The organism is Exiguobacterium sp. OS-77 (genome assembly GCF_000414195.2).
GTDB lineage: Bacteria > Bacillota > Bacilli > Exiguobacteriales > Exiguobacteriaceae > Exiguobacterium_A > Exiguobacterium_A indicum.
In genome coordinates, this window is the sequence record NZ_DF239010.1 from 1 (window position 1) to 41393 (window position 41393).

Genomic DNA, 41393 nt, shown 5'->3' on the forward strand with positions numbered 1-41393 from the left:
AATCATTTTAGAGGAAAAGGAGTTTTTTCATGAAACACGAACTTCCCATTGTACATGCACTTCAACGTCATTTAGATCGATCGCCCATCTCATGGCATGTTCCTGGTCATAAGAATGGGACATTGACGCCTCTTCCTGACTTCTTTAAATGGGACGTCACAGAATTACCTGGTCTAGATGATTTTCATCATCCGGAAGAGGCTATTGCTGACGCGATAGCTTTGTTGCAAAAAGTCTACGGTGCAAAAGCGAGTCATTTCCTTGTGAATGGTTCGACCGTTGGAAACTGGGCGATGCTTGCCGCTACAGCAACAAGAGGAGAGCGTGTTTATGTACAGCGTAATTCCCATAAATCCGTGTTTAATGCACTAGAATGGTTAGGAATCGAACCGATCTTTCTTGAACCAGACATCCATAAGGAAACGGGAATCAGTGGACATGTTTCACGTGAAACATTAAAGGAAGCGTTTACGAAATATCCAGGAGGAGTCGGCGTGTTTATCACTTCACCGACCTATTACGGGGAAGCAGCTGATATCACGTCACTCGTTCAGCTCACAGCGTCGCACGGGCTCCCTTTATTAGTGGATGAAGCACATGGCGCACACTTCGGTGAAGCATTTGGTGTACGCTCTGCATTTGAATTAGGAGCAACTGCTGTTGTCCAGTCTGCCCATAAAACACTTCCAGCACTGACGATGGGAGCATGGATGCATGAGCGATTTTCAGAAAAGATGAGAAGGAAGTTACAGCGAGCGCTTCAAGCGTTTCAGACTTCGAGTCCTTCATATTTACTCTTGGCTTCATTAGATTACGCCCGTTCCTATCGTGAACAATGGACAGTTAGAGGTATGTCAGATGTTCAAGCTAGTCATGATGCATTCATCGAGGCACTTCAACGGTTCGATCATATGACGGTTCTGCGATTCGATGATTGGTCGCGGATGACATTAACGTATGAGGGATATCCAGGAGATGCGTTGTTGCACGCGTTACGAGCTGTTCAACTCGATGCGGAATTTGCTCTAGGAGATCACGTCGTCTGTATTTTGCCACTTCGTCCGCTCACAAAATCTGAGCAGAATGACTGGGTCCACCGTGTCGAACGAGCCATTCAAATGATGAAATCAGAAGGAATTCCTTTGAAAAGGTATATCGAGCAACCAATTATGGGTAAAATACAGGTATCTGCTTTAGCTTGTTCTTATGAACAGTTAGAACAAGCAACAGGTATGTTCCGTCAGCTGGATGAGTGTATCGGTCATGTTTCACTCGAAACGATTATTCCATACCCGCCAGGCATTCCGTTGATTGTCAGAGGCGAACGCATTACGGCGGAACAGGTACTACGTTTACGACATTATCAAACCGTAGCCGTTCATTTGCAAGGGGGCGAACAATTGCAACGAGGAGCGTTACGCGTCATAGAGGAAGGGTTTGAAGGATGAAAGGTACGTTCATTACTGTCGAAGGACCAGATGGTGCCGGTAAAACGACACAACTACAATTGCTTAGTGATGTGTTAAAAGAAAAAGGCTATAACGTCATGACGACCCGCGAGCCAGGTGGCACGCGCGTTGGGAACGAAATTCGTTCGTTGATTTTGAATCCTGATTTTGAAGAGATGAAAGAGATGACAGAAATTCTGTTGTATGCAGCGTCTCGTGCCCAGCATGTCGAGGAATTGATTCGACCGTCGTTAGAGGCAGGAATAATCGTCTTATGTGACCGATTCGTTGATGCGTCACTTGCGTATCAAGGGTATGGTCTCGGACATCCGATTGATCTCGTGCGTCAAATCAATGATTCTGCAACAGGTGGGTTAGCGCCAGACCGAACGTATTTATTTGATTTAACGGTAACGGATTCTAAAAAACGAATGATGGACCGGGGAGCACTTGATCGAATCGAGCAGCGAGATGATGCGTTTCGTGCCCGCGTCTATGAAGGTTTCCAACAGATTGCAGCATCGGATCCGGAACGGGTGAAGATCGTACAAGCCAATCGATCGATTGAAGCGATTCATCAGGACTTAGTGGAAGATGTCATTACCTATTTAGAAGAAAAGGAGAGATTTTCATGAAAATGGTCATTACGATCGTTCAAGATAAAGATAGCTTACGTTTGGCGGAAGCACTTGTCGAGTATGATTTCCGAGCAACGAAACTGGCAACGACAGGTGGTTTTCTTAAAGAAGGGAACACGACGTTCATGATTGGTGTACAGAGTGAGCGTCTCGATGATTTGTTGCGATTGATCAAAAAGAACTGTTCAAGCCGCGAACAGATGGTTTCTCCAATCTCACCAATGGGTGGTCATGCCGATTCTTATATCCCTTACCCTGTTGAAGTCCAGGTAGGCGGGGCAACGGTCTTCGTCTTGCCAATCGAAGGGTTTCATCAATTCTGATGCAGACGTTTCATGAACTGGAACAGACACAATCGGTCATTTCGACGATTCTTCAAAATTCGTTACGAAACGATCGAATCAATCACGCTTATATCTTCACCGGAGACTATGAGCCGCTTCTACTTGAAGCGGCTCACTTGTTCGCAAAAAGCCTTTTTTGTGAGGACCCGGTCGATGTAGAGCCGTGTGGTGTCTGTCGTAGCTGTCGGCGGATGGAAAGTGGCAACTTGGTCGATTATTATGAAATCGAACCAGATGGCGCGACCATCAAAAAAGAACAGATTCAACAATTGATGCATGATCTCTCACTCCGAGGACTTGAAGGCGATCGTCAGATTTATGTCATTACCCAGTCCCATAAGATGACTCCCCAGGCAGCAAACAGTTTGCTGAAGTTCTTTGAGGAACCAGGAGAAGGAAAAGTGGCTTTATTGTTGACGAATCAACCCCAGCTCCTTTTACCGACGATTCGATCGCGGGGACAGTTATTAAGTTTTCGTCCGGCGGATCGTCAAATGATTGGCGAGGTTTTATCTGAAAAAACGGGACGGGACCACGAGTTGACGCAATTGGCAGCGCGTGTCTATCCAAAAGTCGAGGATGCAGAAGAAGCATTACTCGAAGACTGGTTTGTAAATGCGCGAGCGTCAGTGTTACAATTGATGGAGGAATTAGCGAATCGTCCGGCTGATTTACCACTGTTCGTACAAGAGAAATGGATGGGACAATTCAAAAACCGTCAGGATGTCCGAATCGGTCTTGAACTCGTCACTTGTTTCTTCGAGGATGTCTTACGTCTGAAACTGAATCCGGCGTGGGAAGGTATGACCTATACGAATAGTAAACCCCAACTTGAACAGATGGGGTCCAAGAGCCAGACGACGATCACCCGCTGGTTGCAAGCTGTGCTTGCCGCAGTAAGACGGGTCGAAGCGAATGTTAATCCCCAATTAACAGTTGAGCGTCTCATGTTTGACTTACAGAAAGGGTAGAGCGACATGCTAGAAGTAGTAGGCGTTCGCTTTAAAGAAGCGGGCAAAATTTATTATTTTGCACCTGGACAAGAGTCATTATCACGAGGACAAGCAGTCATCGTTGAGACGGTACGGGGCATTGAATATGGCGAAGTGGTCATCGCCGATAAACAAATGGACGAAGAAGATGTGGTGTTGCCACTGAAATCCATTCTTCGGATTGCTGACGATAAGGATGCAATGATCGTCCGCGAAAATAAAGTCGCAGCGCTTGATGCGCATGCGGTATGTGTCGAAAAAATCCGTGAACATAAACTCGATATGAAATTGGTCGATGTCGAGTACACGTTTGATCGCAATAAGGTCATCTTCTACTTCACGGCAGAAGGACGTGTTGACTTCCGTGAGCTCGTCAAAGATTTAGCGGCGGTCTTCCGGACGCGTATCGAACTCCGTCAAATCGGTGTTCGGGATGAAGCGAAGTTACTGGGAGGCATCGGTCCGTGTGGTCGTGTCTTATGTTGTTCATCTTTCCTCGGTGAGTTCGAACCGGTTTCGATCAAGATGGCAAAAGATCAAAACCTGTCGTTGAATCCGACGAAGATTTCAGGAGTATGTGGTCGTTTGATGTGCTGCCTGAAATACGAGAACGATACGTATGAAGAAATGCGCCGTGATTTGCCGGACTACGGAAAACGTTTGACAGTACCTGAAGGCGAAGGACGCGTCGTTGGTTTGAACATCCTCGATCAAGTCGTTCAAATCGAACTGAAGGATCGTTCCCGCGTCTTGACGTATTCAATGGAAGAACTATTATCCGTTGGTGCCGTAAAACCAAAACGACCAAAAGAATAACGGGGTGCATACGCGTGGAGAGAGTCGATAAAAAAGAAATCATTACGCGTGTCGATGCGATTGAGCAACAGATTCATTTGCTGACTGAGCATCTGAGCGTGTTAAAGGATCAGCTGGCTTACATGATGGAAGAGAACCAACATCTGTACCTGGAGAATCATCATCTTCGAGAAAAAGTCGAACGCGATGAACAACAGCCGGTCACGGAAGCGGAAGAAGCGGAAGCAGGCGTCGGTGCGGGCTACGATAATCTCGGGCGATTGTACCAGGAAGGGTTCCACATCTGTAACTTGCATTATGGACAAGTACGAAAAGACGGCGATTGTCTCTTTTGCTTATCCATGTTAACGAAACATTGAGAGGCTGACTTCTACATGAGTCAGTCTTTTTTTCGGAAAGGAAGGCACGACATGTTTGAACTATTACCAGACGAACGACTTGATTATCTCTTAGGACAGGAAGGGAAAATCATTCAAAGTCCATCCGTCTTCTCGTATTCACTTGACGCGGCACTGCTCGCACGATTTGCGTGGGTCCCGATTCAACAGGGACGGATTGCCGATCTCTGTTCAGGAAACGGTGCAATTCCACTCTTTTTATCCTACCGGACGAAAGGGCAGATCACGGGTCTTGAAATCCAGCCACGACTAGCGGAGATGGCACGACGGAGCGTCACCTTGAATGAACTGAACGACCGGATTGAGATGATTGAAGGGGACGTCAAAGAGGCGGGAGCGCGTCTTGGATACGGCATCTATGATGCTGTCACCTGCAATCCGCCATATTTTTTAGCAAATGAGACATCGAACCAAAACCAAAGTGAACATTATACGATTGCAAGGCACGAAGTCCTCTGTACCCTTGAAGACTGTATTCGAGGTGCATCTGATTTGTTGAAACAAGGCGGAAAAGCAGCGTTCGTTCATCGACCGGAACGACTGCTCGATATCGTCACCTTGATGCGGACGTATCGCTTGGAACCGAAACGGATGCAGCTGATTTATCCGAAAGCAGGGAAGGAAGCAAACATGCTCTTGATCGAGGGGATCAAGGATGCAAAACCTGGACTGAAGGTGCTTCCCCCATTCATCGTCTATGAAGCGGACAACTCGTATGCGGCTCAGATGAAAGAACTGTTCGATGTCTGAGCATGCAGTCTATATCGTTCGGTGCCAAGATGATACGTATTATACGGGTTACGCCGTAGACGTCACACAACGCATTGCGACACATAACGCAGGTAAGGGTGCGAAGTATACACGTGCCCGTCTGCCGGTCGTCCTCGTTCATCAGGAAGTTTTCGCGACGAAGTCAGAGGCAATGAAGCGGGAATATGCGATTAAACAATTAACCCGTTCACAAAAAGAACGGTTGATTCAAGGAGGAACCTCATGAAAGCGACGAGTAGCTATCAACAGCAAGGAGCCGGTCTCTATATCGTCCCGACACCAATCGGCAATTTAGAAGACATGACGTATCGGGCCGTACGGATTTTACAGGAATCCGATATCGTCGCAGCAGAAGATACGCGGCAGACGATGAAACTGTTTCGACACTTTTCGATTGAGTCGAAGCTTGTCAGTTACCATGAACACAATAAACAAACAAGCGGCGAACGACTCCTCGCTGATTTAGAGGCAGGAAAACAAATTGCCCTCGTCTCCGACGCTGGTATGCCTGGCATCTCGGACCCGGGAAGCGATCTGATTCGCCAAGCGATTGCAACAGACATCCCTGTCATCGTTCTTCCGGGTGCGAACGCTGCATTGACCGCTCTTGTCGCGTCCGGATTATCGACGGAACGCTTTTTATATTACGGCTTTTTGCCACGGAAGAAAAAAGAGCGTCGCGAAGCGTTGGAGCAATTGAAATACGAAACCGGAACGCTCGTCTTTTATGAAGCACCGCATCGTTTGAAAGAGATGTTGCAAGGGATCGAGGAAGTACTCGGTGATCGTCAGGTGACGTTAGCCCGGGAACTAACGAAACGGTATGAGGAATACATTCGGGGGAGCGTGAGTGAATTACGCGCTTGGGCAGCAGAAGACGTTCGGGGCGAGTTCGTCGTCCTCGTTGAAGGATCAAACGAAGAACGACCGGAAGCGGTCATCCAAGACAGTGATCCGCTCGAGCAAATCCGTCGGTATATCGAAGAAGGCGAAAAGCCGAATGCAGCGTTGAAGCGTGTCGCCAAGGAACGGGGACTGGATCGTCAGGAGCTGTATCTTGCGTTTCACGAAGCAGATTAAAAAAAGGAAGCCCCGTCAGGAGCTTCCTTTTTTGTTTACTCGTTGCTTGCGTAATGACGATCGAGGAAATCTTTTAATTCAACGAGAACGCGTTGTGCGCCATCTGGTGAAAGAATCAATTTACCATCAGCCAATTTGAAGTTATCTTCTGATACTTCTCCTGTTACTTGGCAAGTCATGTTTGGTTTATATTTTTTAAGGATGATCTGTTCGTTGTCGACATAGATCTCGAGGGCATCCTTTTCTGCAATTTGAAGTGTACGGCGTAATTCGATTGGAATTACGACACGACCGAGCTCGTCTACCTTACGTACAATACCTGTTGATTTCATTTTGTTGTTCCTCCTTTGATGTCATGGATCTCTTTTTCTTTTGAAAAATCGTCAAAATTCGACATCGTTTCTATAGAATGTAGAATACTAGACTTTCCAAAAGTAGTCAACCAATCTGAATAGCTTGAAATCAAAATGTCATTTATTTCTCAAAAACACCATATTTGAAACGATTTATTAATACATTTTCCCTTTTTAAAGGAAATGAAACTATAGAGTGTGTTTTTTTGTAATTTGATGTCTGATGTCAAAAAATGTTTCGATTCGACAAAAAGTGAGTTTCGACATCAGTCCCGTAACAGCGTATAATAGCCTATAATGAAGATGGAAATCAGAGAACGGAGGAATAACATGGCAAAGACATTTTATATCACGACCCCGATTTATTATCCAAGTGCAAAACTACATATCGGTCACGCGTACACGACGGTGGCTGGAGATGCGATGGCACGATACAAACGACTTCAAGGATTTGATGTCCGGTATTTGACAGGTAGCGATGAGCACGGTCAAAAGATCCAGGAAAAAGCAGCAGAAGCAGGGATTTCGGAACAGGCATTCGTCGACGGTGTCGTCGAACAGATTAAAGTCTTATGGGATCGTCTCGACATCTCGTACGATGATTATATCCGGACGACAGAACCACGTCACAAGAAAGTCGTCGAAAAAGTGTTCGAGACACTTCTTGAATCAGGCGATATCTATTTAGGTGAATACGAAGGTTGGTATTCGATTCCGGATGAGACGTACTATACGGAATCACAACTCGTCGACGGGAAGAGCCCTGACAGTGGACACCCGGTCGAGCTCGTTCGCGAAGAATGTTACTTCTTCCGGATCAGTAAGTACGCGGACCGTCTGCTTGAGTACTTTGAAGCGAATCCGTCATTCATCTTGCCAGAATCACGTAAACACGAAATGATCAATAACTTCATTAAACCAGGTCTTCAAGACTTAGCGGTCTCACGGACGACATTCAACTGGGGTGTACAAGTCCCGTCGAATCCAAAACACGTCGTCTACGTCTGGATCGATGCGTTGACGAACTACATCTCGTCACTTGGTTATGGTACGGACGATCACGGTAACTTCGATAAGTACTGGCCAGCAGATGTCCATCTCGTCGGAAAAGAAATCGTTCGTTTCCACACGATCATCTGGCCTGCACTCTTGATGGCACTTGACCTCCCATTACCGAAGAAAGTCTTCGCACATGGTTGGTTGTTGATGAAAGACGGAAAAATGTCGAAATCAAAAGGAAACGTCGTCGATCCGATTCCGTTGACGGATCGCTACGGTCTCGACGCCCTTCGTTACTACCTCTTACGGGAAGTGCCATTCGGTTCGGACGGTATGTTCACACCTGAAGCATTCGTTGAGCGGATGAACTATGATTTGGCGAACGATCTCGGGAACTTACTCAACCGGACGATCGCGATGGTCACGAAATACTTTGATGGTGAGATCCCAGCCTATACAGGTAATGTGACACCGTTTGATGCGACACTGTCGGATCTTGCAAAAGAAACGGTCACGAAAGTCGAAGCATCGATGGAACACATGGAATTCTCTGTCGTACTGTCGAACATTTGGCAATTGATCAGCCGTGCCAATAAATACATCGATGAGACACAACCGTGGGTGCTTGCAAAAGACGAATCCAAAACGGCGGAACTCGGTTCTGTCATGGTGCATCTCGTTGGCGTCTTGCGTCACGTGGCGATCATGTTGCAACCGTTCATGACGCGTTCACCAAAAGAGATCTTCGCGCAACTGGGTCTCTCTGGACAAGCGATGGACTGGGCAGCGCTCGAGAAATTCGCAGACATCGCACCAGGAACAAAAGTCGGTACAGCGACACCAATCTTCCCACGTCTCGACGTCAAAGAAGAAGTCGAAGCAATCGTCGACATGATGCGCCAAGCTTCTGCAGCACGTGTTGAGGAAGAGGAAGTTGAAGAAGAAGACGAAGATATTCGTCCAGAAACGACAATCGATGTCTTTGACCAAATCGAACTCCGTGTCGGTGAAGTCGTGACGGCTGAAAAGATCAAAAAGGCGAAAAAACTATTGAAGTTACAAGTCGATATGGGCAAAGAAACACGCCAAATCGTCTCTGGTATCGCTCAGTGGTATGAGCCGGAAGATTTAGTCGGACGAAAAGTCATCGTCGTGGCGAACTTAAAACCGGTCACGTTACGTGGCGAACTCTCACAAGGAATGGTCCTTGCTGCTGAAAAAGCAGGAAAACTTGAACTGGCGACGGTTCCGTCAACGATGGCGAACGGCGCAAGCGTAAAATAAAACCGATGCCTGTGGACTCCATGTCACAGGCATTTTTTTAAAGAAGGAGTCGAACAGCTATGTTAATCGATACACACACTCACTTAAATGCAGACCAATTCGCGGACGACGTCCACGAGACGATTGAGCGGGCACGCGCGAACGGTGTCTCACCGATGATCGTCGTCGGATTTGATCATAAGACGATTGATCGTGCGATGGAACTCGTCGAAGCGTACGATGATCTTTATGCGGTCATCGGGTGGCATCCCGTCGACTCGATTGATTTTGATGAGGAAGCGTACCAAAAGGTCGAACGGTTGATGGATCACGAAAAAGTCGTTGCGCTTGGAGAAATTGGGCTCGACTATCACTGGGATACGTCACCGAAAGATGTGCAGCAGGAAGCTTTTCGTAAACAAATCCGGCTTGCGAAGCAGAAAAAGAAGCCGATCGTCATCCACAACCGGGAAGCGACAGAAGATACATTACGGATTCTTGAAGAAGAAGATGCGAAAGAAGTCGGTGGGATTCTGCATAGCTACAGCATGAGTGCTGAATTATTACCACGCTGCCTGGCGATGAACTTCTATATTTCACTCGGAGGTCCCGTCACGTTCAAGAATGCGAAGATGCCGAAGCGTGTTGCGCAGGAAGTCCCGCTCGATCGTCTACTCGTCGAGACGGATTGTCCGTATCTGACACCGACGCCACACCGCGGGAAACGCAACGAACCCGCTTATGTCCGGTTCGTCGCTGAAGAGATTGCGCAGCTCCGTGGCATGATGTATGCCGACGTCGAAGCAGCAACGACCGAAAATGCCAAACGGGTCTTCCGCTTGCCATGATGCGTTCGTTGACGTTTACTACGATTGGATTCAGCCTCTTACTTGTTGCTGCACTCATCTATGGAATGATGGATCATCCACAAACCGTGACCGTCTTGATTGATGGACAAGAGCAGCAAATTGAAACGACAGCCGATTCCGTTTATGGCGTACTTAAAGAAGCAGGCATCACGACGCGAACGAATGACATCATCGAACCAGCGCTCAGTGCTGATTTACCAGAAAAACGGTTGATCGTCATTCAGCGTGCGAAAGAGATCACACTGATCATGGGCTATGGTGAATCCCGTCGTGTTCGGACGCAGGCGCGCCAAGTGAAGGATTTGCTGGCAGAACGTGGTATCAAGAAAGCGGAGACGGATGATATCTATCCGTCCTCTGACGCTGTTCTGAAGAGTGGCATGACGGTGCGATACCGAGAAGCTTTTCCTGTTGATCTTGTCGTCGGTGGAAAAGCCCGACAACTCTACACATATGAGACGTCGGTCCGGGAATTGTTAGCGCGAGAAGGGATTCGCTTGCAAAAAGAAGATCGGGTCGCTCCAGATCCCGACACCCGCGTGACGGAAGGGACGTTGATTACGGTCAACACGACACGTCGTGCAACGTTGACGCAGGAACAGCTCGTTCCGTTTGAGATCGAAGAAGTCGAGGACCCAACTTTACCGGAAGGCGAACAACTCGTGACGGCATCTGGTCGTCCAGGTGTCCGAACGAAAAAGTATCAATTGACGCTTGCTAACGGTTTGAGCAAAGAGAAAAAACTGATTGGTGATCAAGTGACGCAGACACCCGTCAAACAAGTCGTCAAAGTCGGAACCAAACCGGTCGAGACACCCGTCGAAGCGCCTGTCTTCAACGAAGAACAGGCGACGAATCCGTTAGCTGAAACACCGAGGGCCGATACGGATCTTGATTTTGCAAGTGCGAAGAGCTTGATGGTCGAAGCGACGGCGTATACGAACGATCCAGCTTCAAACGGCAGTCGTTTGTATAACGGTCGTGCCTTGACCGCGACCGGGTATGACGTGACGGATACGATCACCTATCAAGGGATGCCGATTATCGCGGTTGATCCGAAGGTCATTCCGCTTGGTACGAAGGTCTACGTCGAAGGAGTGGGGCTTGCGATCGCCCTCGATACCGGTGGCGCCATCAAAGGCAATAAGATTGATGTCTTGGTCGACGGAGAACAAACAGCGAAGACGTTCGGTCGAAAACAACTGCAAGTCTGGGTCATTCCTAGTGCAACGGAAGCGGACACGTGACGCTTCCTTGTTTTTTTCGTGGAAACAGGTACAATTACGAGAGTGTTTGAAGAAGGTGGAGAGATCATGCGGAAACGCTTAAAAGAAGTCATCGTCGTCGAAGGACGGGATGATACGACACGATTACAAGAAGTCTTTGATGTCGATACAATTGAAACGAACGGCTCAGCCGTCAACGAACAAACGATGCAACGCATCGAGAAGGCACTCGAGCGGCGCGGTGTCATCATTTTCACGGATCCTGATTTTCCAGGAGATCGTATCCGTGCTCGAATCAATGAACGCGTACCAGGCTGTAAACATGCTTATCTTCCGCGTGCTCAAGCAAAAGACAAACGAGGCAAAATCGGTGTGGAGCATGCCTCACCTGCCGCAATCGAAGAAGCACTCGCTGCTGTCTATGAGACGGAAGAAGCACCGGTTGCTGAAGTGACACGTGAGATGATTCTGGCAGCTGATTTGATTGGTGGACCAGCAGCCTCGATCCGCCGTCGTCGTCTCGGTCAGATTCTTGCGATTGGTGAACCAAATGCCAAACAACTTGTCAAACGCGTCGCATCAATCCGGATCACGCGGGCAGAATGGGAAGCGGCTTTGAAACAATTAGAGGAGGAAGAAGTTTGAAAGACATTGCTACATTGCACCGGACGAAGGAAATTTTAGCGAAACATGGCTTTTCGTTTAAAAAATCGTTAGGACAAAATTTTTTAATCGATTTAAACGTATTAGGAAACATCGTCGGAGCAGCTGGATTAACGCCGGAGAGCGGCGTACTCGAGATCGGACCAGGAATCGGCTCATTGACGGAACAATCGGCGAAACAGGCGAAAAAAGTCGTCGCTCTTGAAATCGATCAGCGTCTACTACCGATTCTTGACGATACACTTTCACCGTATCCTCATACGAAGGTCATTCACGGTGATGCCCTTGAACTGGATCTTTCGACGATCGTCGCAGAAGAGTTCACGCAAGAAGGCATCACTGACATTGCCGTCGTCGCGAACCTCCCGTATTACGTCACGACACCGATCATCATGCGGATTCTAGAAGCGAAAGCACCGTTTCGGACGCTCGTCATGATGATTCAAAAGGAAGTCGCTGAACGAATCGGTGCAAAACCGGGCACAAAAGCATACGGTTCTCTATCGATCGCGATTCAGTATTATGCGGAAGCTGAAGTCTGCTTCACGGTTCCAAAACAAGTCTTCATCCCAGCACCAAACGTTGATTCAGCTGTCATCCGTTTGAACATTCGAAAAGAGCCAGCGGTACAGACGCAAGATGAGGTCCTCTTCTTCGAAATCGTCCGAGCAAGTTTTGCACAACGTCGGAAAACGATTCTGAACAACTTGACGACACACTTTGGGAAGACAGAAAAGGCGGCGGTCGAAGCGGCATTGTTAGAAGCTGGAATCGAACCACGTCGTCGCGGAGAAACGCTCAGCCTGCAGGAATTCGCACAGTTAGCGGATGCACTTTTGCCAATTAAAAAACGTTGACGGATACGATTAGAACAGATATAATATTTCCCCTTTCTAATATTTATTTAATATGCTATAATAAATATTAGTGAGGTGAAGCGTATGCCAAAGACGTTGAACGAAATCAGACATGTTTTCGAAACACATGTTGGTGAAAGACTGACGCTAAAAGCAAGCGGCGGTCGTAAAAAGGTCGTAACCCGAATCGGAACGCTCGTTGAGACGTATCCTTCGGTGTTTGTAGTCAAGCTAGACGCAGAGCGCCACAATGTCGAGCGAGTTTCTTATAGCTACGCCGACGTGCTAACAGACTCCGTACAAATCGAATTTGCGAATTCGTAAACTTACCTTCCGAAGCGGACAAAATGTTCGCTTCTTTTTTTGTGGAAAGGTTGATACAATTCCTACAGGAAACGAACTAGAGGAGGAACGGCACGATGACGATTATTGTAAAGGCTCCGGCCAAGATCAACCTAGTCCTGGATGCGACGGCAAAGCGCCCGGACGGCTATCACGATGTACATATGGTGATGACGACAGTCGATTTGGCAGACCGTCTAGAATTGACGGAGCTGCCGTCAGGAGAAATTCGCATGAATGCCCAGCATGCTTACGTTCCAAACGACGAACGTAATCTTGCGTATAAAGCAGCAGCGATCTTAAAAGAAAAATACGACGTCAAGACGGGGGTCGAAATCTTTTTAGAAAAACACATCCCGGTCGCAGCGGGACTTGCTGGTGGTTCCAGTGACGCGGCAGCGACGTTACGCGGTTTGAATGAGTTATGGCAACTCGGCTTGACGCTTGAAGAGTTGGCGGAAGTTGGCGCAGCGGTTGGATCTGATGTTCCGTTTTGTGTCATGGGTGGAACAGCGATTGCAACAGGTCGCGGAGAGAAGCTAGAAAAACTTGTCTCACCACCACCATGCTGGGTCGTTCTTGCCAAACCGACGATTGGTGTCTCGACGGCTGACGTCTATGGTGCCCTCGACTTGAACACGGCAAAACGTCCGAACGTCGAAGCGATGATCGATGCGGTGAAGGCGCAAGATTTCCAAGGCATTTGCCAGTCACTCGGGAATGTTCTCGAATCGGTCACGTTGCCGATGCACCCGGAAGTCGAGCAGATCAAGGAATTCATGGCGAGTTGTGGCGCAGAAGGCGTCTTGATGAGCGGAAGTGGTCCGACAGTCTTTGCGTTGACGGAACACGAGAATCGGGCACAACGTCTCTATAATGGATTACGTGGCTTTTGTAACGAAGTCTACGTCGTTCGTCTTTTAGGCGAAAACCATTGATAATATCCGTATGAAAATGATATATTCACTATTGAATATTCGGAATTACGGAGAGGTGGAACAAAACAAATGAAAATTCGGAGAAGTGGTCGATTGGTCGACATGACGCGGTACTTGCTTGACCATCCCCATCATCTCGTCTCATTGACGATTTTTGCAGAACGCTACAAATCGGCGAAATCGTCGATCAGTGAAGATTTAGATATCGTCAGCGAGATGTTAGAACATGAGGGAACGGGTCGTCTCGTCACGGTACCAGGTGCTGCGGGTGGCGTCATGTTCATCCCGACGTGGAGCAGTAAGAAGGCGTTACCGTTCATCGATGATCTATGTGAACGTGTCGCACGTCCAGATCGACTGTTACCGGGGGGATATCTCTATTTGACGGACTTACTCGGGGATCCGAAGATGGTCAAACAAATGGGGCAAGTGTTTGCATCTGTCTTTAGCCAAAAGAAAGTTGATGTCGTCATGACGATCGCGACGAAAGGGATTCCGCTTGCTTATGCGGTCGCTGAGCAACTGGGTGTGCCGTTCGTCATCGTGCGTTCAGATAGTCGTGTCACGGAAGGATCTACGGTCAGCATCAACTATGTCTCAGGGTCTTCAAAAGCGATCCGGACGATGGCACTTGCGCGTCGGAGCTTGCCGCGTGGAGCGAACGTCTTATTGATCGATGACTTCATGAAAGCTGGCGGAACGATTCGTGGAATGATGAGTCTCTTGAGCGAGTTCGAAGCAAAGGTTGCAGGTGTTGGGGTCTTGATCGAGGCAGAGGGTGCTGAGAAGAAGATGGTCAACGAATACGTCAGCTTAATGAAATTAGCGGACGTCGACGTCGATCTCGGTCAAATCCAAGTCAAGCGTGGAAACGTCGATCACTATTTCTCGGAAGCCGAGACTACCTGAAATTGACAGCCGCATGGATTGTAACTATACTGTAATTATCAAACTTTTGGAAATTATGCGTAAAAAGATTGGGAAAGACTAAACCTTTATTTGTTTTAAGCCGTAAGTAGAAGTAGACAACGAAGAGTTGTGACAACGGTTAAAGGGGTGCGGACAAAATGAACGTTACGGACGTTAAAATTCGTCGCGTCGTGGCAGAGGGTCGAATGAAAGCACTTGCCTCTATTACGCTCGACCACGAATTCGTGGTACATGATTTGCGTGTCATCGAAGGGAATAGTGGTCTCTTCGTCGCCATGCCAAGCAAACGAACGCAAGAAGGTATCTTCCGGGATGTCGCTCATCCAATCAATGCATTAATGCGAAAAAAGGTCGAAGATTCAGTACTCGAAGCTTATGCGGCACGTGAGGAACAAGAAGAAGGCATCGGTTACGAAGTCGCTTCTGTTCAAACGACAGATCAAGTATAAGGAAAAAGACAGCTTTTCTCTTCTTGGGAAAAGCTGTCTTTTTTCTCGTTTTTTCCTCGATTCCGCTTCGTCCCATCATTGAATAACGGTGCCGTTTTCGTTATAGTTGGAACGAGTGTACTATTTCAGAACGAAATCAACACTAATTTACGTGGAGGAGCGACAAGGATGAATCATTTCGCGGTAATTCTAGCAGCGGGTAAAGGAACTCGGATGAAATCGAAGCTTTACAAAGTACTTCACCCAGTCGCTGGGAAACCTATGGTACAGCACGTCGTCGATCAATTAGCGACGCTCGGCGTCAAGCGACAGGTCGTCATCGTCGGTCACGGTGCGGAATCCGTCAAAGAAGTGCTTGGCACATCGGTGGAATACGCACTTCAAAGTGAGCAGCTTGGCACAGGACATGCTGTTCAAATGGCAGAACCCGTACTTGGGAACGAACAGGGAGCGACACTCGTCGTCTGCGGCGATACACCGCTCTTGACGAGCGAGACATTAGCTTCATTGTTACAACATCATACGGAGACGAACGCAAAAGTGACTGTCTTGACGGCACTCGCTGACGATCCGACTGGTTACGGACGAATCGTACGCGGTGAAGACGGAAACGTCTCGAAAATCGTCGAGCATAAGGATGCGAATGCAGAAGAACTCGCGATTCGTGAAATCAATACTGGTACGTATGTCTTTGATAATGAGATGTTGTTCGCGACGCTGAAGCAGGTCAAGAACGATAACGCGCAAGGTGAGTATTACTTACCAGACGTGATTGAGATTGCAAAGGCAGCAGGCGAAACAATCGCAGCGTATGCGGCACCTACGTTCGAAGAGACAATTGGTGTCAACGATCGCGTCGCACTTGCGCAAGCGGAAACATCGATGCGCAAGCGGACGAACGAGTACTGGATGCGTCAAGGTGTCACGTTCGTTGATCCGTCTTCGACGTATATCGGACCGGATGTCACGATTGGTTCAGATACTGTTCTTTATCCGGGAACGCAATTACTCGGTCAGACGGTCATTGGTTCAGAATGTACGATTGGTCCGAACTCGGATATCCGTAACAGTGAAGTGGCAGATGGTGCCATTGTTCGTCAATCCGTCGTCACGGACAGCAAAATTGGTCCAGCAGCGCAAGTCGGTCCATTCGCGCATTTACGTCAACAAGCAGTTCTCGGGGCGAACACACGCGTCGGAAACTTCGTTGAGATCAAGAAATCAACATTCGGTGAAGGTAGCAAATCAGCCCACCTGAGCTATGTCGGAGATGCGACGATCGGAGAGAACGTCAATCTCGGTTGTGGATCGATCACGGTCAACTACGATGGAAAAAATAAATTCCAGACGATCATTGAGGACGATGCCTTCATCGGCTGTAACGTCAACTTGATCGCACCGGTCACGGTCGGAAAGAACGCCCTTGTTGCTGCCGGATCAACCGTCACGGATGATGTGCCGGAAAACGGTCTCGCGATCGCACGGGAACGTCAAACGACGAAACCCGATTATCGTTAATTCATTACTTGTCGCTCTACTCGTCTAAACCCAAACAAATGGAGGCCACCTACACATGTCTACTGTCTTAGAACATGAAATTCGTATTTTCGCACTCAACTCGAACAAACCACTGGCAGAGGAAATCGCTAAAGTCATCGGAATCCCGGTCAGCGAAAGTTCAGTCAAACACTTCAGTGATGGCGAAATTTCGATGAACATCGAAGAAAGTGTCCGAGGGGATGATATTTACATCATTCAATCGACAAGCCAACCAGTCAACGAAAACCTGATGGAACTTCTCATCATGATCGATGCACTGAAACGGGCGTCTGCACGGACAATCAACGTCGTCATTCCGTATTACGGTTATGCGCGTCAAGACCGCAAAGCACGTTCACGTGAGCCAATCACGGCGAAACTCGTTGCGAACTTGCTTGAAGTAGCAGGGGCGACACGCGTCGTGACGATGGATCTCCATGCAGCACAAATCCAAGGGTTCTTCGATATTCCAGTAGATCAATTGATGGGTGTACCGCTTCTCGCTTCATACTTCGAGAAAAAGAACATCGATCCAAACGAACTCGTCATCGTTTCTCCAGACCATGGCGGTGTCACACGGGCACGTAAATTAGCAGAACAATTAAAAGCACCGATCGCGATCATCGACAAACGCCGTCCGAAACCGAACGTCGCAGAAGTCATGAACATCGTCGGTCAAGTCGATGGCAAGATTGCCATCATCATCGATGACATCATCGATACAGCGGGTACGATCACACTTGCAGCGAACGCTTTGATCGAAAACGGAGCGAAACAAGTCTATGCATGTTGTACACACCCTGTTCTTTCGGGTCCAGCAATGGAACGGATCGAGAACTCAGCGATCGAAGAACTCGTCGTCTTGAACACGATCGACTTGACACAACGCGAATGTGCAAGCAAAATCAAACAAATCTCTGTAGCACGCTTGCTTGCAGAAGCAATCATCCGTGTACACGAACAGAAATCAATCAGCCCGCTCTTCAGCTGATTGCTTGATGCATACGAACGACGTGGTCCGGTTTATTGAAATCGGACCCTTGTTCGTTTACTTTTTTAAATAGAAATGAGGAATCGATATGAAATGTATCGTCGGATTAGGGAATCCTGGAGCGAAGTATGCGAATACGCGCCACAACATCGGTTTTCTTGCGATTGATGCCTTAGCGGAGAAGCACGGGATCAAGCTTTCAGAATCGAAGTTTAAAGCCCTCTTCGGAACGGGAATGATAAACGGAGAACGTGTCGTGCTCGTCAAGCCATTGACGTATATGAACTTATCAGGTGAAGCGGTGCGACCGTTACTTGATTTCTATAAAATTGCGGTCGAAGATGTGCTCGTCATCTATGACGATCTGGACTTGCCGCTTGAGAAACTACGGTTGCGTTCAAAAGGCAGTGCAGGCGGTCATAACGGCGTCAAGTCGTTGATCCAGCACCTCGGTACGCAGGAGATCAAGCGTCTTAAGCTCGGCGTCGGTCGACCACCGGCACCCATCCAAGTCATTGACTGGGTGTTAATGAATTTTTCGAAGGCAGAACAAGGAAGTTTGCAACACGTACTCAATGCGTCTGTCGATGTAGCGACAGACTTCATAGACACACCGTTTCTCGCTTTGATGAATCGGTATAACTGAACGCAACGCTTTGGGGTTCCAAAGCGTTTTTGCTGTCGTGTTTTAGGAGGAAGAAGATGAAACAATTACAAGAACTCTTACTAGCGATTCCTGAAATCAAGACGGTTCGGGAACGCTTCCGGGACGGTGTCAACGCTCAGTTGATCACCGGTCTGATGAACAGTGGGAAAGCATTGTTCGTCGCCGGGATTTATCAGGAGACGAAACGTCGATTCGTACTCGTGACACATAATATGTTCCAAGCACAAAAACTGTACGATGATTTGATTGAACTTGTACCGGAAGAAGACGTCATGCTCTATCCGGTCGATGAGACGTTAGCAGCAGAACTTTCTTATGGCGCAAGTCCAGAACTGCGGGCGACGCGGATCGAGACCCGTCATCGTTTACTGACGACGGACGACGGAATTTTGATCATTCCGCTCGTCGGTTTACGCCGATATGTTCCGGATGCACAGACGTTCCTGTCACACGTCAAACAAGTGAAGCCGGGCGACATCTTATCGATTCCGGACTTCGTCCAAGATTTAGTCGATGCGGGGTACGAACGGACAGCGACCGTGACGACACCTGGTGAGTTTGCTGTTCGCGGAAGTATCATCGATATTTATCCGCTCACGGTCGAACGTCCATACCGGCTCGATCTATTCGACGAGGAAGTCGACTCGATCTATACATTCGATGCGGAGACACAACGCTCACTAGGTGTCGTCGCAGAAGCATGTTTGATGCCAGCGGCGGAACATTTCGCGACGAAGGATCAGTTGAAGGACGCGGGTGAAAAAGTCCGTCGTCTTTATGAGGCGACGAAAGAGCGCGTCCAAAGTACGGAAGTCCTCGCGGCACTTGAAGAGGGAATTGCTTATGACGTCGAGTTGCTAGAAAACGGCGATCGTCCGAAACAGTTCGCGAAGTATGCACCGATCCTCTACACGTCGACGTTACGTCAAGACGTGACGGGAAGCGTCTTGATCGTCGATGAAGTCGCACGGGTCGAAGAAGCGGCGGAAGTCCAGGATGCAGAGGAAGCAGAATGGATGGCGTCTCTCATTGAACGCGGACAAAGCGTCAGTGATTACGTCCTGTCCGTTCCGATGGCACATGTCTTTGAAGGACAACCATTGTTGTATCTCTCGCTCCTACCGACTCGTCGGAGCGGGGTACCGGAAAGTGCGGCAATCCATTTCAGCATCAAACCGATTGCACCGTTCCATGGTCAGATGGAACGCCTGAAGCAAGAAGTCGAGCGATATCGTCGCGCTGACATGTGGATGGTTTTCTTAGCGAGTAACCGAGAACGTGCCGAGCGGATGCGTCAGACGTTATCCGATTATGGGGTCGAAGCCTCGATCGTAACGAAAGAAGGCATCACTCGTGGTCAACCAGCAATCCTGATTGGGGGAATTCATGGTGGATTCGAGATGACGAATGCGCGTCTCGTCGTCATCACGGAAGAAGAAGTCTTCAAGCAACCAGCGCGTCGCCGGAAGCAAACGACGAAGCTGACGAACGCTGAACGGATTAAGAGCTACCAAGAATTGAAGACAGGCGATTACGTCGTTCATATTCATCATGGGATTGGTCGGTACCACGGCATCAAGACGATTGATGTAGCCGGTAATCATCAGGACTATCTCCATCTCGTTTACGCGGGAGAGGACTCTTTGTATGTTCCTGTCGATCAGATCGACTTGATTCAAAAGTATGTCGGGGCTGAAGGGAAAGAGCCGAAGATCTATAAACTCGGCGGGACGGAATGGAAAAAGGTCAAAGCGAAAGTCCAGAAATCGGTCGAGGATATTGCTGATGAGTTGATCAAGCTCTATGCGGCTCGCGAGGCTGCCGTCGGTTTTGCGTTCCCAGAGGACGACGATAACATGCAAGCATTCGAGGCTTCGTTCCCGTATGAGGAAACGGTCGATCAATTACGATCGATTGCCGAGATCAAGAAGGATATGGAACGTCCGCGTCCGATGGATCGTCTATTATGTGGCGACGTTGGATACGGGAAAACGGAAGTTGCGATTCGAGCAGCGTTCAAAGCGGTCATGTCTGGAAAACAAGTCGCGTTACTCGTACCAACAACTGTCCTTGCACAACAACACTACGAAACGATGCTTGAGCGATTCAGTGAATGGCCGATTCGTGTGTCGGTCATGAGCCGGTTCCGTTCGCCAGCAGAATTAAAGGCGACGAAACAAGGTCTAAAAGAGGGAACGATCGATGTCGTCGTCGGGACACACCGTGTGCTGTCGAAAGACGTCCAGTTTGCTGATATCGGATTATTGATCATTGATGAAGAGCAACGATTCGGTGTAAAACACAAAGAACGTCTGAAACAGTTGAAGACGAACGTTGACGTCTTGACGTTGACAGCGACACCGATTCCGCGGACATTGCACATGTCGATGATCGGGATCCGTGATCTCTCGGTCCTTGAGACACCGCCGGAAAACCGGTATCCGGTTCAGACATACGTCATGGAATACGACGGAATCGTCATGCGAGAAGCGCTCGAACGAGAACTCGGCCGGGGTGGACAAGCGTTCTTCTTGTATAACCGGGTCGAAGGCATCGAGCGAAAGGCAGAAGAGATTCGCGCGCTCGTACCGGAAGCGAGGATCGTCACGGCGCACGGTCGGATGACGGAAACCGAACTCGAAAGTCAGTTGATCGCGTTCTTCGAAGGGGATGCAGATGTTCTTGTCAGTACGACGATCATCGAGACAGGAATCGATATTCCGAACGTCAATACGTTGATCGTTCACGACGCGGATCAAATGGGACTATCCCAACTGTATCAATTGCGCGGTCGTGTCGGTCGTTCAAGTCGCGTCGCCTATTCGTACTTTACGTACCGTCCGCAAAAACGATTGACGGAAGTCGCAGAAAGTCGACTGCAAGCGATCAAGGAATTCACGGAGCTCGGTAGCGGCTTTAAAATTGCGATGCGTGACTTATCGATTCGTGGCGCCGGGAACTTACTCGGTTCCCAACAATCGGGCTTCATCGACTCTGTTGGTTTCGATCTTTATTCGCAGATGCTGGCAGAAGCGGTTGAAGAACGGAAAGAACGGATGAAGGGCAAAAAACGCGTCCAGAAATTCGTACCTGAGTTCACGTTCAGTCTTGATGCGTATATTCCATCGCACTACATGACGGACTCCGAGCTGAAAATCGAATTTTATAAACGTTTGAAATATGTCGATACCGTCGATAGTCTCGAACAACTTGAAACAGAGATGCTCGAACGATTCGGTGAGTTCCCGGATGAGGTTGCTCGTTTGATCCAACTGACGCGGATGCGGATTTTTGCTGAACGAGCGCGTGTCGAGCGCGTCAAACAAACCGATCCGAAAATCGAGATCGTCTTGTCACTTCAATCAACACAGCAGTTGGATGTGGCGGATTTCGTCAAATGGACCGTTCCGCTTGGACGTGGTCTAGGGATGGGGCAACAAGAACAGAAACTCGTCTTGACGCTCAACCGCAACAAGCAGTCGACGCAACAGATGACGATGCAAGCAGAACAGTTGCTAGCAGAGCTTGATCGTCGGCTCGTCGCACGATGAATAGACGAACGATTGCGCAAGGCGCAGCACTGCTTGCGATCTCTAGTTATATCTCGAAACTGCTCAGCTTCTTTTACCGGATTCCGTATCAGAACCTTGCAGGTGACTTCGGACTGTACGTCTATCAGACGGTTTATCCCTTATTCGCGATAGCGGCAGCGCTAGGTATTTATGCGCTGCCCGTCATCGTGGCGAAGTTGACGCTCCATCATCCAGATGAAAAACGAGAAGTTTTATGGTCGATTTTGTACGTCTTACTTGCGATGACGGTCTTCTTTGGTCTGTTCGGATGGTGGATTGCCCCGACACTTGCGGGTTGGTTTGGAGACGATAAACTCGTTGTTCCGTTGCGAGCCGTCACGTGTACGTTTTATTTACTACCTGTGATTGCCGTTCTTAGAGGCATGTTTCAAGCAGATCTCGAGATGCGACCGACGGCTGTATCCCAAGTCTCTGAAAATGCCGTCCGTGTCGGACTCTTGTTGCTCGTGACCTATATCGGCGTCTCGATGCAGGCGGACCCTTACTGGATTGGTGCCAGTGCCCATCTGACAGCGATCGGTGGCAGCATCGTTTCGTTATTCGTCCTGTTACGTTTTGCGAAAGGGAAGATCGGTCGTCCTGTGTTTTCAGGTATTCACGTACGTCGGGTCGGGAAAGTGCTCGTGACAAGCGGGGTGGCGGTCAGTATCGCCTCACTTGCCTTGTTACTGATGCAATTGATCGATGGATTGACGTTCGTCAATCTACTTGGCAATACGACGGAGACGAAAATTGAAAAAGGGGTGCTCGACCGTGGGTATCCGTTACTGCAATTCGCGATTCTCTTTGCGACATCGATGAGTCTTGCGAGTGTTCCATCCTTATCAACCGCATATCGAAAGCATGATCCGCAGATGATGCGTCAACAACTCGAGACATTACTCCGTTCCGGTCTATTGATTGCCGCTGCAGCGACAATCGGACTAATGGGTGTGATGCGTCCGCTCAATATTGCGTTGTATCAAGATGACCAGGGAACAGCAGGGTTGATTTGGCTCGCGGCGACGGCATTTGCCGCTTCGATTGCGATGATGATCATCTCCTGTCTCCAGTCGGTCGATGCTGAAAAATATGCGCTCGTTGGTGTTCTTGTCGGATTAGGGGCGAAGCTCGTTCTGAATCTCTATTTCATTCCCCGATATGGTATGATCGGGGCGGGTATGGCGACATTTGGCGGTTTTGCCGTCATGGCGACAGCACAATGGATTTTATTGAACCGGAAGTTCGGTCGCGTATCGGCAGGAAACGTGTTCTACCGACGACTGGTCTTACCTGTGCTCGCCATGAGTGTGTTTCTGTACCTGATCGAAACGTTCTTCCGGCTGTTTGAGCTTGAGACACGAATCGGTGCGGCACTCGAAGTCGGCGTCCTTGTCGTCGGTGGTGCCATCATTTATGGCAGTATGGCATTACGCGTTCGTGCATTAACAGCACAAGAGTGGGCGCTATTGCCTTTAGGAGATAAGTTATATCAGATGTACCAACGTAGGAGGAGTATATGACACACCGAATCACGATCGTCGGCCTTGGCGTCGGCGAACTCGAACAATTGCCGTTTGGCATCTATCGATTATTAAAAAACACGACACAGCCTGTCTATTTACGGACAATGGATCATCCAGTCGTTTCAGAACTCGCAGCAGAGGGAATGAACTTTACATCATTTGACTCGGTTTACGAACGACATAGTCGGTTTGAAGACGTATACACAGAAATCGTTGAGGAATTGCTTCGCCTCTCAAAGACGACGGACATCATCTATGCCGTCCCAGGTCATCCACTGGTCGCTGAGAGTACCGTCCAGCAGTTATTAGAGCGGACGGACGCGGTCGACGTTGTAGGCGGACAAAGTTTTCTTGATCCGATGTTCGCGGCGCTTGGCGTAGATCCGATTGAAGGATTTCAGTTGCTTGATGCGACGGCGTTTACCGTCGATGAAGCGCAGATCCGTCAACATCTGCTGATTGGACAAGTCTATGATGCGCTCGTCGCCGGTGATTTAAAGGTTCAGCTGATGGAACGTTATCCGGACGAACATCTCGTCACTCTGGTCACAGCAGCGGGTACAAGCAAACAAACTGTCCAAAGCGTGCCGTTGTATGAACTCGATCATGTGACGACGCTCAGTAACTTGACGACAGTCTACGTACCACCTGTTACGGATGAGCAGACGCTGAACCGTGACTTCGCGACATTAAAAGAGATTGTCGCACGGTTACGTGGTGAAGGCGGTTGCCCATGGGATCAAGAGCAGACACATGAGTCCTTAAAACGTCATTTAATCGAAGAATCTTATGAATTACTGGAAGCAATCGACCTTCAGGACGATAACTTAATGATAGAAGAGCTAGGAGACGTCCTTTTACAGGTCATGCTCCACGCACAAATTGGTCTAGATGAAGGGTATTTCGACATTCGAGATGTCATCGGAAGCGTCAGTGATAAGATGATTCGTCGTCATCCACATGTGTTCGGAGAAACGATTGTCGATTCTTCGGCAGACGTCGTTTCGAACTGGCAAGACATCAAAGCACAAGAGAAACCGGAGCGGACTTCCTTGCTCGATGGTGTGACAAAAGGAGCACCTGCCTTGATGCGCGCAGAAGACATTCAAAAGAAAGTGGCGAAAGTCGGTTTTGAATGGAGTGACGTCGAGGGTGCACTTGAAAAAGTAATCGAAGAGTTACGTGAGTTGAAGGAAGCCGCACCAGAAGAACGACTAGGTGAATTCGGAGACGTTCTGTTTTCGATGACACTCGTCGGAAAATACCTTGGTCTCTCGGCAGAAGAGGGGCTACAACAGACGAATGATAAATTCATCCGTCGCTTTACGCGAATGGAACAGCTAGCGGATCGACCGCTCGTTGAGATGACGCTTGAAGAGCAAGATTCACTCTGGCATCAAGCGAAGCAGGAGGAACAGTCATGAGACTTGATAAATTTTTAAAAGTATCGCGTCTGATCAAACGACGGACGCTTGCGAAAGAAGTAGCCGATCAAGGTCGGATTACAATCAATGGTAATGTGGCGAAAGCAAGTAGCACGGTAGCAGCAGGTGATGAGATGACGATTCGGTTCGGAAACAAGATCGTCACGGTTGCGATTTCGAGCATTAAAGAACATGCCAAAAAAGAAGAAGCATCTGATATGTATGAGATCATCCGTGAAGAAAAGGTGAATTCCGAAGAATCGATGTAATTTACCGGAAAAAGGAAGTATACTAAAGAGTGTCAGGGGTGACCACTCAGAAAGAGGAGGGATGATATGCCAACACCGCTCGAATCAGGGCGTCCTGCGCCAAAGATCAAGCCGCTCAATGACCGTAAAAAGCAGTTGAGTCAGAATGCCATCGAAAACCGTCGACGTCTCAAAAATCGCTTTTTCCTGTGTCTGACCGTCTTTTTACTCATCTTTTCCCTCATGGGGTGGTCATACATGGAGAAACGGCAATTGATCGCTGAACAAAAGCAGTCGTTTCAAGTCGCCGAACAAGAGCAGACGAAAGCAAAAAAAGAGACCGCCCGTCTGAAGGAAGAAATCAATCGTCTCAATGATAAAGAGTATGTAGCGAACTTAGCTCGAAGCGAGTTGCTCTATTCGAAAAAAGGGGAAACGATCTTCTACTTTTCACCGGAAGACTAATTGAAGGTTGCCGATTGATTGAAAAAAGAATGAATCACTCGTATAATAAGAAACGAATCAACTAAAAAGGAGCAATACAATTTATGTCGATTGAAGTAGGCAGCAAAGTGCAAGGGAAAGTAACAGGCATCACGAATTTCGGAGCGTTCGTTGAGTTACCAACAGGGAAAACTGGTCTTGTTCACATCAGTGAAGTGGCAGATTCTTACGTTAAAGACATCAATGATGTGTTGACGGTTGGTCAAGAAATCACCGTCAAAGTCTTAAGTGTTGAAAACGATGGTAAGATCGGTCTTTCCATCAAAAAAGCCGTCGATCGTCCAGAAGGCGAACGTCCTCGTCCTGCACGTCAGTTCGATCGTGGACCACGTCCAGCAGGACAAGATCGTGGACCACGTTCGTTCGATAACAAAGGACCACGTGGAGGCGGTAACCGTGGAGGCTTCAACAAAGGCGGCCGTGGTACACCACCACCGCGCAAAGAACAATCGTTCGATACGCTGATGTCTAGTTTCCTGAAAGATAGTGAAGATCGTCTTGCTACATTGAAACGTCAAACGGATTCAAAACGTGGCGGACGCGGCGCAAAACGTCAATAACTTGCTGACCTGTTCTTTATAAGAATAGAGATGGAATGACGCCGTTCATTCCATCTTTTATTTTTTTGAAATTATTTTTAGAAAAAGCGTTGACTTTCACTTGACCTGCCCGTATTATAGAAAATGTGCTTAAGACGCACGAGTTAAAAATATGGCGGTGTAGCTCAGCTGGCTAGAGCGTACGGTTCATACCCGTGAGGTCGTGGGTTCGACTCCCTCCGCCGCTACCATATTTTTTTGGCCCGTTGGTCAAGCGGTTAAGACACCGCCCTTTCACGGCGGTAACACGGGTTCGAATCCCGTACGGGTCATTCTCAAAAGCTATCTCTATTATATAGAGATAGCTTTTTTTAGGTTTTAACGGAAGGGGGGAAATCGTTATGGAAGGTGTGCCGTTCGAACCACTTTTAGTAGGTGTTTCGGGAGGTTGTGATTCGATGGTACTCGTCGATCAGTTGTACAAAGAGGGCTACGATATCGCGATTGCGCATGTGCATCATGGATTACGAGAGGCGTCCGACGAAGAAGCGTGCTTTATTAAGGAGTGGGCAACGGCCCGAAAGATATCTTTTTTCATGACGCGTTTAGAATGGACAGGACGTACGAGCTCTCAAGCAGCTTGTCGCGAAGAGAGATATGCGTTTTTTGAACGAATCATGGAAGAGACCGGGCGCTCGCGTCTGATTCTCGCCCATCATCAAGACGATCAAATTGAGACGCTACTCATTCAGCTCATACGTGGAGAAGCGCAGGTTGATGGTATTCCCGTCGTTCGTCCGTTTGGTAACGGTTGGTTGCATCGACCGTTGCTACATGAATCGAAGCAAACATTACGCGAGTATGCGTTGCAACATGAAGTTCCATGGCGAGAAGATGCGTCAAATGCAGAAACTACTTATTTGCGTAATCAAATCCGGCATACGATTGTTCCATCACTCCGAGACATGCGTCCTGAGTTTGAACAGGCAACGGCAGCGGCAGCACATGCGCGACAGCAAATCATCCGTGAACAGGCGGCATTCGTCGCGACCTATCTCGAACGGTGTAAGGAAGCGAACGGAATTCCGGTCGCACGTATTTTAGAATTACCGACGGATTTACAGCGGCTTGTTTTGCCGACATTAACGGGAGAAATGTTTTCTTCGGATGTGATTCGTCACTTTGTTACATGGCTTCGGGTGGATAAGGGCTCAGACGAAGTGTATTATGGAAACTGGAGGATGCGACGTGCATATGGCTTTTTGATGCAGGATCGTGTGATACGGTCAATGAATGACGATTTATCGTTTCAAGTAGGGGAGAATTTGGGAACGTATCATTATGGTGAACAAATGGTTCGCTTCTCAATCGGAAATCAAGGTATCCCGCTGGACGCGATTGCGTTCCCATTGACGGTACGTCCGCCACGTCCAGGAGATCGGATTCAGCTTGCTGTGGGTTCGAAAAAAGTCAGTCGAATTCTGATTGATGCTAAGGTTCCGCGTTATCTCCGGGAACAGGTTCCGGTCGTCGTCGATGCAAATGGAGTGATTTTAGCCGTCATTGGACATCGAATTGCAATATTCGGGTCATTTGAACTCCTCGCAAAATCTTATTTAATGATAGAATGGTAATGTAGTGTTTATTATGGAGGAGGAATACCTAGCATGACCTTGATGAACGATATGGAAAAAGTACTGATTTCAGAAGAAGAGATCCAAAATAAAGTGGGCGAACTCGCCGGCGAATTGACAGCGGATTATCACGATCGTTTTCCGTTGCTTGTGTGCGTCTTAAAAGGCGCAATGCCGTTCATGTCTGATCTTGTGAAAAAGATGGATATGCATCTTGAAATGGACTTCATGGACGTTTCAACGTATCACGGTGGGACAACATCAACAGGTGAAGTCAAGATTGAAAAAGATTTGAACACATCGGTAGAAGGACGCGACATCTTGATTGTCGAAGATATTATCGACAGCGGATTGACGCTTGGTTACCTTGTCGATCTCTTCAAGTACCGGAAAGCGAAGTCCGTTAAGATCGTGACGTTGCTCGACAAACCAACAGGACGGAAGAATGACTTGCACGCAGATTACAGCGGCTTCGTCATTCCACACGAATTCGTTGTCGGTTATGGTCTGGATTACGAAGAGAAGTATCGTAACCTTCCATACGTAGGTGTCTTGAAACCTGCAGTCTACGGTGGCTAATTATTTTTAATCTCGTCTGTCCCATGATAAGATGAAACCAATTACAAAGCGCGCCCTGTCGCGCCAGGATTCGTATTCATCCACTAGAAAAACGAGATGGATGCGGAGAGGAGGCATAAGATGAACCGAGCAGTGAAGAATACCCTCGTGTTTGGGGTCATTTTTCTAGCTTTGATCTTGTTTCTGCAATACTTGCAGAGTCCAGTGAACAAAAGCAAAGAAATCAATTACACACAGTTTGTCGAGTCTGTTGAAAAAGGTGAAATCAAGACGGCTACCTTCCAATATGAAGGGCAGACGTATAATGTGACAGGAGATTTGCGTGAAAAAGATTCAACGTATGAGACGGTCGTACCGGCTGTTGATACGGAACTAACGGATCTTTATACGCAATTGAAAAGCCAAGGAGTCAAATTGGACTTTAAGGCAGCAGAAACGAATGGTGGTTGGATCGCGTTACTGACGACGATCGTTCCATTCATCATCATCTTCATCCTCTTCTTCTTCTTGATTAATCAAGCACAAGGTGGCGGTGGTGGCGGTCGCGTCATGAACTTCGGGAAATCGAAGGCACGCCTCTATGACACAGAGAAGAAAAAGATCACGTTTGATGATGTAGCCGGCGCAGACGAAGAGAAACAAGAACTCGTCGAAGTCGTTGAATTCTTGAAAGATCCGCGTAAATTCGCGAAACTCGGTGCCCGTATTCCGAAAGGAGTCCTCCTCGTAGGTCCTCCAGGTACAGGTAAGACGTTGCTCGCGCGTGCCGCAGCTGGTGAAGCTGGCGTACCATTCTTCTCGATTTCAGGTTCTGACTTCGTTGAGATGTTCGTCGGTGTCGGGGCATCACGTGTCCGTGACTTGTTCGAAAACGCGAAGAAAAATGCACCATGTATCATCTTCATCGATGAAATCGATGCTGTCGGTCGTCAACGGGGCGCAGGTCTCGGTGGTGGACACGATGAGCGTGAGCAGACATTGAACCAACTTCTCGTCGAGATGGATGGATTCAGTGAAAACGAAGGCATCATCATGATCGCAGCAACGAACCGTGCTGATATTCTTGACCCAGCCTTACTCCGTCCAGGTCGTTTTGACCGTCAAATCACGGTTGACCGTCCAGATGTCATCGGTCGTGAAGCAGTCTTGAAAGTTCACGCGCGGAACAAACCGCTCGATTCAACGGTTGATTTAAAAGCGATCGCACAACGAACACCTGGATTCTCAGGTGCGGATCTTGAAAACCTTCTAAACGAAGCAGCACTTGTTGCCGCTCGGGCAGACCGTGATAAAGTCTCGATCGTTGACCTCGAAGAAGCGATTGACCGAGTCATCGCTGGACCAGCGAAGAAGAGCCGGATCATCTCGCCGAAAGAGAAAAAGATCGTCGCATGGCACGAAGCTGGACATACGATCATCGGTGTCACGCTCGACGATGCGGATGAAGTACACAAGGTAACGATCGTTCCTCGCGGAAACGCGGGCGGATATGTCGTCATGTTGCCAAAAGAAGATCGTTACTTCATGACGAAGCCGGAACTCGAAGATAAGATTACTGGATTGCTCGGTGGTCGCGTCGCAGAGGACATCGTCTTCGGAGAAGTCTCGACTGGGGCGAGCAATGACTTCCAGCGTGCGACAGGTCTTGCACGGAAAATGGTCATGGAGTTCGGGATGAGTGAAAAACTCGGACCGCTTCAATTCGGATCAGGTCAAAGCGGTAACGTCTTCCTCGGCCGTGATTTCCAAAACGAACAGAATTACTCGGATGCAATCGCACACGAGATCGATACGGAAATCCAAGCGATCATCAACCGCTGTTACCAAAAAGCGAAAGATATCCTGACTGAGAAGCGCGATCAGCTCGACTTGATTGCAACGACATTGCTTGAAGTCGAAACACTCGATCAAAAACAAATTCACCATCTCCTAGAGACGGGCGAATACAAAAAACATGAACCAGAAGCAACGACTCCAAAAGCAGAAGAGAAAGCACCGGAATCGACAGATGCAACTGTTGATCAACCGACAGAGTCTCCAACGCAAATGGGTTCAGTCGTTGACGAAGGGAAAAATGTAGATACGGATACACCAGATACGCCGCGTCGCGATGATCAAGTGTAAACGGATGGAACGGATTCGATTGATATCGAATCCGTTCTTTTTTGTGGCAGACCGAGCGAATACACATCGGTAGGTGTGACCATATGAGCATGGTATAATCACAACGTATATAGTTCCGATCGTAAAACAACGGAATACAATCGAAGCATGAAAATTGAGAAGAAGCGGGGAAATAAGCAAATGATTTTAGTCATCGATGTCGGAAATACGAATATCGTCTTAGGTGTCTATCAAGGACAAGAGTTGATTGAGCATTGGCGGATTGCGACAGACCGAACACGGACGACGGACGAATACGGTATGCTCGTCAAAGCGTTGTTCCGTGACGCAGAGCTAAACGTGGAAGAAATCGAGGGAATCGTGTTATCATCTGTCGTACCCCCCGTCGTGTTTCCGCTAGAAAATATGTGTGTGCGTTACTTTAAACGCCGTCCGTTCTTGATTGGACCAGGAATCAAGACAGGACTGGATTTAAAAGTCGATAATCCACGGGAAGTGGGAGCCGATCGAATCGTCAACGCAGTAGCGGCGACGGCGAAATACGAGGGACCGATGATCATCGTCGATTTCGGAACAGCGACGACGTATTGTTACATCGATGCACAAAAACGGTATTACGGCGGCATCATCTCACCCGGTGTGATGGTTGCAACCGAGGCACTCTATAATAAGGCAGCAAAATTGCCACGAATCGAAATCGCGAAACCGCAGTCAGCCATCGGACGGAATACGATCCATGCGATGCAGTCGGGGACCTATTTCGGATATGTGGCACAGGTGGACGGACTCGTTCACCGGATGAAAGAAGAAATGGGAGAAGCGAAGGTCATTGCGACCGGCGGCTTAGCCCGATTAATCAGCGAGGAATCCACGATGATTGAGATCGTCGATCCATTCTTGACGTTAGATGGATTACGGATTATCTACGAACGAAATAAGTGAGGGAATCAAGATGAAACGTGAAGAATTATTAGCACAATTAAAAGATGACTATTTAGTACGGGCGTTAGGCTTCAATGGAGAAGTCCGTGCGTTTGCAATCCGTTCGACGAAGACGGTCTATGAAGCACAACTGCGCCATCAGACGACACCTGTCGTCACAGCAGCGCTCGGTCGGACACTGACGATCGGTGCAATGATGGGTACGATGCAAAAAGGTGATACACGTGTCACATTAAAAGTCGAAGGCGATGGACCGATTGGGAAAATCATCGTCGATGCCGACGCAAAAGGTGTCGTACGTGGATATGTCAGTCGTCCCCGCGTCGAGATGGATACGTATGTCAATGCAGATGGTCTGACGAAACTAAAAGTCGGTGAAGCGGTCGGTCGCGGAAACATCTCTGTCATCAAAGACCTCGGGTTGCGTGACTTCGTCGGTGGTCAATCGCCGATTCAAACAGGTGAGATCAGCGAAGACTTCACGTATTACTTCGCTGTATCGGAACAAAGCCCATCGGTCGTTGGGGCTGGCGTTCTCGTTTATCCAGAAGACGAATCAGTCATCGCAGCAGGTGGCTTGATCGTTCAATTGATGCCAGGTGCGTCGGAAGAGACGATTGCAGCACTCGAAAAACGTGTTGGAGCCCTTAAACCGATCTCGATTCTCGTCGGTGAGGAAAAAACACCAGAAGAAATGTTAGAACTCGTTCTCGGTGACTACGAACATCTTGATACGATTCCAGTATCATTCGAATGTACGTGTGACCGTGACAAATTAGCGACAGCAATCATTGCCCTTGGACCAGATGAGATTCAAGCGATGATTGATGAAGATGGTGGTGCGGAAGCTGTTTGTCACTTCTGTTCAGAGCATTATCACTATGATGTTCCAGAATTAGAGGAACTTCGTGAAAAATCACTCGAAAGAGCATAAGAGGGATCGAATATGGGGAATGTACAACCTAAGTACTTGTGGATGTTGATCTTCATCTTAATGTTGACGAATTTCATGACCGGTGCTTACGCCTTCATGGGTGAGCTCCCAAAGGTCGATTCTCCTAAAATCGTTCAAGACAGCATCGGTGGTCCGCTCGAGGATGTCGTCGCCGAAGTCGGTGATGAGAAAATCACGCGCGCGATGGTCTATCAGACGATGCGAACGGAACAGGAAAAACAGACGATTGATCGTTTGATTCAAGAAGCGGTCGAACGCCAGACGAAGGATGGAAAAAAGCCGGAAGTCAAACGCTTTGATTGACAGATTTCATCCAGTCCGCTGATAATTAGTTTATCGGATTACTTGGAATTCAAGCGGTTCACTAATGAGGAGGAATGGTCATGCGTATTGCGAATTCAGTATTAGATTTAGTCGGTCGCACCCCGATCGTCAAGTTACATCATCTAACGGGTCCTGAGGATGCAGATGTGTATCTGAAATTGGAGTACATGAACCCTGGATCAAGCGTAAAAGACCGGATCGCGTTATCTATGATTGAGGCCGCAGAAGAAGCGGGTCAACTCAAAGAAGGAGACACGATCATCGAGCCGACGAGTGGAAACACAGGAATCGGACTCGCGATGGTCGCTTCGGCGAAAGGATACCGCGCCATCCTCGTCATGCCAGAAACGATGAGCATGGAGCGCCGGACGTTGCTTCGCGCTTATGGTGCGGAATTGATTCTGACTCCGGGTCCTGAAGGAATGAAGGGTGCGATCGCTCGCGCGACAGCGGAAGCAGAAGAACACGGTTACTTCATGCCACAACAATTCAATAACGGTGCCAATCCAGTCGTTCATGAAAAAACGACAGGTCCTGAAATCGTCGAAGCGTTCGAAGGCATGCAACTCGATGCGTTCATCGCGGGAATTGGAACGGGTGGAACGATCACCGGTGCTGGTAAAGTGTTACGTGATGCTTTCCAAGGGATTGAAATCATTGCCGTCGAACCAACGGATTCACCGGTCTTATCAGGTGGTAAACCGGGACCACACAAACTGCAAGGAATCGGTGCTGGATTCGTGCCGTCGATTCTCGATACAGAGATTTATGATGGTGTTGAGCAAATCACGACGGAAGAAGCATTCGATCACGCACGCCGAGCAGCGAAGACGAATGGTGTCTTAGGTGGTATCTCGTCAGGTGCTGCGATTGCAGCAGCGCTCAAGACAGCGAAACGTCTCGGTAAAGGGAAAAACGTTCTCGCGATCATTCCTTCGAATGGGGAGCGGTACTTAAGTACACCGCTGTATCAAATCGAGGAAGAAGCAGACCAATCGAAGTAATCAACTGGACGTACACGGAAGTCATTCGGCTTCCGTGTACTTTTTTGCGTATAATGAGAGCAGAATAGTGTGAAGTGGGGGACGCGTATGCGACAGACGAAATACAAAGCAGTACCATGGACGAAAGAACAATTTTACAATCGATATGTTGAACAGACGAATGGCACAACGGGACACGTCTGGCTCGAAAGCGGTCGAATCGGCCGGTATACGATGGCGGCGACTCGTCCTGTCGGATACGTTCGGACAAAGGACGGAACGACGACGATTGAGACAGATGGAAAAGTCGAGACATCGACGGTGAATCCGTTTGATGTACTCGAACGACTTCGCGTCGACCGTGAATCAGTCCGACCGGATGGAATGCCACCGTTCTTTGGTGGGTTTGCCGGATACGTCAGTTATGATGCCGTCCGTTATTTAGAAAAGCTACCTGAACGAGCGATGGATGATTTGCAAACACCCGATCTATCATTTTACTGGTACGATGAAGTCGCCGTGTTTGATGAAGAAACGAAGCAGTTGTTCATTGCCGTGACACGAGACACAGCAGAAGAAGCAGAGCGAGTTCTTGAAACGGAAGTCGCGCGTTGGTGCATCGAGACGGATGCACCTCAATTTACAGCGACTGGTTTATCAGGTGAGCGAGAACGGGCTTTCGGGCAGGAAGCGTTCATGACAGCGGCACACCGGATTAAATCCTATATTGAGGACGGTGACGTTTTCCAAGTTAATTTGTCCGTCCGTCAACAGGAACCGCTTGGGACGACAGCGGAACATTTGTATGATGTATTACGACAAGTCAATCCTTCTCCATACATGGGTTACTTTGCGGATGAAGATTTAACACTCGTGTCCGCCTCACCCGAGTTGCTCGTCGAAAAAATCGGCGATGCGTTAGCGACACGTCCGATTGCGGGAACACGACCACGCGGGAAGGATGAAGCAGAAGATTTACGACTTGCGAAAACCTTACTCGATAATGAAAAAGAACGGGCAGAGCATGTGATGCTCGTTGATTTAGAGCGGAATGATTTAGGACGCGTCAGTCGTTATGGTACGGTTCATGTCGATGAGCTGATGGTGATCGAAAAATACTCGCACGTACAACACATCGTCTCAAATGTCAGAGGGGAAGTAGCTCCAGAACATTCCGGGAGTCAGGTGCTCGCTGCGATGTTCCCAGGTGGTACGATCACTGGCGCACCAAAAATCCGGACGATGGAAATCATTGAAGAACTGGAACCGGTCCGGCGCGGTATCTACACTGGGTCACTTGGCTTCATCAGTTGGGCGGATGATGCCATTTTCAACATCTTGATCCGGACACTCGTCGCAAAAAACGGGATGGCATATGTCCAAGCAGGTGCTGGAGTCGTTACGGACTCGGACGCAGCACGTGAATACGAAGAGTCACTTAGTAAAGCAAAGGCGTTATGGGTGACAAAAGAAACAGCGGAGGGAACGCAATGATTGTATTGATTGATAACTATGATTCCTTTACGTACAACTTAGTCCAGTATTTCGGCGAACTCGGACAAGACATCCGGGTATTTCGCAACGACGCGATCACCCTTGCGGAAATCGAAGCGTTGCAACCGGATCATCTGGTCATCTCACCGGGCCCCTGTACACCGAATGAAGCGGGGATCAGTCTAGAAGCGATTGCTTATTTTGCTGGGAAGGTGCCGATACTAGGGGTCTGCTTAGGTCATCAAGCGATTGGACAAGTATTCGGTGGTAAAGTCGTCCGCGCGAAGGAATTGATGCACGGAAAAGTCTCGCCACTGACGCATGACGGACAAGGCATCTTTGAACGAATCCCACAAGCGACGCCGGTGACACGTTATCACTCGCTCGTCGTTGAACGCGAGACATTCCCGGAAGTGCTCGAAGTGACGGCGGAAGCCGGTGGGGAGATCATGGCACTCCGTCACCGGACGTTGCCGATTCTCGGTGTCCAGTTCCATCCGGAAGCGATTTTGACGCGAGACGGGAAGCAGATGTTAAAAAATTTCTTGGAGTTGACGCATTATGTATCTCTGGCATGACGGAACCATTAAACGAGAAGAAGAAGTACGCATCTCCCCGCTCGATCACGGATTCGTCTACGGGATGGGTGTATTCGAGACGTTTCGGACCTATAACGGACATCCGTTTTTGTTCGATGATCATATTGAACGCTTACGGATGAGTTGTGTCGCACTCGGAATCCAGCTAGCATATGATCGGGAAGCCTTACGGCAAGCGATCCAAGATTTATATGCGGCATATGGGGCGAACGATTTATACATTCGGTTGAACGTCTCTGCCGGTCCACGTGAGATCGGTTTATCAATCGATCCTTACGACACGCCGACCGTGTTGATCTATGCGAAACCAATCGCTCCGCGAAAACGGGCGGAACGTGCACTCGAGACGATTCGTTTACCGCGCAGTACACCGGAGACGACTTACCGCTTGAAGTCACATCATTACATGAACAATCTAGTGGCGAAACGCCAATTGTTCAATCCGGAAGCAGAAGGGTTGTTTTTGACGAAGGAAGGTCATGTCTGTGAGGGCATTACGTCAAACATCTTTTGGCGTTACGGAAGTACATGGTATACGTCACCGCTTGAAACCGGTGCACTGAACGGGATTACCCGTCAGTTCCTCATGCAATATGTACCGGTCGAAGAACGCTTGGCTTATTTACCGCAGCTCGAAGAAGCAGATGAGATCATCTATACGAATTCCGTTCAGGAAGCGGTCGCTATTTCGTCACTTGACGGACACCCTTTCCCTGGAATCAACGGAACAGGATATGCACAAATCATGACGCTGTTCGATCAATCCGTCGAACAGGTGACGACAAGGAGAGAACAACGATGACTTACATCATGGGTATCTTGAACGTGACACCGGACTCCTTTTCGGACGGTGGACAATATGTCGATGTCGAGCAAGCGATGCGGCAAGCGCGTCAGCTCGTCGCGGATGGAGCAGATGCAATCGATGTCGGTGGAGAATCGACACGACCGGGTGCAGCATTCGTATCAGTCGAAGAAGAACTCACCCGTGTTTTACCGATCATCAAGCGCATCAAACGAGAGCTGAACGTCCTCGTATCGATCGATACGTACAAACCGGTCGTCGCAGAGGCTGCTATTGAAGCAGGAGCAGATATCATCAACGATGTTTGGGGCTCGAAGTGGGGCGATCGTTCGATGGTCAACGTTGCTGCGCAGTATAAAGTACCCATCATTTTGATGCATAACCGGGAGACGGCGCATGGGACAGATATGCTGGCAGAAGTCCGGGCTGACCTTGAGGAATCGATTCGGTTAGCAAAACAGGCAGGCGTAGCGGAAGAGCATATTTGGCTCGACCCTGGGATTGGATTCATGAAGACGCATGAAGAGAACTTGTACCTGATGCGTCATCTATCGATCGTAACGGACTTCGGGTATCCGGTTTTACTCGGAACGTCCCGTAAATCGATGATCGGACTTGCGCTCGGATTACCGACAGAAGAACGACTCGAAGGAACGATTGCGACGGTGTGTTACGGAATTCAACAAGGATGTGACTGGATGCGTGTGCATGACGTCAAAGAAGTCAAACGGGCAGCGCAGATGATGGACATCATGTTGGCTGCGACGAAGGGGGAATAACGGTGGATCGAATTCATGTAACAGGAATGCGTTTTTATGGGTACCACGGTGTATTCGCAGAAGAGACGAAACTCGGTCAACGCTTCAATGTCGACTTATCGATCGGACTTGCATTGGCAGAAGCCGGTCGGACGGATGATTTGACGAAAAGTGTCAATTACGCCGAATTGTATGAAGCGACGAAACGTGTCGTCGAAGGAGAACCGCTCCAACTCGTCGAAGCCTTGGCGGACCGTATTGCAAAAGCAGTATTTGCGTTAGACGAACGAATTCAAGAAGCGTCGATCAAGGTCATCAAACCGGATCCGCCGATTGCCGGTCATTATGAACATGTGGCGGTCGAGATCAATCGCCTTCGGGAGGACTATGCATGAAGGAAGCTTACATTGCACTCGGCTCGAACATCGGCGATAAAGCGGCTCACTTAAGAGCAGCGATTGCTCGCCTGAGAGCATTACCGTCCGTTCATGACGTAAAGACCTCTTCCATTTATGAGACGGTACCTGTCGGGTATCTCGAGCAGGATTTATTCTATAATATGGTCGTCGCGATTCAAACGACGGATGAGGCATCTGTCTTACTTGGGCGACTGCAGGAAATTGAACAGCTAGAAGGACGCGAGCGTTTGTTCAAAAATGGACCACGAACGCTTGACTTAGATATTTTGCTATATGAGGAAGAACGCATTGACCTCGAAGGATTAACCGTTCCGCATCCGCGGATGCAAGAGCGGGCATTCGTCCTCGCACCATTACGTGAACTCGCAGCAACATGCGTCATACCCGGTCTTGAGCAAAGTGTCGAGCAGTTGTATCAGCAGTTACCAGAGACAGAACGAAACGGTGTACGACGGTTAGGTGGGCTTTTAGAAGCGGAGGAACAATAATGGAATTTAACATTGGTGATGTCAAACTGAAGAATCAAGTCATCTTGGCACCGATGGCAGGCGTCTGTAATCCGGCGTTTCGGTTAATTGCAAAGGAATTTGGTGCGGGACTCGTCTGTGCGGAGATGGTCAGCGATAAAGGGATCTTGTACGAGAACGAACGAACGCTTCAGATGCTGTACGTAGATGAACGGGAAAAACCGCTCAGCCTTCAAATCTATGGCGGTTCAAAAGAGACACTCGTTCAAGCGGCACGATATGTCGAAGCGAACACGAATGCCGATATCATTGACATCAACATGGGCTGTCCGGTCCCGAAAGTCACGAAAAGTGATGCTGGAGCGAAATGGTTGCTTGATCCGGATAAGGTATATGAGATGGTCCATGCGGTGACGCAAGCGATCGATAAACCCGTTACTGTTAAGATGCGGACCGGCTGGGACAGTCATCACATCTATTGTGTTGATAATGTCAAAGCGGCAGAAGCGGGTGGTGCGAAAGCCGTTGCCATCCACGGGCGGACACGTTCGCAAAAGTATGAAGGGGTCGCAGACTGGAACATCATTGGCGAAGCGAAAAAAGCGGTCAACATTCCGATCATCGGAAATGGAGATGTTCAGACGCCGCAAGATGCAAAACGGATGATTGATGAGATCGGCGTCGACGGTGTCATGATCGGACGGGCAGCTCTCGGGAACCCGTGGATGTTGTATCAGACGATCCAGTATCTCGAATCAGGAACGCTTCCGGCAGAACCGACGGCGCGTGAGAAGATTGATATCTGTCTCTTACACGCCACACGACTAGTCGCGCTAAAGGGAGAAGAACTCGCCGTACGCGAAATGCGGACACATGTCGCCTGGTATTTGAAAGGAATGAAGGGGAACGGTCGCGTTCGCAATGCGTTATTCAATATCGACACACACGCAGGACTCGTCGAACTGTTACAGCAGTACTTGCAGACACTCGAAGAAGACGTAGCATATGCCTAACAGGTAAAGTATAGTCGGACAGCGTCGTTTTGTGGTACGCTAGTTGCATTGAAGATGAGCGTATCGGTTTTCTAAAAGGGCTGTCGGTCATTCCGACAGCTTTTTATTCGAGAGAATCGTCGTGAACCATTATTAAAAGGAGTGAAGACAGTGAGTCAGGATATGGAAATGAACGATCAAATGCAGGTGCGTCTCGGTAAGATGAACGCCATGCGTGAACAAGGTCTCGATCCATTCGGCGCACGTTTTGAACGTTCGACGGATACTGCGAGCATTCGTGCATCATTTGGTGAACATACAAAAGAAGAATTAGCTGAACTAAAACCGGAAGTTGCGATCGCGGGTCGTGTCATGACGACACGTCGTAAAGGGAAGGTTGGCTTTACGAATGTTCAGGATGTACAAGGTCAAATTCAGTTGTATGTCCGTAAAGATGACATCGGTGAAGAGGCGTACGAGATTTATAAGACATGTGACTTAGGTGACATCGTTGGAATTCAAGGATATGTGTTCAAAACGAATGTTGGTGAACTGTCTGTTCACGTTACAGCATTTACGTTATTAACAAAATCGTTACGTCCGCTTCCGGATAAATATCACGGATTAAAAGATATCGAACAACGCTACCGTCAGCGTTACCTCGACCTCATTACGAATCAAGAATCACGTGAGACATTCATCGCGCGGAGTAAAGTCATTCGTGGAATTCGTCAATATCTCGATAACCTCGGATACTTGGAAGTCGAAACACCAATGTTGCATACGATTGCGGGTGGAGCATCGGCTCGTCCGTTCATCACGCATCATAATGCACTCGACATGACGCTTTACATGCGGATTGCGATCGAGCTCCATTTGAAACGTTTGATCGTCGGTGGACTTGAGAAAGTCTACGAAATCGGTCGTGTGTTCCGTAATGAAGGAATCTCAACACGCCATAACCCAGAGTTTACGATGATCGAACTCTATGAAGCGTATGCGGATTATAAAGACATCATGAACTTAACAGAGAACCTGATCGCTCACGTCGCGCAAGAAGTACTCGGTACGACACAAGTCACTTACGGAGAAGACGTCATCGATCTATCTGTCGGTTGGAAACGAGCACACATGGTAGATCTCGTTAAAGAAGCGACAGGTGTCGACTTCTTTGAACAGATTTCAAACGAACGTGCCCTCGAACTAGCGCATGAACACGGTGTTGAAGTCCAGTCACACATGACGACGGGACATATCTTGAATGAGTTCTTCGAACAAAAAGTAGAAGAAACACTCGTTCAACCAACATTCGTCTATGGTCATCCTGTTGAAGTATCACCACTTGCGAAGAAAAATCCAGAGGATCCACGCTTTACGGATCGCTTTGAATTATTCATCGTCCGTCGTGAACATGCGAATGCCTTCACGGAATTGAACGATCCAATCGATCAACGTGAACGTTTCGAAGCACAACTCGTCGAAAAAGAAGCAGGAAACGACGAAGCACATGAAATGGATACAGACTTCATTGAAGCACTCGAGTACGGTATGCCGCCAACGGGTGGTCTTGGCATCGGGATCGATCGTCTCGTCATGTTGTTGACGAATGCGCCATCGATTCGTGATGTGTTACTCTTCCCGACAATGCGTCACCAACAAAATTAATGAGTAGAGCTCCGTTTCTTCTATAGCTTATAGAAGGAACGGAGCGTTCTTTTTGAAGTCAATGTAGGGATAAACGAGTCAAAAAACGGGTAAATAAAACTTTTTAAATGTTTTTCTAATAAAATGCTTGTACGATTTAAAAAGCCATGGTATATTACTTCTTGTGCCGCGAATGGTCGTGACACACAAAAATAAATATCAAAAAAGTTGTTGACAATCGGGTTGATAACTTGTTAAGATATTAAAGTCGCTGAAAACGACACGACG

General features: G+C 48.4%; 43 protein-coding genes and 2 tRNA genes. 44 read left to right on the forward strand and 1 reads right to left on the reverse strand.

What is annotated here, in order from left to right:
- Positions 1–29 precede the first annotated feature (29 nt).
- The 9 genes from EXG77_RS16010 to rsmI are packed head-to-tail and all read left to right on the forward strand — an operon-like array spanning position 30 to position 6487.
- Positions 30–1448 carry an aminotransferase class I/II-fold pyridoxal phosphate-dependent enzyme gene (locus EXG77_RS16010; protein WP_035399481.1) on the forward strand — a complete coding sequence of 473 codons (1419 nt, stop codon included), beginning with the start codon at positions 30–32 and terminating at the stop codon, positions 1446–1448.
- Entirely contained in the window at positions 1445–2083 is a 639-nt protein-coding gene (gene tmk, locus EXG77_RS16015; protein ID WP_035399483.1) for a dTMP kinase, read from the forward strand. The genes EXG77_RS16010 and tmk overlap by 4 nt, the downstream gene beginning before the upstream one ends.
- Positions 2080–2409 (forward strand): cyclic-di-AMP receptor, encoded by a 330-nt coding sequence (locus EXG77_RS16020; protein ID WP_035399485.1) that lies wholly within the window; start codon positions 2080–2082, stop codon positions 2407–2409. The genes tmk and EXG77_RS16020 overlap by 4 nt, the downstream gene beginning before the upstream one ends.
- The gene (locus tag EXG77_RS16025) at positions 2409–3401 is read left to right on the forward strand and encodes a DNA-directed DNA polymerase (protein ID WP_023466521.1); all 993 of its coding nucleotides are present in this window, start codon (positions 2409–2411) and stop codon (positions 3399–3401) included. The genes EXG77_RS16020 and EXG77_RS16025 overlap by 1 nt, the downstream gene beginning before the upstream one ends.
- 6 nt (positions 3402–3407) lie before the next feature.
- The gene (locus tag EXG77_RS16030; RefSeq protein ID WP_029343044.1) at positions 3408–4238 is read left to right on the forward strand and encodes a stage 0 sporulation family protein; all 831 of its coding nucleotides are present in this window, start codon (positions 3408–3410) and stop codon (positions 4236–4238) included.
- Between the two features lie 8 nt (positions 4239–4246).
- Complete coding sequence (gene yabA / locus EXG77_RS16035; protein WP_119182633.1) at positions 4247–4597, forward strand: DNA replication initiation control protein YabA; 351 nt, start codon at positions 4247–4249, stop codon at positions 4595–4597.
- A 51-nt stretch (positions 4598–4648) separates the two neighbouring features.
- Positions 4649–5386 carry a tRNA1(Val) (adenine(37)-N6)-methyltransferase gene (locus EXG77_RS16040; RefSeq protein ID WP_023466526.1) on the forward strand — a complete coding sequence of 246 codons (738 nt, stop codon included), beginning with the start codon at positions 4649–4651 and terminating at the stop codon, positions 5384–5386.
- Positions 5379–5633: a GIY-YIG nuclease family protein gene (locus tag EXG77_RS16045; RefSeq protein ID WP_023466528.1), complete on the forward strand. Its 255-nt coding sequence runs from the start codon at positions 5379–5381 to the stop codon at positions 5631–5633. Before EXG77_RS16040 ends, EXG77_RS16045 begins: the two co-directional genes overlap by 8 nt.
- Positions 5630–6487, forward strand: a complete 858-nt coding sequence (gene rsmI, locus EXG77_RS16050; protein WP_023466530.1) for a 16S rRNA (cytidine(1402)-2'-O)-methyltransferase — start codon at positions 5630–5632, stop codon at positions 6485–6487. Before EXG77_RS16045 ends, rsmI begins: the two co-directional genes overlap by 4 nt.
- 35 nt (positions 6488–6522) lie before the next feature.
- Here the strand turns inward: rsmI and EXG77_RS16055 are convergent, their stop codons facing one another.
- Positions 6523–6819 (reverse strand): AbrB/MazE/SpoVT family DNA-binding domain-containing protein, encoded by a 297-nt coding sequence (locus EXG77_RS16055; RefSeq protein ID WP_023466531.1) that lies wholly within the window; start codon positions 6817–6819, stop codon positions 6523–6525.
- 324 nt (positions 6820–7143) lie between these two features.
- On the opposite strand from EXG77_RS16055, the gene metG reads away from it, so the two are divergent.
- From metG to lysS, 35 genes are all read left to right on the forward strand, one after another.
- A complete protein-coding gene (gene metG / locus EXG77_RS16060; RefSeq protein ID WP_255343760.1) occupies positions 7144–9123 on the forward strand; it encodes a methionine--tRNA ligase in 1980 nt (659 codons plus the stop codon).
- A gap of 59 nt (positions 9124–9182) precedes the next feature.
- Positions 9183–9950 (forward strand): TatD family hydrolase, encoded by a 768-nt coding sequence (locus EXG77_RS16065; RefSeq protein WP_023466535.1) that lies wholly within the window; start codon positions 9183–9185, stop codon positions 9948–9950.
- Positions 9947–11218 carry a 3D domain-containing protein gene (locus tag EXG77_RS16645; RefSeq protein WP_035399488.1) on the forward strand — a complete coding sequence of 424 codons (1272 nt, stop codon included), beginning with the start codon at positions 9947–9949 and terminating at the stop codon, positions 11216–11218. The genes EXG77_RS16065 and EXG77_RS16645 overlap by 4 nt, the downstream gene beginning before the upstream one ends.
- A 66-nt stretch (positions 11219–11284) precedes the next feature.
- The gene (gene rnmV / locus EXG77_RS16075) at positions 11285–11842 is read left to right on the forward strand and encodes a ribonuclease M5 (RefSeq protein ID WP_023466539.1); all 558 of its coding nucleotides are present in this window, start codon (positions 11285–11287) and stop codon (positions 11840–11842) included.
- A complete protein-coding gene (gene rsmA, locus EXG77_RS16080; RefSeq protein ID WP_035399490.1) occupies positions 11839–12717 on the forward strand; it encodes a 16S rRNA (adenine(1518)-N(6)/adenine(1519)-N(6))-dimethyltransferase RsmA in 879 nt (292 codons plus the stop codon). Before rnmV ends, rsmA begins: the two co-directional genes overlap by 4 nt.
- A gap of 84 nt (positions 12718–12801) precedes the next feature.
- Complete coding sequence (locus EXG77_RS16085) at positions 12802–13041, forward strand: Veg family protein (RefSeq protein WP_012368950.1); 240 nt, start codon at positions 12802–12804, stop codon at positions 13039–13041.
- A gap of 95 nt (positions 13042–13136) precedes the next feature.
- Positions 13137–13997, forward strand: coding sequence for a 4-(cytidine 5'-diphospho)-2-C-methyl-D-erythritol kinase (gene ispE, locus EXG77_RS16090; protein WP_023466542.1), 861 nt, complete (start codon positions 13137–13139; stop codon positions 13995–13997).
- Positions 13998–14066: 69 nt separating this feature from the next.
- On the forward strand, positions 14067–14906 hold the full coding sequence (gene purR / locus EXG77_RS16095) for a pur operon repressor (RefSeq protein ID WP_023466544.1): 840 nt from the start codon (positions 14067–14069) through the stop codon (positions 14904–14906).
- A gap of 158 nt (positions 14907–15064) precedes the next feature.
- On the forward strand, positions 15065–15376 hold the full coding sequence (gene spoVG / locus EXG77_RS16100; protein ID WP_023466546.1) for a septation regulator SpoVG: 312 nt from the start codon (positions 15065–15067) through the stop codon (positions 15374–15376).
- A 168-nt stretch (positions 15377–15544) separates the two neighbouring features.
- Positions 15545–16894, forward strand: a complete 1350-nt coding sequence (glmU, locus tag EXG77_RS16105) for a bifunctional UDP-N-acetylglucosamine diphosphorylase/glucosamine-1-phosphate N-acetyltransferase GlmU (RefSeq protein ID WP_023466548.1) — start codon at positions 15545–15547, stop codon at positions 16892–16894.
- Positions 16895–16949: 55 nt separating this feature from the next.
- Positions 16950–17906 (forward strand): ribose-phosphate diphosphokinase, encoded by a 957-nt coding sequence (locus EXG77_RS16110; RefSeq protein ID WP_012368955.1) that lies wholly within the window; start codon positions 16950–16952, stop codon positions 17904–17906.
- Positions 17907–17994: 88 nt separating this feature from the next.
- A complete protein-coding gene (pth, locus tag EXG77_RS16115) occupies positions 17995–18552 on the forward strand; it encodes an aminoacyl-tRNA hydrolase (protein ID WP_023466549.1) in 558 nt (185 codons plus the stop codon).
- Between the two features lie 56 nt (positions 18553–18608).
- Positions 18609–22124 carry a transcription-repair coupling factor gene (gene mfd / locus EXG77_RS16120; protein ID WP_023466550.1) on the forward strand — a complete coding sequence of 1172 codons (3516 nt, stop codon included), beginning with the start codon at positions 18609–18611 and terminating at the stop codon, positions 22122–22124.
- Positions 22121–23668, forward strand: coding sequence for a polysaccharide biosynthesis protein (locus EXG77_RS16125; protein WP_035399492.1), 1548 nt, complete (start codon positions 22121–22123; stop codon positions 23666–23668). Before mfd ends, EXG77_RS16125 begins: the two co-directional genes overlap by 4 nt.
- Positions 23665–25095: a nucleoside triphosphate pyrophosphohydrolase gene (gene mazG, locus EXG77_RS16130; RefSeq protein ID WP_035399494.1), complete on the forward strand. Its 1431-nt coding sequence runs from the start codon at positions 23665–23667 to the stop codon at positions 25093–25095. The genes EXG77_RS16125 and mazG overlap by 4 nt, the downstream gene beginning before the upstream one ends.
- Complete coding sequence (locus tag EXG77_RS16135) at positions 25092–25364, forward strand: RNA-binding S4 domain-containing protein (protein ID WP_023466556.1); 273 nt, start codon at positions 25092–25094, stop codon at positions 25362–25364. The genes mazG and EXG77_RS16135 overlap by 4 nt, the downstream gene beginning before the upstream one ends.
- A 66-nt stretch (positions 25365–25430) precedes the next feature.
- Positions 25431–25808, forward strand: coding sequence for a septum formation initiator family protein (locus EXG77_RS16140; RefSeq protein ID WP_023466557.1), 378 nt, complete (start codon positions 25431–25433; stop codon positions 25806–25808).
- An 83-nt stretch (positions 25809–25891) separates the two neighbouring features.
- A complete protein-coding gene (locus tag EXG77_RS16145) occupies positions 25892–26407 on the forward strand; it encodes a S1 domain-containing RNA-binding protein (protein WP_023466558.1) in 516 nt (171 codons plus the stop codon).
- A gap of 153 nt (positions 26408–26560) precedes the next feature.
- A tRNA-Met gene (locus tag EXG77_RS16150) sits at positions 26561–26637 on the forward strand.
- Positions 26638–26646: 9 nt separating this feature from the next.
- Positions 26647–26718, forward strand: a tRNA-Glu gene (locus tag EXG77_RS16155).
- Positions 26719–26787: 69 nt separating this feature from the next.
- On the forward strand, positions 26788–28020 hold the full coding sequence (tilS, locus tag EXG77_RS16160) for a tRNA lysidine(34) synthetase TilS (protein WP_035399496.1): 1233 nt from the start codon (positions 26788–26790) through the stop codon (positions 28018–28020).
- Positions 28021–28053: 33 nt separating this feature from the next.
- On the forward strand, positions 28054–28599 hold the full coding sequence (gene hpt / locus EXG77_RS16165) for a hypoxanthine phosphoribosyltransferase (RefSeq protein WP_023466560.1): 546 nt from the start codon (positions 28054–28056) through the stop codon (positions 28597–28599).
- Between the two features lie 120 nt (positions 28600–28719).
- Positions 28720–30723 (forward strand): ATP-dependent zinc metalloprotease FtsH, encoded by a 2004-nt coding sequence (ftsH, locus tag EXG77_RS16170; RefSeq protein WP_035399498.1) that lies wholly within the window; start codon positions 28720–28722, stop codon positions 30721–30723.
- A 180-nt stretch (positions 30724–30903) separates the two neighbouring features.
- The gene (locus tag EXG77_RS16175) at positions 30904–31665 is read left to right on the forward strand and encodes a type III pantothenate kinase (RefSeq protein WP_035399500.1); all 762 of its coding nucleotides are present in this window, start codon (positions 30904–30906) and stop codon (positions 31663–31665) included.
- Positions 31666–31675: 10 nt separating this feature from the next.
- Positions 31676–32599, forward strand: coding sequence for an Hsp33 family molecular chaperone HslO (gene hslO, locus EXG77_RS16180; RefSeq protein WP_023466563.1), 924 nt, complete (start codon positions 31676–31678; stop codon positions 32597–32599).
- Between the two features lie 12 nt (positions 32600–32611).
- The gene (locus tag EXG77_RS16185) at positions 32612–32923 is read left to right on the forward strand and encodes a hypothetical protein (RefSeq protein WP_023466564.1); all 312 of its coding nucleotides are present in this window, start codon (positions 32612–32614) and stop codon (positions 32921–32923) included.
- 80 nt (positions 32924–33003) lie between these two features.
- Positions 33004–33948 carry a cysteine synthase A gene (cysK, locus tag EXG77_RS16190; RefSeq protein ID WP_023466565.1) on the forward strand — a complete coding sequence of 315 codons (945 nt, stop codon included), beginning with the start codon at positions 33004–33006 and terminating at the stop codon, positions 33946–33948.
- Positions 33949–34035: 87 nt separating this feature from the next.
- Positions 34036–35421 carry an anthranilate synthase component I family protein gene (locus EXG77_RS16195; RefSeq protein WP_035399503.1) on the forward strand — a complete coding sequence of 462 codons (1386 nt, stop codon included), beginning with the start codon at positions 34036–34038 and terminating at the stop codon, positions 35419–35421.
- Complete coding sequence (locus EXG77_RS16200; RefSeq protein WP_029343065.1) at positions 35418–35999, forward strand: aminodeoxychorismate/anthranilate synthase component II; 582 nt, start codon at positions 35418–35420, stop codon at positions 35997–35999. The genes EXG77_RS16195 and EXG77_RS16200 overlap by 4 nt, the downstream gene beginning before the upstream one ends.
- Positions 35983–36822, forward strand: a complete 840-nt coding sequence (locus EXG77_RS16205) for an aminotransferase class IV (protein ID WP_035399506.1) — start codon at positions 35983–35985, stop codon at positions 36820–36822. The genes EXG77_RS16200 and EXG77_RS16205 overlap by 17 nt, the downstream gene beginning before the upstream one ends.
- A complete protein-coding gene (folP, locus tag EXG77_RS16210; protein ID WP_023466570.1) occupies positions 36819–37604 on the forward strand; it encodes a dihydropteroate synthase in 786 nt (261 codons plus the stop codon). The genes EXG77_RS16205 and folP overlap by 4 nt, the downstream gene beginning before the upstream one ends.
- Positions 37605–37606: 2 nt before the next feature.
- A complete protein-coding gene (gene folB / locus EXG77_RS16215; protein WP_023466572.1) occupies positions 37607–37978 on the forward strand; it encodes a dihydroneopterin aldolase in 372 nt (123 codons plus the stop codon).
- On the forward strand, positions 37975–38490 hold the full coding sequence (gene folK, locus EXG77_RS16220; RefSeq protein ID WP_023466573.1) for a 2-amino-4-hydroxy-6-hydroxymethyldihydropteridine diphosphokinase: 516 nt from the start codon (positions 37975–37977) through the stop codon (positions 38488–38490). Before folB ends, folK begins: the two co-directional genes overlap by 4 nt.
- Positions 38490–39482 carry a tRNA dihydrouridine synthase DusB gene (dusB, locus tag EXG77_RS16225; protein ID WP_023466575.1) on the forward strand — a complete coding sequence of 331 codons (993 nt, stop codon included), beginning with the start codon at positions 38490–38492 and terminating at the stop codon, positions 39480–39482. The genes folK and dusB overlap by 1 nt, the downstream gene beginning before the upstream one ends.
- A gap of 162 nt (positions 39483–39644) precedes the next feature.
- Positions 39645–41126, forward strand: coding sequence for a lysine--tRNA ligase (gene lysS, locus EXG77_RS16230; RefSeq protein WP_145981747.1), 1482 nt, complete (start codon positions 39645–39647; stop codon positions 41124–41126).
- The last annotated feature ends 267 nt before the right edge of the window (positions 41127–41393 follow it).

What these genes read in the sequence shown, in the direction of transcription:
- EXG77_RS16065 (WP_023466535.1), top strand. Translation starts at nt 9,183, where the DNA reads ATGTTAATCGATACACACACTCACTTAAATGCAGACCAATTCGCGGAC.
- ftsH (WP_035399498.1), top strand. Translation starts at nt 28,720, where the DNA reads ATGAACCGAGCAGTGAAGAATACCCTCGTGTTTGGGGTCATTTTTCTA.
- mazG (WP_035399494.1), top strand. Translation starts at nt 23,665, where the DNA reads ATGACACACCGAATCACGATCGTCGGCCTTGGCGTCGGCGAACTCGAA.
- metG (WP_255343760.1), top strand. Translation starts at nt 7,144, where the DNA reads ATGGAAATCAGAGAACGGAGGAATAACATGGCAAAGACATTTTATATC.
- spoVG (WP_023466546.1), top strand. Translation starts at nt 15,065, where the DNA reads ATGAACGTTACGGACGTTAAAATTCGTCGCGTCGTGGCAGAGGGTCGA.
- EXG77_RS16030 (WP_029343044.1), top strand. Translation starts at nt 3,408, where the DNA reads ATGCTAGAAGTAGTAGGCGTTCGCTTTAAAGAAGCGGGCAAAATTTAT.
- tilS (WP_035399496.1), top strand. Translation starts at nt 26,788, where the DNA reads ATGGAAGGTGTGCCGTTCGAACCACTTTTAGTAGGTGTTTCGGGAGGT.
- glmU (WP_023466548.1), top strand. Translation starts at nt 15,545, where the DNA reads ATGAATCATTTCGCGGTAATTCTAGCAGCGGGTAAAGGAACTCGGATG.
- EXG77_RS16085 (WP_012368950.1), top strand. Translation starts at nt 12,802, where the DNA reads ATGCCAAAGACGTTGAACGAAATCAGACATGTTTTCGAAACACATGTT.
- cysK (WP_023466565.1), top strand. Translation starts at nt 33,004, where the DNA reads ATGCGTATTGCGAATTCAGTATTAGATTTAGTCGGTCGCACCCCGATC.
- EXG77_RS16040 (WP_023466526.1), top strand. Translation starts at nt 4,649, where the DNA reads ATGTTTGAACTATTACCAGACGAACGACTTGATTATCTCTTAGGACAG.
- lysS (WP_145981747.1), top strand. Translation starts at nt 39,645, where the DNA reads ATGGAAATGAACGATCAAATGCAGGTGCGTCTCGGTAAGATGAACGCC.
- EXG77_RS16045 (WP_023466528.1), top strand. Translation starts at nt 5,379, where the DNA reads ATGTCTGAGCATGCAGTCTATATCGTTCGGTGCCAAGATGATACGTAT.
- EXG77_RS16110 (WP_012368955.1), top strand. Translation starts at nt 16,950, where the DNA reads ATGTCTACTGTCTTAGAACATGAAATTCGTATTTTCGCACTCAACTCG.
- ispE (WP_023466542.1), top strand. Translation starts at nt 13,137, where the DNA reads ATGACGATTATTGTAAAGGCTCCGGCCAAGATCAACCTAGTCCTGGAT.
- mfd (WP_023466550.1), top strand. Translation starts at nt 18,609, where the DNA reads ATGAAACAATTACAAGAACTCTTACTAGCGATTCCTGAAATCAAGACG.
- EXG77_RS16645 (WP_035399488.1), top strand. Translation starts at nt 9,947, where the DNA reads ATGATGCGTTCGTTGACGTTTACTACGATTGGATTCAGCCTCTTACTT.
- rnmV (WP_023466539.1), top strand. Translation starts at nt 11,285, where the DNA reads ATGCGGAAACGCTTAAAAGAAGTCATCGTCGTCGAAGGACGGGATGAT.
- EXG77_RS16140 (WP_023466557.1), top strand. Translation starts at nt 25,431, where the DNA reads ATGCCAACACCGCTCGAATCAGGGCGTCCTGCGCCAAAGATCAAGCCG.
- EXG77_RS16185 (WP_023466564.1), top strand. Translation starts at nt 32,612, where the DNA reads ATGGGGAATGTACAACCTAAGTACTTGTGGATGTTGATCTTCATCTTA.
- EXG77_RS16010 (WP_035399481.1), top strand. Translation starts at nt 30, where the DNA reads ATGAAACACGAACTTCCCATTGTACATGCACTTCAACGTCATTTAGAT.
- folK (WP_023466573.1), top strand. Translation starts at nt 37,975, where the DNA reads ATGAAGGAAGCTTACATTGCACTCGGCTCGAACATCGGCGATAAAGCG.
- hslO (WP_023466563.1), top strand. Translation starts at nt 31,676, where the DNA reads ATGAAACGTGAAGAATTATTAGCACAATTAAAAGATGACTATTTAGTA.
- EXG77_RS16125 (WP_035399492.1), top strand. Translation starts at nt 22,121, where the DNA reads ATGAATAGACGAACGATTGCGCAAGGCGCAGCACTGCTTGCGATCTCT.
- EXG77_RS16175 (WP_035399500.1), top strand. Translation starts at nt 30,904, where the DNA reads ATGATTTTAGTCATCGATGTCGGAAATACGAATATCGTCTTAGGTGTC.
- EXG77_RS16200 (WP_029343065.1), top strand. Translation starts at nt 35,418, where the DNA reads ATGATTGTATTGATTGATAACTATGATTCCTTTACGTACAACTTAGTC.
- hpt (WP_023466560.1), top strand. Translation starts at nt 28,054, where the DNA reads ATGACCTTGATGAACGATATGGAAAAAGTACTGATTTCAGAAGAAGAG.
- EXG77_RS16145 (WP_023466558.1), top strand. Translation starts at nt 25,892, where the DNA reads ATGTCGATTGAAGTAGGCAGCAAAGTGCAAGGGAAAGTAACAGGCATC.
- EXG77_RS16020 (WP_035399485.1), top strand. Translation starts at nt 2,080, where the DNA reads ATGAAAATGGTCATTACGATCGTTCAAGATAAAGATAGCTTACGTTTG.
- EXG77_RS16055 (WP_023466531.1), bottom strand. Translation starts at nt 6,819, where the DNA reads ATGAAATCAACAGGTATTGTACGTAAGGTAGACGAGCTCGGTCGTGTC.
- EXG77_RS16025 (WP_023466521.1), top strand. Translation starts at nt 2,409, where the DNA reads ATGCAGACGTTTCATGAACTGGAACAGACACAATCGGTCATTTCGACG.
- EXG77_RS16205 (WP_035399506.1), top strand. Translation starts at nt 35,983, where the DNA reads ATGTATCTCTGGCATGACGGAACCATTAAACGAGAAGAAGAAGTACGC.
- purR (WP_023466544.1), top strand. Translation starts at nt 14,067, where the DNA reads ATGAAAATTCGGAGAAGTGGTCGATTGGTCGACATGACGCGGTACTTG.
- folP (WP_023466570.1), top strand. Translation starts at nt 36,819, where the DNA reads ATGACTTACATCATGGGTATCTTGAACGTGACACCGGACTCCTTTTCG.
- EXG77_RS16135 (WP_023466556.1), top strand. Translation starts at nt 25,092, where the DNA reads ATGAGACTTGATAAATTTTTAAAAGTATCGCGTCTGATCAAACGACGG.
- EXG77_RS16195 (WP_035399503.1), top strand. Translation starts at nt 34,036, where the DNA reads ATGCGACAGACGAAATACAAAGCAGTACCATGGACGAAAGAACAATTT.
- dusB (WP_023466575.1), top strand. Translation starts at nt 38,490, where the DNA reads ATGGAATTTAACATTGGTGATGTCAAACTGAAGAATCAAGTCATCTTG.
- pth (WP_023466549.1), top strand. Translation starts at nt 17,995, where the DNA reads ATGAAATGTATCGTCGGATTAGGGAATCCTGGAGCGAAGTATGCGAAT.
- tmk (WP_035399483.1), top strand. Translation starts at nt 1,445, where the DNA reads ATGAAAGGTACGTTCATTACTGTCGAAGGACCAGATGGTGCCGGTAAA.
- rsmI (WP_023466530.1), top strand. Translation starts at nt 5,630, where the DNA reads ATGAAAGCGACGAGTAGCTATCAACAGCAAGGAGCCGGTCTCTATATC.